Origin of the sequence: Pseudoalteromonas sp. KG3, from assembly GCF_030436385.1 — a bacterium.
Lineage (GTDB): Bacteria > Pseudomonadota > Gammaproteobacteria > Enterobacterales > Alteromonadaceae > Pseudoalteromonas > Pseudoalteromonas prydzensis.
On sequence record NZ_CP098523.1, the window covers coordinates 2156914 to 2214584 of the forward strand.

The 57671-nt window shown below is 41.1% G+C and carries 47 protein-coding genes, 1 tRNA gene and 3 pseudogenes (2 of these 51 only partly in view); 8 read left to right on the forward strand and 43 right to left on the reverse strand.

Going from position 1 to position 57671, the window contains the following annotated elements; genetic code table 11:
- The 9 genes from NDQ71_RS10185 to NDQ71_RS10225 all read right to left on the reverse strand — a co-directional run.
- A protein-coding gene (locus NDQ71_RS10185) for a prepilin-type N-terminal cleavage/methylation domain-containing protein (protein ID WP_301561584.1) crosses the window boundary here: on the reverse strand, nt 1–118 show its start. Its footprint begins 290 nt before the window's first position; only the first 118 of its 408 coding nucleotides appear in the window; it begins with the start codon at nt 116–118; its stop codon lies beyond the left edge, outside the window.
- Complete coding sequence (locus NDQ71_RS10190; RefSeq protein WP_301561585.1) at nt 105–515, reverse strand: type II secretion system protein; 411 nt, start codon at nt 513–515, stop codon at nt 105–107. The genes NDQ71_RS10185 and NDQ71_RS10190 overlap by 14 nt, the downstream gene beginning before the upstream one ends.
- Nucleotides 499–1698 (reverse strand): type II secretion system F family protein, encoded by a 1200-nt coding sequence (locus tag NDQ71_RS10195; protein WP_301561586.1) that lies wholly within the window; start codon nt 1696–1698, stop codon nt 499–501. Before NDQ71_RS10195 ends, NDQ71_RS10190 begins: the two co-directional genes overlap by 17 nt.
- Entirely contained in the window at nt 1698–3359 is a 1662-nt protein-coding gene (locus NDQ71_RS10200; RefSeq protein ID WP_301561587.1) for a GspE/PulE family protein, read from the reverse strand. Before NDQ71_RS10200 ends, NDQ71_RS10195 begins: the two co-directional genes overlap by 1 nt.
- A complete protein-coding gene (gene gspG / locus NDQ71_RS10205) occupies nt 3356–3751 on the reverse strand; it encodes a type II secretion system major pseudopilin GspG (protein ID WP_301561588.1) in 396 nt (131 codons plus the stop codon). The genes NDQ71_RS10200 and gspG overlap by 4 nt, the downstream gene beginning before the upstream one ends.
- Before the next feature lie 72 nt (nt 3752–3823).
- Nucleotides 3824–4861, reverse strand: a complete 1038-nt coding sequence (locus NDQ71_RS10210) for a nitroreductase family protein (RefSeq protein ID WP_301561589.1) — start codon at nt 4859–4861, stop codon at nt 3824–3826.
- Nucleotides 4862–4886: 25 nt separating this feature from the next.
- Nucleotides 4887–7583 carry an SLBB domain-containing protein gene (locus NDQ71_RS10215; RefSeq protein WP_301562669.1) on the reverse strand — a complete coding sequence of 899 codons (2697 nt, stop codon included), beginning with the start codon at nt 7581–7583 and terminating at the stop codon, nt 4887–4889.
- A 97-nt stretch (nt 7584–7680) separates the two neighbouring features.
- Nucleotides 7681–8457, reverse strand: a complete 777-nt coding sequence (locus NDQ71_RS10220) for a YdiY family protein (protein WP_283709967.1) — start codon at nt 8455–8457, stop codon at nt 7681–7683.
- Between the two features lie 32 nt (nt 8458–8489).
- The gene (locus tag NDQ71_RS10225; RefSeq protein ID WP_301561590.1) at nt 8490–9308 is read right to left on the reverse strand and encodes a mechanosensitive ion channel family protein; all 819 of its coding nucleotides are present in this window, start codon (nt 9306–9308) and stop codon (nt 8490–8492) included.
- A gap of 283 nt (nt 9309–9591) precedes the next feature.
- On the opposite strand from NDQ71_RS10225, the gene NDQ71_RS10230 reads away from it, so the two are divergent.
- A tRNA-His gene (locus NDQ71_RS10230) sits at nt 9592–9667 on the forward strand.
- Between the two features lie 208 nt (nt 9668–9875).
- Nucleotides 9876–10328 (forward strand): transposase, encoded by a 453-nt coding sequence (locus NDQ71_RS10235; RefSeq protein ID WP_301561591.1) that lies wholly within the window; start codon nt 9876–9878, stop codon nt 10326–10328.
- Nucleotides 10329–11302: 974 nt separating this feature from the next.
- On the opposite strand, the pseudogene NDQ71_RS10240 reads toward NDQ71_RS10235, so the two are convergent.
- The 12 genes and pseudogenes from NDQ71_RS10240 to NDQ71_RS10295 all read right to left on the reverse strand — a co-directional run.
- Nucleotides 11303–12109 (reverse strand): annotated as a pseudogene (locus tag NDQ71_RS10240) (glucose/galactose MFS transporter); the annotation flags it as partial.
- Between the two features lie 187 nt (nt 12110–12296).
- A pseudogene (locus tag NDQ71_RS10245) lies at nt 12297–14429 on the reverse strand (family 20 glycosylhydrolase); the annotation flags it as partial.
- A 256-nt stretch (nt 14430–14685) separates the two neighbouring features.
- Nucleotides 14686–16113, reverse strand: a complete 1428-nt coding sequence (locus NDQ71_RS10250) for an NAD-dependent succinate-semialdehyde dehydrogenase (RefSeq protein WP_301561593.1) — start codon at nt 16111–16113, stop codon at nt 14686–14688.
- Nucleotides 16114–16456: 343 nt separating this feature from the next.
- Nucleotides 16457–16795, reverse strand: a complete 339-nt coding sequence (gene fdx / locus NDQ71_RS10255; RefSeq protein ID WP_301561594.1) for an ISC system 2Fe-2S type ferredoxin — start codon at nt 16793–16795, stop codon at nt 16457–16459.
- A gap of 11 nt (nt 16796–16806) precedes the next feature.
- Nucleotides 16807–18669, reverse strand: coding sequence for a Fe-S protein assembly chaperone HscA (hscA, locus tag NDQ71_RS10260; protein ID WP_301561595.1), 1863 nt, complete (start codon nt 18667–18669; stop codon nt 16807–16809).
- Nucleotides 18670–18720: 51 nt separating this feature from the next.
- Nucleotides 18721–19248: a co-chaperone HscB gene (gene hscB / locus NDQ71_RS10265; RefSeq protein ID WP_192543117.1), complete on the reverse strand. Its 528-nt coding sequence runs from the start codon at nt 19246–19248 to the stop codon at nt 18721–18723.
- 94 nt (nt 19249–19342) lie between these two features.
- Nucleotides 19343–19666 carry an iron-sulfur cluster assembly protein IscA gene (gene iscA / locus NDQ71_RS10270; protein WP_192543116.1) on the reverse strand — a complete coding sequence of 108 codons (324 nt, stop codon included), beginning with the start codon at nt 19664–19666 and terminating at the stop codon, nt 19343–19345.
- Between the two features lie 9 nt (nt 19667–19675).
- Nucleotides 19676–20059 carry a Fe-S cluster assembly scaffold IscU gene (iscU, locus tag NDQ71_RS10275; RefSeq protein ID WP_145236533.1) on the reverse strand — a complete coding sequence of 128 codons (384 nt, stop codon included), beginning with the start codon at nt 20057–20059 and terminating at the stop codon, nt 19676–19678.
- Nucleotides 20060–20100: 41 nt separating this feature from the next.
- Nucleotides 20101–21318, reverse strand: coding sequence for an IscS subfamily cysteine desulfurase (locus NDQ71_RS10280; RefSeq protein ID WP_192543115.1), 1218 nt, complete (start codon nt 21316–21318; stop codon nt 20101–20103).
- 23 nt (nt 21319–21341) lie between these two features.
- Nucleotides 21342–21833 (reverse strand): Fe-S cluster assembly transcriptional regulator IscR, encoded by a 492-nt coding sequence (iscR, locus tag NDQ71_RS10285; protein ID WP_192543114.1) that lies wholly within the window; start codon nt 21831–21833, stop codon nt 21342–21344.
- A gap of 250 nt (nt 21834–22083) precedes the next feature.
- A complete protein-coding gene (gene trmJ / locus NDQ71_RS10290) occupies nt 22084–22806 on the reverse strand; it encodes a tRNA (cytosine(32)/uridine(32)-2'-O)-methyltransferase TrmJ (RefSeq protein ID WP_064668223.1) in 723 nt (240 codons plus the stop codon).
- 58 nt (nt 22807–22864) lie between these two features.
- Nucleotides 22865–23008: pseudogene (locus NDQ71_RS10295) on the reverse strand (four helix bundle protein); the annotation flags it as partial.
- Nucleotides 23009–23252: 244 nt separating this feature from the next.
- On the opposite strand from NDQ71_RS10295, the gene suhB reads away from it, so the two are divergent.
- Entirely contained in the window at nt 23253–24056 is an 804-nt protein-coding gene (suhB, locus tag NDQ71_RS10300; RefSeq protein ID WP_192542369.1) for an inositol-1-monophosphatase, read from the forward strand.
- A gap of 44 nt (nt 24057–24100) precedes the next feature.
- On the opposite strand, the gene NDQ71_RS10305 is transcribed toward suhB, so the two are convergent.
- The 8 genes from NDQ71_RS10305 to queA form a co-directional block, all read right to left on the reverse strand.
- Nucleotides 24101–24928 (reverse strand): ABC transporter substrate-binding protein, encoded by an 828-nt coding sequence (locus NDQ71_RS10305; RefSeq protein WP_301561596.1) that lies wholly within the window; start codon nt 24926–24928, stop codon nt 24101–24103.
- A gap of 104 nt (nt 24929–25032) precedes the next feature.
- Nucleotides 25033–26820, reverse strand: coding sequence for a GGDEF domain-containing protein (locus NDQ71_RS10310; protein ID WP_301561597.1), 1788 nt, complete (start codon nt 26818–26820; stop codon nt 25033–25035).
- A 93-nt stretch (nt 26821–26913) separates the two neighbouring features.
- Entirely contained in the window at nt 26914–27444 is a 531-nt protein-coding gene (locus tag NDQ71_RS10315; RefSeq protein ID WP_301561598.1) for a hypothetical protein, read from the reverse strand.
- Nucleotides 27445–27849: 405 nt separating this feature from the next.
- On the reverse strand, nt 27850–28797 hold the full coding sequence (gene secF / locus NDQ71_RS10320) for a protein translocase subunit SecF (RefSeq protein WP_301561599.1): 948 nt from the start codon (nt 28795–28797) through the stop codon (nt 27850–27852).
- Nucleotides 28798–28806: 9 nt separating this feature from the next.
- A complete protein-coding gene (gene secD / locus NDQ71_RS10325; RefSeq protein WP_301561600.1) occupies nt 28807–30666 on the reverse strand; it encodes a protein translocase subunit SecD in 1860 nt (619 codons plus the stop codon).
- 22 nt (nt 30667–30688) lie between these two features.
- Nucleotides 30689–31027, reverse strand: a complete 339-nt coding sequence (gene yajC, locus NDQ71_RS10330; RefSeq protein ID WP_016709184.1) for a preprotein translocase subunit YajC — start codon at nt 31025–31027, stop codon at nt 30689–30691.
- 26 nt (nt 31028–31053) lie between these two features.
- Nucleotides 31054–32181 carry a tRNA guanosine(34) transglycosylase Tgt gene (gene tgt, locus NDQ71_RS10335; RefSeq protein WP_301561601.1) on the reverse strand — a complete coding sequence of 376 codons (1128 nt, stop codon included), beginning with the start codon at nt 32179–32181 and terminating at the stop codon, nt 31054–31056.
- A 177-nt stretch (nt 32182–32358) separates the two neighbouring features.
- Nucleotides 32359–33390, reverse strand: coding sequence for a tRNA preQ1(34) S-adenosylmethionine ribosyltransferase-isomerase QueA (gene queA, locus NDQ71_RS10340; protein ID WP_283709954.1), 1032 nt, complete (start codon nt 33388–33390; stop codon nt 32359–32361).
- A 167-nt stretch (nt 33391–33557) separates the two neighbouring features.
- Between queA and NDQ71_RS10345 the strand changes: the two genes are divergently transcribed.
- Both NDQ71_RS10345 and NDQ71_RS10350 read left to right on the forward strand, forming a co-directional pair.
- Nucleotides 33558–36083, forward strand: a complete 2526-nt coding sequence (locus NDQ71_RS10345; protein WP_192542363.1) for an EAL domain-containing protein — start codon at nt 33558–33560, stop codon at nt 36081–36083.
- A gap of 203 nt (nt 36084–36286) precedes the next feature.
- Nucleotides 36287–36511, forward strand: a complete 225-nt coding sequence (locus NDQ71_RS10350) for a hypothetical protein (protein ID WP_283709952.1) — start codon at nt 36287–36289, stop codon at nt 36509–36511.
- A 47-nt stretch (nt 36512–36558) separates the two neighbouring features.
- On the opposite strand, the gene NDQ71_RS10355 is transcribed toward NDQ71_RS10350, so the two are convergent.
- The 10 genes from NDQ71_RS10355 to NDQ71_RS10400 form a co-directional block, all read right to left on the reverse strand.
- Nucleotides 36559–37470, reverse strand: a complete 912-nt coding sequence (locus NDQ71_RS10355) for a hypothetical protein (protein ID WP_301561602.1) — start codon at nt 37468–37470, stop codon at nt 36559–36561.
- Between the two features lie 11 nt (nt 37471–37481).
- Nucleotides 37482–38072: a hypothetical protein gene (locus NDQ71_RS10360; protein ID WP_301561603.1), complete on the reverse strand. Its 591-nt coding sequence runs from the start codon at nt 38070–38072 to the stop codon at nt 37482–37484.
- Nucleotides 38065–38607: an RNA polymerase sigma factor gene (locus NDQ71_RS10365; protein WP_301561604.1), complete on the reverse strand. Its 543-nt coding sequence runs from the start codon at nt 38605–38607 to the stop codon at nt 38065–38067. Before NDQ71_RS10365 ends, NDQ71_RS10360 begins: the two co-directional genes overlap by 8 nt.
- 111 nt (nt 38608–38718) lie before the next feature.
- Complete coding sequence (locus tag NDQ71_RS10370; protein ID WP_064668224.1) at nt 38719–39645, reverse strand: hydrogen peroxide-inducible genes activator; 927 nt, start codon at nt 39643–39645, stop codon at nt 38719–38721.
- Between the two features lie 92 nt (nt 39646–39737).
- A complete protein-coding gene (locus NDQ71_RS10375; RefSeq protein WP_301561605.1) occupies nt 39738–41006 on the reverse strand; it encodes an inorganic phosphate transporter in 1269 nt (422 codons plus the stop codon).
- A 39-nt stretch (nt 41007–41045) separates the two neighbouring features.
- On the reverse strand, nt 41046–41723 hold the full coding sequence (locus tag NDQ71_RS10380) for a TIGR00153 family protein (protein ID WP_064668156.1): 678 nt from the start codon (nt 41721–41723) through the stop codon (nt 41046–41048).
- A gap of 171 nt (nt 41724–41894) precedes the next feature.
- Nucleotides 41895–42596, reverse strand: coding sequence for a phosphate signaling complex protein PhoU (gene phoU / locus NDQ71_RS10385; protein ID WP_064668157.1), 702 nt, complete (start codon nt 42594–42596; stop codon nt 41895–41897).
- Between the two features lie 55 nt (nt 42597–42651).
- Nucleotides 42652–43479, reverse strand: coding sequence for a phosphate ABC transporter ATP-binding protein PstB (pstB, locus tag NDQ71_RS10390; protein WP_192542357.1), 828 nt, complete (start codon nt 43477–43479; stop codon nt 42652–42654).
- Nucleotides 43480–43506: 27 nt separating this feature from the next.
- Nucleotides 43507–45156, reverse strand: coding sequence for a phosphate ABC transporter permease PstA (gene pstA, locus NDQ71_RS10395; protein ID WP_192542356.1), 1650 nt, complete (start codon nt 45154–45156; stop codon nt 43507–43509).
- 14 nt (nt 45157–45170) lie between these two features.
- Complete coding sequence (locus NDQ71_RS10400) at nt 45171–47408, reverse strand: ABC transporter permease subunit (RefSeq protein WP_192542355.1); 2238 nt, start codon at nt 47406–47408, stop codon at nt 45171–45173.
- A 374-nt stretch (nt 47409–47782) separates the two neighbouring features.
- Here NDQ71_RS10400 and NDQ71_RS10405 point away from each other — a divergent pair, with 374 nt between their 5' ends.
- The 3 genes from NDQ71_RS10405 to ppx all read left to right on the forward strand — a co-directional run bounded on the left by NDQ71_RS10405 (nt 47783) and on the right by ppx (nt 51965).
- Entirely contained in the window at nt 47783–48289 is a 507-nt protein-coding gene (locus NDQ71_RS10405) for an ACT domain-containing protein (protein WP_192542354.1), read from the forward strand.
- A gap of 108 nt (nt 48290–48397) precedes the next feature.
- Nucleotides 48398–50485 carry a polyphosphate kinase 1 gene (gene ppk1, locus NDQ71_RS10410; protein WP_301561606.1) on the forward strand — a complete coding sequence of 696 codons (2088 nt, stop codon included), beginning with the start codon at nt 48398–48400 and terminating at the stop codon, nt 50483–50485.
- A complete protein-coding gene (gene ppx, locus NDQ71_RS10415) occupies nt 50478–51965 on the forward strand; it encodes an exopolyphosphatase (RefSeq protein ID WP_192542352.1) in 1488 nt (495 codons plus the stop codon). Before ppk1 ends, ppx begins: the two co-directional genes overlap by 8 nt.
- 60 nt (nt 51966–52025) lie before the next feature.
- Here the strand turns inward: ppx and NDQ71_RS10420 are convergent, their stop codons facing one another.
- From NDQ71_RS10420 to NDQ71_RS10435, 4 genes are all read right to left on the reverse strand, one after another.
- Nucleotides 52026–52481, reverse strand: a complete 456-nt coding sequence (locus NDQ71_RS10420) for a hypothetical protein (RefSeq protein ID WP_192542351.1) — start codon at nt 52479–52481, stop codon at nt 52026–52028.
- A gap of 152 nt (nt 52482–52633) precedes the next feature.
- On the reverse strand, nt 52634–55753 hold the full coding sequence (locus NDQ71_RS10425) for an efflux RND transporter permease subunit (protein ID WP_301561607.1): 3120 nt from the start codon (nt 55751–55753) through the stop codon (nt 52634–52636).
- 8 nt (nt 55754–55761) lie between these two features.
- Nucleotides 55762–57483 carry an efflux RND transporter periplasmic adaptor subunit gene (locus NDQ71_RS10430; RefSeq protein WP_192542349.1) on the reverse strand — a complete coding sequence of 574 codons (1722 nt, stop codon included), beginning with the start codon at nt 57481–57483 and terminating at the stop codon, nt 55762–55764.
- A protein-coding gene (locus tag NDQ71_RS10435; protein ID WP_192542348.1) for a TolC family protein crosses the window boundary here: on the reverse strand, nt 57473–57671 show its end. It continues 1127 nt past the right edge of the window; 199 of the gene's 1326 nt are visible here — the last part of the coding sequence; its start codon lies beyond the right edge, outside the window; the stop codon is at nt 57473–57475. Before NDQ71_RS10435 ends, NDQ71_RS10430 begins: the two co-directional genes overlap by 11 nt.

Here is a 57671-nt window from a genome sequence, read left to right on the forward strand (position 1 = left end):
CTTTAGAAGATGAAAGCATCGCACTTTTAAAAATATCGCTAATTAGAGCAAGCGCAGAAAATAAGATAATTGCAGCAATCAATACCTCGATCAATGTGAAGCCTTTATTCATTTTCATATGATTTGAACATCGCATTAATTTTAAACTTTCTATTTACATCATTCCACTTTACTTCAAATTCATTAGGTACAATGACAGAGGTGGTACCAATATTAAAAGTTGTTTTGATAAAAAGTAATTCCTTGTACTGCACTTGTGTAATTTCTTGATTTTCATTAATAGTAAGTAAATTGTCTTCTACTGTCACTTCAATTGGGGAACCACTATAATATGCTCTATAGCTTAATAGTTTAAAGTAATGTTGTGTTTTTTCTAACTCAACTAGACGCTGTTGTTGTGCAATATTTTTCATAATCACACCTCCAGTGAGCCCCATTAGTATTGCCATAATCCCCATAACAACCATCAGCTCTATGAGTGAAAAACCTTTCACGGACTTAGAATGGTACATCATTGATCGATACCATACTCATCAACATGGTTATGACAATACCACCAACAAACCCACCCATAAATATCAGCATAATTGGCTCTAGCATTGTTGTGAGCTTTTTAATTACACTTTCTAGATCGGCCTTACTCCGCTGAGCTATTTCAGAAAATACTCTTGGCAAACGGCCTGTTTCTTCTCCCACTTTTATGATTGATAAGAAAAAATCTGGGAATATACGCGTTTTACCTAGAACTTGGCTAAGCTGTTTACCTGTTTTTAATTGTTTTAATGCAAGTTTCGCGTCACGTTTTAACTCAGGATGTTTTAAAGTATTTGCTGTCAACTCTAGAGTCGTATCGAGCTGTAAACCAGCCTCTAACATCATAGCCATTGATTGTGCAAAACGTATGCGTTCTGCCGTTAAAATAACTCTCCCAATACCCGGTAAATACGACACTTTTACGTAAAACCAGTTTTTTACCTCAGGGCGTTTTAAGCTATAGCTTAGAGCCGTTACAGCAGCAATAATTGAGCCGATTATAATAACTTGATAATCGACAAAAAAGTTACTTACATTGATGATCATTTGAGTATACCAAGGTGCCTGGCTTAAATCTGTAAATATCCCTGACATTTTAGGTACAATAAAAGTTAAAACAAAGTAAACAGCCATAATACAAACAAAGAAAATGACACTGGGATAAGTTAATGCGGTGGTAATCTGTGTTCGTAAATCTTTTTGAAACTTTAAGTCGCTAGAAAGCCGATTTAATACCTCAGGTAAGTTTCCTGAGCTTTCACCTATTTTTAACAAACTAATATATAAAGGACCAAATAAGCTTTCATGTGCTGCAAAAGCTTCACTCAGCGATGAACCTTTTTTTAATGCTGACGATATTTGGCTCAATAATCGGCTAAGTGCAGGATGTGCATTGGCTTGCTTAATGATATCGATACCACGATCAACGCGAATACCACTCTCAAGTAGTAGCGAAAGCTCACTAGTGAAAAACTCCAACTGATCTAAAGTTACTTTTTGCCCAAATAATCCTGCAATGCTGTTCTCTTTTGCAATAGGCGCAATAGATAACGCATTTAAACCTTGATCAAGTAACTTTTTATGTGCCTCAACTTTATTATTTGCTGAAACAGCACCTTGATGTCTAGTGCCCTGGTTATCTATTGCTTTATATTCAAATTCCATTAGCCAGCAACCCGCAGTACTTCGCCAATAGTAGTTACACCGGTGATTATTTTATATAATCCATCCTGCATTAAGTTACGACGTTTAAGATCTTGATTATGAGCTTGTGCTTTGGTAATAAACTGATCATTTTTTGGTATTTGTTTAATTGTATCATCACAACGTAAGTATTCATTTATAGCAATTCGGCCTTTAAAACCTGTATTGTTACAATGTTCGCAACCTACGGCCTGTTGAATTTTAAGATCTGTGATACCGGCGTTATCGGCTACATTTTGTAATGGGTATTTAGCCATTAATTCTGCTGTATTCTCGGCAGGAATTGAACAATGCGGACATAGACGCCTAGCCAAACGCTGGGCGACCACAGAAACTAGTGCCGCATTAAGTAGAAACTCTTCAACCCCTAAGTCAAGTAATCGCGTGTATGCACTTGCTGCGTCATTCGTATGTACTGTACTAAAGACTAAATGACCCGTTAATGCCGATTGTAATGCGATACGTGCAGTTTCAGCATCACGTATTTCACCTACCATGATGATATCGGGATCTTGACGAACAATTGAACGCAAACCTGCCGCAAAGTTAAATCCAATTTCATTATTTACTTGAACTTGGTTTACTCCTTCAAGCTGGTACTCTACTGGATCTTCAAGTGTTATTATTTTTACGTCAGGACGATTCAATTCATTTAGGAATGTATATAATGTTGTGGTTTTACCTGAGCCTGTAGGACCGGTCAGTAAAATAACGCCGGTCGTTTTGGCTAAATCTTGATTGATATAGCTTTGTGTATCAGCAGACAAACCAAGTACTGACATATCATAGCGTATTGACTCTTTTAATAAGAAACGCAGTACTATACTTTCACCATCGTTAAGTGGTAAAGCCGATACCCGTATATCAAGCTCTTGATTAGCAATACGCATTTCTATTTTACCATCTTGCGGACGGCGTTTTTCGGCAATATCCATGCCTGAAAGAATTTTTAATCGCGTTGTAATGGGCAACTGCATTTTTGGCGCTAATTTATCGACTTCATGTAATACGCCATCAATACGATAACGCACTCTAAAGCGACCTAAATGCGGCTCTAAATGCATATCAGACGCACCACGAGCTAATGCCTTGGTAATTAAAGAATTTAATAAATTGACGGTTGGAGCTTCAGAAGCAAGCTCTCTCAATCTTGCTTCTTCATCACCAGTTAGCTCATCATCTTCTATGCTTACTTCAGTATTACTTTGTATCTCATAAAAAAAGCTTTGTAATTGCGCCTCTGTCGCTACAGAGATTTTTATATCAAGATCAAGCTGCTGCACATACTGGGCTAACTCTAACGATAACGGATCTTTACATGCTAAGTGCCATTGGTTATCAACGATTTCAACCAACAAACAAAGCAAAGATTTTAACCGTTGTACGATTTCAAGTTCGCTTTGTTCTGGAACCTGCCAATTAGGATACAGCTGTGGTTCAAATAGTGGATAACCAAGTAGCTTACTATACAGCGGCGCCAAGTCATCTTCAGTTAAACAACCCATATTCACTAAAATCTGCTCAAGCCTACCATCGTAGCGACTTTGATAAGATTTTGCTTTGTCTAAATCAGCTTGAGTTATTTTAAACTCTGAAGTTAACAGCTGTGCCAAGTCAATCATTTATGAATTACATCCGCATTTTCGTCTTCACCACCAGGTTGGCCATCTAAGCCATAACTCATAATACTGTAAGGCGCATTGTTTTCGCCTGGTACTTTGTAAATATAAGCTTTGCCCCAAGGATCAAATGGAATATCCTTTGGTAAATATGGACCGTCCCAACTTGCATCACTACTTTTTCTTAATGCTTCAAGCGTCGGTGGTACCGTACCCATATCTAGCCGGTAGGTATCGATTGCAGTTTCAAACATTTGCATTTGTGCGACAGCTGTTTTTACCTTTGATGAACTCACTTTTGAGAATAATTTTGGAGCAACAAGTGAACCAAGTAAGCCTAATATAATTAATACAATCATCAGCTCCATTAAGCTGAAACCTTTATTTCTTTTCATTCTGAACTCCGAATTAAACAAATCGACGCAGTATAACAACTGCGAAATTTAGTGTCGATAGCATAAAAATGCTTACGCTTTAACTTTAACGACCATATCGTCTGGAACTTTTTTATCTGAAAAAGCAATCTGCCCTGTGAGATCTGGATAGCCAACAGCAATAAACATAACGACACGCTTATATTGCGGTAAGCCTAGCAATTTACTTACTTTTTTATCTAGCGTGTAAAGTTCTGGCCAATTAATTGGACAACTACTTAAGCCTATTGTTTCAAGTGCAAGCATGAACTGCATGCTCGCTAACGAGGCGTCGATGTAGATCACATGCCGATCACGTGTATAGGGGTAATATGATAGGTCACCAACCACTGCAATTAGGGATGGTATATTATCAGCAAAACCAGCTGTGCCACCGGGTAAGCTTGCAAGCTGACCGAGTAGTGGCTGCTCATCTATCATGTAAAATTGGTATGGCTGGCGATTACAAGCGCTTGGTGCTTGTAGAGCAACTTTTACAGCTAATTTAATTTGCTCCAACTCTACCGCTTGATTTGTAAACCAACGGGTGGAACGCCTTGCCTGCGTAAGAGCAAATAATTGATCATAATGTACATTATGACAAACTTTGTCTTTATATTGGTATGGCTTTTTATCTGTAATTTGAGTATTAACTATTATGCTTTTAAACAAATGATAGTTTTTCTTTATCGTAGCTTGAGTTAGATCAACCACTGAAAAGTATTCACTTAAAACATCGATAGCCCATTGCTGCTCTGATCTTGAAAAATTAGAATGATTCATAGCAGAATTAAAAGCACTGAGTGTTTCTGATAAATAATCAAGAGCAAAAACATTGCGGCGAGGCCGCATAACAAGCCCCTTTTCGATACGATGAATATTTCTTCTTAGTAATGCGGATGAACGGCCATGCTGACCATTACTTTTCGAATACTTTAATCGTGCTTTCAATATAGCTTGATGCTCATAATAAAAATCACGCGAGAAAAATGTAAAGAATAGACTTGAAGTAATTGGCATTACAGAGCAAAGCGGTAGCACTAAACTCTGTAACGTTTCAATTATTTTTTTTATCAACAGCTTAATTTTCATTAAAGTGTGTCATTTCATACTCAAACTATAGTGAACTGATTGCAGCAACTGCGATACCCATTTGATAAAGAATTTGGGTTGCTGTGCTCCACAACGTTAAGTTATCAACATACTCTGAATCAAGTGGTACTACAATGGTATCACCAGCTTCTAGCTGAATGTTGTCATTAACAGCAAACCATGAAGACTCATCAGGGATCTCAACTAAACCACTTGCTTTGATAATGTAAATTCGCTCGCCATCAGCTCGTTGTTTTAAGCCGCCACTACGTCTGATATAATCATCAAGACTTAACGAAGGGTCATATAAGTGTGAAGTTGCGAAGCTCACTTCACCAATTACGCTTACGTTACTACGCTTAGATGGGATATAAAGGGCATCTTTGTCTTGTAGCTCAATTGTTATCTGACCTTTTTCTACCGCTGGAAGGTCAAGTACTAAACGTCCTACAGCATCAACGTCAGCCAAATCTTTTAATAGATTATCCATATCTGAATAACTTAAAGAAGCATCCGTTATAGAGTTATTGAAACTCTTTGAAGCAATATCACGACGCAAATCTTCAGATAGTTTATCAAGCTGCTGTTGCTCTTGAATGCGAATAGCTTCTCGCGTAAAGACCGCCCCCGCAGGGAAAGCATAGTTAGTAAAACCTCCGGCGCGCTTTAATACATCAGCTAATTGCTCACCTTTTTTAATAGTATAAGTGCCTGGAAAGCGAACTTCACCTAGGATTCTAATACTTTGATCTTTTTGCCAGTTTGGGATCGGGTAAATATTTAGCGCATCTTTACTATTGATACTAAATTTATCTTGCATGTCATTATTTAAAGCCTCGCTTAAACTGATCGATACATGTTCAAGCGAGGTTTCGGTATTAGACGTAAATCGAGTAATTTCAGCATTAGCTAAATAAGCAGACTCTTTTAAACCACCGGCCGCCGCAACAGCTTTACTAACTGTTCCATTAACTGGTAAGGGGTAAATGCCTTCAAAACGTACTTCACCTCGCACCCCAAAAACTTTCACTTGCTGATTATAAGTAGCCTGTTGATTTAATTTGGCTAAAATAGGCTGCAAAAGCTTTTCACGACTAAATACAGCATATTCTTCATCTTTTAATTGTTTGGAATCTGATTTTAGAAGCTCACTAATACTAGATGCTTTCTTTGTTTCTTCGGCTAAATTTTCAGCTAGTTCCTTATCCAAGGCGCTACCTAAATCTACAAACTCATAAAACTGTTTATCCTCATACTCACCCCATAACTTTAAACGCTCACGAAGCTTGAGTTGTTCTTCAGTCAATGCCATTGAGTTTAAGGCATTCTCTTCATTTGCCTTTTCTTGATAGCGACTAAATATCACAATTGTGTCACGAGGTTGTAACTCTAAATCGTGGTATTTATTCATCTGTGATGCCTGTAATGGAGAGAATTGGTAAACTTCAATATCTCTTTTGCTATTCACTTCGCGAATAATTAAACCATAGTCAAAATCAGCAATAGGCAATAAGTCGCTTTTTGGAGCGCCTATTAGACGACTAATCGTATCTCCTTTTTGCCATGAGTAACTGCCTGGATAAGTTACCGCACCTAACAAAGTTACGGCATTATTTAGCTCTTTACTTGATTCTGGGACCTTAACACTATCACCATTTTTTAGTACTTGATTATTGTTATCACCTGTAAGATCAAACTGTAGTATTGTCTTAAAGCTATTGGCAGTATAACGTTCAACAATTGTTTTTTCTGGAAAAGCAGAAGCTTTAAAGCCACCGGCCATTTTAATTAACTCGCCGACAGTTTCATTATTTTTTAGTTCGTAAATAGCAGGGCGGCGAACTTGGCCATCAATAGTTACTTGTTTTCCAACCGGTGGAATAAACACCACATCACCTGGTTTTAAAATCACATCTGAAGAACTATCACCTTTAATTAGTAAATCGTAGATGTCAAGCGTTTCAATCGTTTTACCAGCACGTTTTAATTGAATGTTACGCAAAGAGCCAATTTCAGAGATACCACCACTTACAAATAAAGCATGAGTAATTGATGCTAACGCTGGAACTGTATATGTTCCTGGTTTATATGATTCACCAAGTACCATGATTCGAATACTTCTCGCCTTTCCCATAGAGACGAATGCTTCTGTGCCAATGACTTCTTGCTTAACCTTTGCCTTTATTAATTTAACAACTTCAGCATACTGCATTCCAGTTACAGTAACTGGTGATAGTTTCTGTAAAGCAATACGACCTTCACGGTCAACCGTAACTTCTTCAGTGCTTGATTCCTTGCCATATAAATTAATAGTCAGAGTATCGCCTGGGCCAATAATATAACTATCAGGTACTAGAGCATTTTCAGAAGGGGTAAAAGAGGTTGGCTCACCTGAAAATAACTCATAACCAAAAGGTTCAGGCTCATCTTGCTTTGGTTTGAATTTTTCTTCGCCTGTTAATTCTTCTTTTTCAGCTTTTTCTCTAGGCATTACACTATCGAGGTTCTCGGTGTTTTGCGTACTTTCTGTGCCTTGCTTTTCAAGTATCGACATATCAATACCATATTTATTTGCTATGATAGTCTGTTGAGATTTAGGAAGTTTTTTAAACTGCTCAATTTGTTGCTTTGTAGGTGTAACCCCATTAGCTTGCGAAAAACTAGGTAAAGCTAAACTAAGTAATAGTAATGAGGCAAAAATACGAAATAACTTCACAAACATCCCTTCTAGAGAAAAATATAATCGCGGCATAGTACACTATATTTAAGGCAAAAAAAATGGGTAAGCAATCTTACCCAATGTATATATCTTTTAGATGTTAAAAACTGTAAACCAATGTCAATGAGGTCTCTGTATCAGTGCTTTCTTTATCATCAGCAACATCTGAGTTGTTGGTGATGTTGTAAGCAACTTTCATTTGTAATGAACCGTTGATCTTAGCTAACAGTGCAGTTTCTGAGCGGGTTTTAGTGTTGGTATCACCATATTCAACGGCAACTAACTGAGTAAACTTCGCGTTATCTGAAATCTGCCAATTATAATCAAGCTTACCTAAGGCAATAACTTCACCTTCACGCTCACCAGCTAAAGAGTTACCATTTTCATCTACTTCACTACTTGTATCAGGGTATTGAAAGTACTTATAACCAGGACCAATTTCAGCATTTAGCCACATGTCAGCACGATCTAACAGACGCTGACCATAACCAGCTGAAATAACCGACTCGCTGCGATAAGCGCCAAAGTAATCTGAAACATGTGAGCCATAGATATATAAATGGGCATGATCTTCATTTAATTTATAGTTACCTTGCGCTGATAACGAATATTTTTCGTTAGTACGTTGGGTTTCTTTTATACCGGCATCATTTTCAACGTCGTCTTCTTTATAAAGACCGTTAATTTTATACTCATTGTTCCAGTGTTCTAGGTTGTGTAGTGCTTTAATACCACCTTTAAGTGTGGTTGTTTCAGTATTACCACTGGTGATTATAGCGCCTAACTCACTGGTAACGTCCCACGTTTTAGTTTCTTCAGCGAATGCGTTAGTTGCAGCAGATGCTGCAACTAAAATTGATAAAAGCTTTAATTTCATTAAAAAATAACCTTAGCTACTTGTTTGGTTGATTAATCTTGCTTGTGAAGGTGAACATCCATTTGCGGAAATGGAATAGTGATATCCGCATCATCTAATGCGATTTTAATGTTCTCAATTAGATCAAAATAGGTTGGCCAATAATCGCTAGAGTTAACCCAAGGACGTACTACAAAGTTAACGCTTGAATCAGCCAATTCTAACACTGCGACTGTATATGCAGGATCTTTTAAAATACGCGGCTCGTTGTCTAGCACCGATTTAAGAACTTGTTTTGCCTTACGTAAGTCGGCATCGTAGCCAACACCTATAACTAAATCGATACGACGTGTTGATTCGCGCGAATAGTTAATAATTGAGTCCGACATAATTTTAGAGTTTGGCATGATGATAACTTTGTTATCTGGTGTGCGTAATTCAGTAGAGAATATTTCGATTTTCTTGACTGTACCAGCTTTACCGCCAGCTTCGACATAATCACCCGATTTGAAAGGGCGAAGTAAGATAATTAATACGCCTGAAGCAAAGTTAGAAAGTGAGCCTTGCAGTGCTAAACCAACAGCTAAACCAGCAGCACCTAAAATTGCAATGAATGAAGTTGTTTCAATGCCAATTTGCGAAAGCGCCATTAAGATAGTTGCCATAAATACGATGGCGTAAACAATGCTTGATACGAATGAACCAACAGCCTTGTCTACTTTTTTCTTTTCGAATGCTTTCTCAGTTAGGTTAGAACAAAATTTTGCAACACGACCACCCAATAAAAAGATCACTAATGCAATTACAGCTTGGATGCCGTAATGAATGATCAAACCTGAGTTTTCGTTTATCCAGTTAAGTATTGTATCCATTATCACTCCTGATATTCAGTATTAAGCAGTTTGCTGGCTAAATTATATCTGATTTTAATTTATTATTTCATTAATTTATGTATTTAAATGTTAAACAAAGCTTTTAGTATTAATTTTAGTTTTACCTTACCAGATAAAAAAATGATTTAAAAACACTCTTTATGACCGTTTTATAAGCAAAAATGAAAAAAATTAATTTTTTTTCATTTTTTTTGCCCTTAACCCTTCACAACATTTATTATTTTATGTATTATCCGCGCCACACCAAACAAGGTGTGTTGTGGCGGTTGTAGCTCAGTTGGTAGAGCCCCGGATTGTGATTCCGGTTGTCGCGGGTTCAAGCCCCGTCAATCGCCCCATTTTTCCCTTCTTAATTTTAATATCAAATACATTTCTTTAAATTCTATTTATTAATTCATGTTAAGCATAAGCCAAAAATCACGGCTGAAGCCTGTTCCTACAAGGAAAATACAATACACACACATGACCTCGTAGGAGAGCGCTTTAGCGCCGATTTCATAATTTAATCTATACTTCATTAAACCGTTTTATATTTAAAGGATTAAAATGAAACTTCGGTCACAGCAGCTACGTCAACACCGTCACTCTATTATCAACCACTATTATTCTGTGACCACATGTACACATCAACGAGTTAAATTATTTGAGGATTTTTGTAATGCGCGAATTCTAATACGCTCACTAAAGCAATCTGATTTAAATGGCTTAACTAAAACAATTTGCTTTGTAATAATGCCTGATCATATGCATTGGTTATTGCAGCTGAAAACACAAGATTCGCTATCTTCGGTGGTGGCTAAAGTAAAAGGACGTACATCATTTCTCATGCACAAAGCTAAAAATGAGCAAATTTGGCAAGCTGGTTTCTACGATTCATTGATTCGTGATGAAGATCATTTAATTGCAGAAGCGAGATATATTGTAGCCAATCCCTTGCGGGCAAGTTTGGTTAAATATATTGGCGATTATCCATTCTGGGATTGTATATACCTCAAATAACAGTATCTACGGATTCTATTTTCATTATCACGGCTAAAGCCTGTTCCTACAAGACAAATACACCTACACACCTGTAGGAGAGCGCTTAGCTCCGATTAGCTTTAATATAGAGCTAGATCCATAACACCATCACGGTTAAAGCCTGTTCCTACAGATAATATACATCTACTCCGTAGGAGAGCGCTTTAGCGCCGATTAGCTTTAACATAGAGTCAGATCCATAACACCATCACGGCTAAAGCCTGTTCCTACAAGACAAATACATCAACAAACCTGTAGGAGAGCGCTTTGGCACCGATTAGCTTTAAGCTTTAACATAGAGCCAGTTCCATAACACCATCACGGCTAAAGCCTGTTCCTACAAGACAAATACACCTACACACCTGTAGGAGAGCGCTTAGCTCCGATTAGCTTTAATATAGAGCTAGATCCATAACACCATCACGGTTAAAGCCTGTTCCTACAGATAATATACATCTACTCCGTAGGAGAGCGCTTTAGCGCCGATTAGCTTTAACATAGAGTCAGATCCATAACACCATCACGGCTAAAGCCTGTTCCTACAAGACAAATACATCAACAAACCTGTAGAAGAGCGCTTAGCTTCGATTAGCGTACCCTCGCTAACTTTAATCTCGACGGCTCGCAAGCTGCTTTCTTGCAGACAAAAAAATGCCACCTTTCGGTGGCATTACACACGGGATTATTTCTACATTATAGAAATTCTTTTCAAAAATTAGGTTCTAGGTTCTAGGTTCTAGGTTCTAGGTTCTAGGTTCTAGGTTCTAGGTTCTAGGTTCTAGGTTCTAGGTTCTAGGTTCTAGGTTCTAGGTTCTAGGTTCTAGGTTCTAGGTTCTAGGTTCTAGGTTCTAGGTTCTAGGTTCTACAAAACAGTATTGAGCCATTTACTTTACTGTCAAAAATGTTTAGCTTTATTCCTAGCACCTTTGTCTTCCTAGTACCTACAAAATCATTTATTTCCAGCTCTTCATCTTATGCCCTTTAACAGCATAGAAAAGAATGAACAAATAACAAGGTAACATGACGATATAAGCGCCCTGTTGCGCTTCAGCTGAATCAACGCCACCACTTGCGAGGCCCCAGAATAATGGACCAAATGCACCACCGGCGATACCCATGACTAATAAGCCCGATCCAACACTGGTTAATTTACCTAAACCAGATAACGCCAGCGGCCATACAGCAGGCCATACAATCGCATTGGCAAATCCTAGCACAGCTATCATCAATAGTGTATCAGGTAATTGCACTTCTAAGCCCAATGCTGTTGCGATAACCACTGAACTTGTATCACTAAACACCACTGCAAGTGTTAACACACAACCTAATATTGCTGATGCACTTAATGCTGCTTGCTGTGAAATAATGCGTGGGATAAGTAAAATACCTAAAATATAACCTAGTACCATACAGCTCATGGTATACGATGTCATGACACTGTATTTTTCAACGCCAAGTGATAACGCAAATGTGCCAATTGTATCACCAGCAATAACCTCTACCGCTACATATACAAACAATGCAGCTACACCTAGCGCTAAGCTTGGATGTGCAAGTGCCGCTTTAACCTGCCCTTTAGCACCATGCTCTTCGTCATCAATTAACTCTGGTAGTGGCATCTTAGTTACTGCAAAACCAAGTGCACCAATGAATAAAGCCATGCCTAAATAAGGATAAATAAGGCTGTTTGCCATTGAATCTATTTCAGCTTGCGATAACTCTTTACCAACCAAGCCGGTAAAGTCACTTAAAATTAAAGCGACGATTAGCGTTGCTGCATTATGTTACACCTTGGCGAGAAATCAATAACACTCTCGCAACAAAAATGATAGCGCTGCCATAAAGCTTTACGTTAATTGTCGTCATATTACTAGTAACTATTTATTTTACAACGGTACAAAAAAGGGCCTATTAGGCCCTTTCAAAACAAATTTTATTACTAATATATTAATTTATATGAGTAATTCTGCTTTTCAATTGGCTATTTAAGCTGCTGCGTAATGCCACAGACTGCTGTTCAGAAACACTGATCGGAGCTGTATACTGCTGCCAAGTCGCGCCATCATCTAAACTATACTCAGTATTTAAATAGGCAAAAGGTGTATTAACTTCAAGCTTACCCTTGTTGATCACACCTCCAGGTACCGGTAAATGCAAGCTAACTCCCGCATTTGCCAGTTTAGTTAGCTCTTTTAGACCAACGGCTGCTGAAAATTGCGCCCAGTCCTGTTCTTGATTTTTACGATCAACCTGCTCGCCTTCCCACGGGGCTTTGTGCCAAGCACGCTCGGCAACAGATAAAATACGTGGGAAGATCATTGCTAATACTTGCTCTTCGGTGCGAATAGTTTCAGACCATACCTGCCCTTGCATACCAAGAATGTTTTCTGGCTTTTCAAGCTTTGGTAATGGCCGGCCAACTAAAGCTTCAAGGTTATCTATCGGCTCGCGAGTACGGGTGTAATCAGCATTTGTATACACATCATCTGGCATATAATTAAATGCTTTTTGCGTGTCTGTGTAACGCGTTGCCCAATAATAACCACGTTCTTCCGGGTGAGCTTCATAAGGGTGGTCAAAGTATAAGTGTGTACCATGCGAGAGTATCACTTGGTAACCAGCATTCGCTAAACGATAGGCTCTATCTGCAACACCCCACTCCCAAATGTTATCCCAGACGTTTGCGGTAAAGGTTTGATTTGGAAATTCATCGCGCTTAAATGGATTGGTACGGTCATACATTAAACCATCTTCCCATGCGCCAGGTGAAATACCACGTTTTTCAAGTAGCTTAGCAACACGTTGGGTAAAGTATGGTTTTAAATCTGCAGCTCCAGCCACGCCATTGTTTGGATCGGCAAACATTGCTTGGCAGATTGGTGAATCAACCCATGAGCCCGCGCCCACTTCGTCACCACCAAAATGTAAATTAGTTAGCTGTACACCAGCCTCACGATACATTTGCTGTAATTCGTAGGTAACCTTATCTAAAAAAGCATAGGTTGAATCCATACATACGTTCATTGAGTTATCTTTGTAGTTTTGCACAGTCATATACACTGACGTGTCTTTAGGGTCGCTCAATAAGTATTGCGTGGCAGCACTAATATCAACTTGCTGTGTTTCTTTACCTGCATTCTTTTTATTAACTAGATTGTTTTTAGCGTTTTGCTGTGCTGCTTCTGCAAGCTTATGGTAGCGCGCTTCCATCGCTTTGATTGAAGCTCGTGCGTGGCCAGGGCCTTCAATTTCAGGAATGATTTGAACATGGCGGTCTTTGGCAAACTTTAATAGCTCAACAAACTCTGCTCGGCTTAAATAGCCGTTACCAGAGCCTGACTTAAATGGCCCAGTACCCAGTTGCGTTAATAGACACTCTCTTTCTTCAAGGTCAAAGCAGCGATAGCCGCCAATCTCGGTAAGTTCAGGTAAGTCAGGGATTTCTAAACGCCAGCCTTCATCTTCCGAAAAGTGCCAGTGCAGTTTATTCATTTTATAACGTGCCATTTGTTCGACAAGTTTGAACATAGCGTCTTTGCCGTGGTAGTTACGGCCATTGTCGTAATGCATACCACGCCAGCCATAGCGTGGGCTATCTTCAAGCTCCAGTTGTGGAATTTCAACCGCACCTTGGCTATTTGCCGGTAGTAAATTAAGCAAACTTTGCATGGCGTAAAACACCCCCGCATTATCACTACCAACAATTTCAATACGTTCATCATCAATCTCTAAGGTGTAACTCTCTGACTTTCCTGCCGCCAACTGCGGATTTACTTTTAAGCTGATCAGTTTTTGTTTCGCTACTTTTATATGATCAGGCTGGGCTTTTATGGTTAAGCCATAATCGTCCTGAAGATCTTGCATAAAGACCATGACTTCATTTTTTAACTGACCTTGAAAACTGATCTGCCAGCTATTATCAAGTGTTGCAGTGCCACGATTAAACTCTACTTTTTGTGGCTGTGGAATGATCCGCTTAAGCGCATCTTGTTTTGATACTTTGCTAGCAGCAGCTTGGTTACGTTCAAAACGAATTTCGGGGGTGATCAACACCGTTAAGTCTTTAGGCTCATTATAACGGCATCATCGCGATCAAACTTGCTAAAGTTCGCTGTTTAAAATCCATTTGCTCTCTCCTCGTTGTATATTCTAAGATTACGCATTTCCCCCCGCGTAATCCTTATTTATTGTTATTTATTCACCTCCATCATATAAAAGATAAAATGACAGCGCTATCATTAATTGAAATAAAAGCTATCAGCTAAAAATTAAAAACCGCACTTGTGTTTAGTCAAGTACGGTTTTTATTTATGTCTAAAACTGACGGCTTCTGGCTTTAAATTTTCATACACACATATTTTTCTTCGAGGTATTCGTCTAGCCCTTGATGGCCGCCTTCGCGACCTAGGCCTGACTGTTTTACGCCACCAAATGGCGCTACTGGATTTGAAATCAAACCTTCGTTAATACCAACCATGCCATATTCTAACGCTTCGCTAACTCGGTAGATTTGTTTAATGTCTTGGCTATAAAAATAAGCAGCGAGGCCGAAGGGTACATCGTTTGCCATCGCCAGTACTTCGGCTTCTTCATCAAAAGCAATAATACTAGCGACTGGGCCAAATACTTCTTGATGGTAGATATCCATTTCGCTGGTAACATCGGTTAAGATCAGTGGCGCCTGAAAATTACCACCAAGATCTTTATCATCACCAATTTTTGATGCTCCTTTAGCCAATGCATCGGCAACTAACTCTTGCACTTTTTGCTTGGCCTTAGGATAAATTAATGGACCAATATCAGTATCTGCGTCAAAGCCATTCGCAACTTTTAATGCTGCCACTTTCTCTGCCAATTTTTCAAGCACCTTATCAAGTACGCTTCGCTGTACAAAAATACGGTTAGCCGCAACACAAGTTTGCCCGCCATTTCTGAATTTAGCGCCCATTAAACCGGTTACAGCTTCATCTAAATCAGCGTTATCAAAAATAATAAACGGTGCATTACCGCCAAGCTCCATCGACGTTCGCTTAATAGTTGGGGCACATTGCGCTAGTAATTGCTTACCAACGCCCGTTGAGCCGGTAAAAGTAAACTTACGTACAAGTTCGGATCCAGTCAGTAATTCACCGACCATCTTAGCGTTTTCTGAGAGTAATACATTAAAGGCGCCTTTTTCAAAGCCGGCTTGATCAGCTAAATATGCTAACGCTAATGCACAAAGAGGTGTGTGCTCCGAAGGTTTTAAAACAAAGCTACAACCTGCAGCGTAAGCAGGGGCAACTTTTCGAGTCACCATAGCAATAGGGAAATTCCAAGGTGTTATGCCTGCAACCACACCAATTGGTTGTTTAAAGCTCGATAATCTGTGGTTATCATCAGTAGCAGGGATCAGCTCACCGTAACTGCGTTTAGCTTGCTCTGCATACCATTTTATAAAACCTGCACCATATTCAACTTCACCCTGCGCTTCTTTAAGTGGTTTACCCTGCTCTTTGGTCATTAATTCAGCAAGTGCTTGCTTATGCTCTATTACCAAATCATACCAGCGATTTAAAACTGCACTACGGGTGGTGGCATTGGTTGATTTGAGTTTAATAAATGCGCCGTGGGCGGCGTTGATAGCTTGTTTTACACCTGCTTGGTCAATATCACTGACCGAGGTAATGCTTTGTTCTGTAGCGGGGTCGATTATATCAAAATGACTAGCGGTCGAGTAAAACTCACCGTTAATGAAAGAGTCGCTAAATAATAGATTATCCATAAAACCTCCAAAGCAAATATGACGGCATAAAGCCAATGTTATGATCATTACAGGCAAGACATAAACAATTTGCACAAAGAGAAGACAATGAGAGTAAATGAGAAAACATAGCCATTTATTTATATCTTCCTCTTAAGCGCAGCGCCCTCTTAACCTCTTTGTGAGTAAATCACTTAAATCTTGCGCGGCATAAAGCCGCGCCTACGCAAATTTAAACTCCGCTGCAAACCCCTAGCCGCGAGTTTACCTCGCGCAATTTTCCACCTTTATAAACAAAAACACCGCGTTCAAAATGAGCGCGGTGTTTTCTTAATGCTTATAGCTTATCGCTAAAAGCTCAATATCAATGCTCTTCATTAACGATATTGAGATTGTACTTAGGTATTTCAACTATTAAGTCTTCGTCACGAATAATTGCTTGGCAACCAAGGCGCGATTCTGGCTCTAAACCCCAAGCTTTATCTAGCATGTCGTCCTCAAGTTCGTCGCTTTCGTCAAGTGAGTCAAACCCTTCACGGATCACCAAGTGACACGTAGTACAGGCACATGACTTTTCACACGCATGGGGAATACTAATACCGTTTTTAAGTGCTACATCAAGAACAGTTTCACCGCTTGGTGCATCAATTGCAGCGCCGTCAGGACATAATTCCGGATGGGGAAGAATAATAATTTGTGGCATTCTAACCTCTTTTAAACGTTGTCTACTGACTGCCCTTGCAGTGCTTTTTTGATCGATGCATCCATTCTTAACTCAGCAAATTTACTACTGGCGTTATCAACTTTTTCAATGGCTGCTTTTATTTCATTTGGCTCGGTGGCAGTCTCGCGAACAGTCACTAGTTTAGCAATTTCTGTATTCAAGTTAGCTAATTCATGTTCATCGAGTAAAGCGCTATCGGTTGCTAATGACGCATAAAGTGCTTCAATAACACGCAGCGCTTCAACTTGCTGCTCTTTGAGCATCCGCGCTTGCATATCATCTTTAGCGTTAGTCATAGATTCTTTAAGCATATTAGCGACTTGGTCGTCTGACAAACCAAACGATGGTTTAACTTGAATGTCAGCTTGTACACCCGTTGATTTTTCCATTGCCGATACACTTAGTAGGCCATCGGCATCAACTTTAAAGGTCACCCGAATATGCGCCGCACCGGCTGCCATGGGTGGAATACCTTTTAAGCTAAATTTAGCCAATGAGCGGCAATCGTCAACCAATTCACGTTCACCTTGCAATACATGCAGCGACATCGCTGTTTGGCCATCTTTAAAGGTAGTGAACTCTTGTGCGCGTGCCACAGGAATTGTGGTATTACGTGGAATGATTTTTTCAACCAAGCCACCCATGGTCTCAAGGCCAAGTGACAATGGTAAAACATCAAGTAATAACATGTCTGAATCTGGCTTGTTACCGACTAATACATCCGCTTGTAATGCTGCGCCCAGTGCAACTACGCGATCAGGGTCAATAGAAGTAAGTGGCTCTTTATTAAAGAACTCAGCAACTTGGCTACGTACAATTGGCATACGAGTTGAACCACCCACCATCACCACTTGCAGTACTTCGTCATTACTGATGCCTGCATCTTTCACTGCACGGCGGCATGAACGAAGTGTCTTTTTAACCAAAGCCATGGCTAATTCTTCAAACTTTTCTCGGGTTACTTCAACCGTGTACTTTTCGTTGTCAAACTCAAGGCCAACATTCACTTTCGCGTATTGGCTAAGTGCTTCTTTGCAGGCTTTAGCTTTATTGATGAATAAACGTAAGTTTGAAGGTGATAATGTCATTACCCCTGTTTCACGTTTAAAGTGATCCACTAATAATGAGTCAAAATCGTCGCCGCCCAGGCTTGAGTCGCCACCGGTTGCAAGTACTTCAAATACACCTTGATTTAAGCGTAGAATTGAAATATCAAAGGTACCACCACCTAAATCATAAACCGCAATAATACCTTCTTGACCTGAATCTAAACCATAAGCAACCGCGGCTGCAGTTGGCTCGTTTAATAAACGCAGTACATTAATACCCGCAAGCTCCGCAGCATCTTTGGTGCTTTGACGCTGTGCATCATCAAAGTACGCAGGTACGGTGATCACGGCACCTAAAATATCTTGCCCTGCAAAGCTTTCTTCTGCGCGTTGCTTTAACGCTTTTAAAATATCGCTTGATGCGGTGATTGGACTGATATTGCCTGCGGCGGTAGTAATCGCAAGTGCGCCATCATGCTGGCAAAAATCATACGGTAATTGGCCGTAGCTGTGTTCAATCTCAGCTTGCGTTTTACCTAAAAAGCGCTTAACCGAAACGAGCGTATTAGCAGGGTCTTGCCTAGCCGCTTGTGCCGCTTCTGCACCAACGGTAATACTGTCAGCCTGATAGCGAACAACAGAAGGGAGCATAGCTGCACCACTAATATCGGTAAGGGTACGGGCTTCGCCACTTTGCACTGTCGCAACGAGTGAGTTAGTAGTACCGAGATCAATACCTATTGCTAACTTATGTTCATGTGGTGCCGCGCTCTGCCCCGGCTCAGCAATCTGCAATAATGCCATAATGCTCTTTAACTCTTGTTTGACTTACTTGTTGTTCAGTAAGTTAGATAATTAATCGTCGAATAAACTGTCTTCAATTCGCTCTAATTCATCACGTAGTTTGTACACGAACTTTAATTTGCGAATATTATCAGCGGCTAACTGCCATTGCTGCTGATCATTACTTGCTAATTGCTCAGCTAGTTGCGCGCTATATTGGCTATCTAGTTGCTTTATTTGCTGCTCAAACTGGGCAATCGCTGCATCGGGATCAGCACTTGTAGTTAGCTCTTCAAGTTCTTCACGCAGTTCCATTTGTTGCATTAAAAAGAGTGGATCTTGCAACGTTTGCTGTTCAGCTCGAATATCTACGCCGAGTTCACTGAGCATATATTCAGCACGCTTTACTGGGTGCTTTAAGATTTGTAAGGCGTCATTGATTTCGGCTGTATTTTGTACAGCTAATAATTTATCGCGGCTACTAGCGTTGGCATGACGGTCAGGGTGAACAGCACGCTGGAGTTCGAGGTAATTCTTCGTGACTTTTGCCAAATCTACATTGTAATCAACGGGTATCGCAAACAATTCAAAATAGCGCATAATTCCAACCATGCCAAATTAACGTATTGGCTTAAAATTCAGATAGAACAAAGCCCTACAGGTGCAGGGCTTAAGAGTACAATCGGTTTATTGTTTAAACTGTGAAACTTTCGCCACAACCACACTCATCAGCTTGGTTTGGGTTAATAAATTTAAACCCTTCATTCAAACCTTCTTTGGTGTAGTCAAGCTCAGTGCCATCAATATAAACCAAGCTTTTAGCGTCAACGATTACTTTCACCCCTTGGGATTCAAATACTTCGTCGCCTTCAGCTAACTCGTCAACAAACTCAAGAACATAAGCAAGACCTGAACAGCCCGTCGTTTTAATGCCTACGCGTAGGCCAAGACCTTTGCCGCGATTTGCTAAAAATGATTCTACGCGGTTTGCTGCCGCACCTGTCAATGTCACTGCCATGATTATCTCTTACTTCGCTTGTTTACTTTTGTAGTCTGCAATTGCTGCTTGGATTGCATCTTCAGCTAAAATTGAACAGTGAATTTTCACTGGTGGCAATTCAAGCTCAGCACTGATATCAGTGTTTTTGATCATTGCAGCTTCATCTAAAGTCTTACCTTTAACCCACTCTGTTACCAGTGATGATGAAGCAATTGCGCTACCACAACCGTATGTTTTAAATTTAGCATCTTCAATTATACCGGCAGCTGATACTTTAATTTGCAGCTTCATTACGTCACCACATGCAGGTGCGCCAACCATACCAGTTGCTACTGATGGATCATTTTTGTCTAAAACACCTACATTACGTGGGTTTTCAACATGATCGATTACTTTATCACTATAAGCCATAATTCTATCCTCATTACCTGCTAGCAGACGTGCTCAATCAATTAATGATGAGCCCATTCAACTGAATCTAAATCAACACCTTCTTGATGCATTTCCCAAAGAGGTGACATTTCACGTAAGCGACCGATAGAGCTCTTCATTAAATTGACGGTATAATCAATCTCTTCTTCGGTAGTAAAACGACCAATACTGAAACGAATTGAGCTATGTGCTAATTCATCGTTACGGCCAAGCGCACGTAATACATAAGAAGGCTCTAAGCTTGCTGAAGTACAGGCAGAACCTGATGATACAGCAATATCTTTAACAGCCATCAATAACGACTCACCTTCAACAAAATTGAAGCTGATGTTAACAATTCCTGGTACTGATTGGTCCGGCGTACCATTGAAGTACACTTCTTCCATATCAGCCATAATGCCATCAATTAAACGCTTACGAAGCGCGCTGATGTGTGCATGGTCTTTTTCAAAATCTTGTTTAGCAATTCTAAATGCTGTACCCATACCAACAAGTTGATGTGTTGCTAGTGTACCTGAACGCATACCACGTTCATGACCGCCACCGTGCATTTGCGCTTCTAAACGAGCACGTGGTTTACGGCGCACATATAATGCACCGATGCCTTTCGGGCCATATACTTTGTGAGCTGAGAATGACATAAAATCAACTTTAAGTTGTTGTACGTCGATTAACACTTTGCCCGCGCTTTGTGCTGCATCAACGTGGAACATGATTTTACGTTCACGACACATTTCGCCAATCGTCGCGATATCTTGAATCACACCTAGCTCGTTGTTTACGTGCATAATGCTTACTAATACGGTGTCTTCACGCATCGTTTGTTCAAGCTTTTTCAGGTCAAGCAGGCCGTTTTCTTCAACATCCATATAAGTAACTTCAAAACCTTGACGCTCTAGTTCACGACAGGTGTCGATCACTGCTTTATGCTCAGTTTTAGCGGTAATAACGTGCTTACCTTTCTTTTTGTAAAACTGTGCTGCGCCTTTGATTGCAAGGTTGTTTGATTCTGTCGCACCCGAAGTGAAAACGATTTCACGTGGGTCTGCGTTAATTAAATCTGCGATATCAGTACGCGCCTGATCAATCGCCTCTTCAGCTTGCCAACCAAAACGGTGTGAACGCGATGCAGGGTTACCAAAATTGCCATCCATTGTTAGGCATTGCATCATTTCTTTTGCAACACGCTCGTCAACTGGCGTGGTTGCTGCGTAATCTAAATAAATCGGTAACTTCATTTCTTTCTCCGCTGGACGCCAACCTATAGTTGGCAGCTTACTTGAATATTTTCCAATTGCTTAATTGCATTGCTAACATTGCTATTTTGGCGAGATGCAACTGCTTGCACATCTGATTGTTCCACCAACTCCGCAAGAGTAATACCATTTAAAAAGTCTTCTATTCGGGCGCTTAAATCTGACCATAAAGTGTGCGTTAAACAACGCATACCGCTTTGACAACCGCCAGTTGCACCATGGCAACGGGTTGCATCTATTGATTCGTCAACAGCATTGATCACATCACCAACCGAAATAGCATGCGTTTCACGACCTAGTAGATAACCACCACCGGGGCCCCGCACAGAACTAACCAAACCATTTTTACGTAATCGGGCAAATAACTGCTCAAGATACGACAACGAAATTTCTTGTCGCTCTGAAATATCGGCAAGGGGAACGGGCCCTACACTTGCGTGTAGCGCAACATCAAGCATCGCTGTGACGGCATATCTGCCTTTTGATGTTAACTTCATTGAGCCCCCGCACTAAAGAGTGCAAATTTTAATTACCAGAGTAAAATAGTCAAGTATTATATAAAGACTAGGTTCTAGGTTCTACAAAGTTGATATAGCTCGATTCTAGTCAAGCTATTCCTAGCGCCTATATCTTCCTAGCCCCTCAATTCACTTCAATACCCGACTGTTTTAGTCAAGTATTGTGTTCATTGTAATTACCTGAGTAATTTAGTCAAGTATTAGCAGCAAATAGTCTTATAACTTTCGCTTATTTAGTAGACTTATTTATTGAGGTTAAAATTCCACGTAAGATATTTAGCTCTGCATCTTCAGGGCGTGCGCGGTTAAATAACCGGCGCAGCTTGGTCATTACCATACCTGGGTGCTGTTTGATGATAAAACCAGTATCAAAAAGGGTTTTTTCTAAGTGCTCATAAAATAGCTCAGTTTGTTTTGAGCTTGGGTAAATTGCATCGTCTTCTTGAGTTACTTTAGGTTGTTGCGTTAAAAACGCCATACGCGTTTCATAGCATAAGGTTTGCACCGCCATAGCTAAATTAAGTGAGCTATATTCTGGATTGGCAGGGATACACACATGGTAGTTACACAACTGCAATTCTTCATTGCTTAAGCCGCTGTTTTCACGACCAAACACTAATGCAACAGGACCATTCACGGCTTCAGCCACTAGTTTTTCACCACACTCACGCGGCTCAACCATAGGCCATGATAAGGTACGTGAACGCGCACTGGTGCCAATCGTTAGCGCGCAATCAGCAATCGCATCAGCTACGGTATCAACAATCACCGCATTACCTAGTACATCAGTAGCACCCGCGGCTAATGCGCTGGCGTGGCTATCTACTTCACACGCAGGATCAACTAAATAAAGTTTTGATAAGCCCATGGTTTTCATCGCGCGGGCTGCTGAGCCGATGTTACCTGAATGTGAGGTGTTGACTAAAACAATACGGATGTCATCTAAGATCATTGCGGTGCTACTTTCACTCATGCAAAAAATTGCGCGGATTATAACATGGATGTTAGCTATCAGCTATATTACTAGGTACTGATAAACCAGATCGCGTTAACTGATTTCTAAAGCCAAAATCATTTAGATCGATTGTAAATTTATAAATATCTGCACTTAATCTTGCTGAGCGCTTCCATACATCAAGGTTCTCAAAATTCATTGTATTGTCCATTTCACAAGCATGGTAAATATATAGGAACAATAACTTTAAAATGCAAATGTGTGTGTGATCTGACGGCTGACGGAAAAACATACTCATAAACCTCTTCGCGAACAATGATGTACAAAAAACACTCAAATATTTTTGGGGTTTATTGTTTACTTTGTGGCAAAAATCGCTAGAATACGCCGGCTGAAATATATAGAAATATATACACGTTCTTTTACAACCCAAAGGTAACACCATGCATCCAATGTTAAACATTGCGGTTCGCGCTGCGCGTAACGCAGGCAAAATTTTACTTCGCGCAAGTGAAGATTTATCAAAAGTTGAAGTGCAACAAAAAGGCGCTAACGACTTAGTAACCAATATTGATAAAGAAGCCGAAGCCGTAATTCGCGACACAATTTTACAGTCTTACCCTACTCACTCTATTGTTGGTGAAGAACTAGGTGAGCACGCAGGCAAGGATGCAGATTACCAATGGATTGTTGATCCTATTGATGGCACTACAAATTTCATCAAAGGCATTCCTCATTACGCGGTTTCTATCGCACTTAAAGTTAAAGGTCGTTTAGACCAAGCAGTTATCTACGATCCAATTCGTGGTGAGCTGTTTACTGCTTCTCGTGGTCAAGGCGCACAGCTAAACAGCAAACGTCTTCGTGTAAGCAAAACAACTGTTCTATCAGGCACTGTACTAGCTACTGGCTTCCCTTATAAAAACAAACACCACATGGATGCTTACACTGAAGCATTCAAGGCATTGTTTGTTCATACTGCTGATATTCGCCGCGCTGGTTGTACGGCATTAGATATGGCGTACGTTGCAGCAGGGCGCGTTGATGGTTTCTTTGAGATTGGCTTAAAACCTTGGCACAGCGCTGCAGGTGAACTAATGGTTAAAGAAGCTGGCGGTATGGTTGTTGATTTCGCTGGCGGTAATAACTACAGCCACAGTGGTAACCTTATCTGTGGCGCACCAAAGCTGACTCAAGCAATCATTCGTGAAATTCGCCCAGTTTTAACTGAAGCGTTACTTCGCTAATTATTAGTGTGAGTAAACTATAAAAAGGAGCTTAGGCTCCTTTTTTAATGCTGAAAATATGGGTTTTCTAATTTGATCTCTACTGTATTAGCGGAATCAAATGGTAATGCCTTCAAATCGTCTGCAAAGTACTGCGCAAATAACTGATCAAAGCTGCCGTTTTTTTGCATGATTGCCAAGCCCTGCTCTAGGCTTTTGGCAAGCTCTGGTTTGTGCTTTGCAACAAAATAATAAAAGGCGCTCGGGTAGCTAATATACAGATTAGGCACAATCACTAGCCCTTCATTATTCTTTTCTTTTAGCTCTGAAGTAACCTCAATAAAGGAGCGAGGAAAATAATCAACCCGTCCCGTCAACACGATATTAAACATTGCTTGATAGTTAGCAAACGGGCGCACGGGTAAGTCGTTATGCGCCAATATTTTGGTATCAGGCCAGTCATGCCCCTGAATTGCTGTAAATCCTTTCAGTTGCTCTGCAGTGCCGACAGTTGCAAAGCGACTAAGTGACTCTTGCTTGGTAACAAGTGCCCTCTTACCTATGTAGCCTTTGAATAAAGGCACTTTAATCGCAATGGCTAAGGTTTCGCGCTCAGGACTGGTCATACTCCAATATAAATCCACGCCATTGTCCTCTAACGCAATCAACGCTCGCTGTTGGTGTGGATGTACTATGACCGTTTTTAACTTGGCTGAGTAGTTTGCAGCAGCAAGGGCTTGTTGTAACAACGCTTTTAAATATTCATCTCGCTGATACACAGCCCGAGGCTCTTGGGCGATAGTCAGGGTGTTCTGTGCGGCGACTTTATCACTGTACAGTGCATAACTAATAAATGCTAAAAGTGAAATAAGTGAGGAAAAATAGCTAGTCATAATTATTATTTTCTAGTTTTTGGCGTGCTTACCTTTTAGGTTTAAATTAAGCTACACGCTAGTGAGTGAATACTCAAGTAAAACAACTTCTCCTTAAAATTATTTCACATTGCTTGTTTTTCCGAGTTTATACGAACAACCGCAAGTGCGGGGCCACGTCGTTTACATAAAAATAGATAACTGTGACGATAACGCTTCGCTTCTTTTTTAGCATCGGTTGCCAACGCAGCAATTTGATGGCTATTAGTGCATTGCTCTAAATCCGGCTCAACAACGCCAATTGATAATGTTAGCAGTGGTACAAATTGTTTTTCACCTTCTCGATTGCTGGCCCAATAGCCACCACTGGCAATATGCTCTGGAGTAAAAAAGGCCCGTGATTTTAGCTCAAAATCACTAATAATTTGATTACAAACAACCTCAGCATCATCGCCATCAAACACCACCATAAAATCATCGCCGCCAATATGACCAACAAAGCTTGGTATGTTACTGCATGCCTGCGTAGTTACATCCGCGAGCAATTTTATAACGCTGTCACCACTGGCGTAACCATATAAATCATTAAACTGTTTGAAGTGATTTAAATCGATATAAGCGAGTGCGAAGCCATGTTTTACTCTTAGCCTATGTTCTATTGCTTCATTTATTGCCACATTACCAGGTAGCATTGTGAGTGGATTAGCATGCTGGGCATGACGTATTTTCTCTTCGGTAATATGTTTTAAAATATCGCGAAGCGGCGCAAGGCCCAAATATTGCCCGGCGCGGGTAATGATAATATGCCGGCGAATATCAAAGTCATTTTCTGTGATCTGCTGGCTCACGGTATCAAGTAGCTGGTTTTCATCAACCACCAACGGTTGCTTATGCATTAATGCTGTGACGGGTTGTTTATCATATAAAGCGTGCCCATAAGGCGCTGCAAATACTTCTGTCAGCTGATCTTTATGTAATAGTCCAATCGGTTGCGAATCGTGGTTGATAACAGCTATGCTAACAATGGCTTTATCTTTTTCAAAAATATTATGGGCATCTTTACAACGGGTATGGCTATCGATAGGCATTTGCTCAACAGCCAGCCAACCTATTGCCATTGACTGCTCAAACTGATCAGCTAATGGGGTAAAATTTAACTGCTGCAATTGAGCTGAGTTAAACTCTGAACTTGGTCGTAAGCTTGGTCGCTCTAGCAAGAAACCTTGCGCATGAACAATACCAAGACCTTCAAGTAAACTAAGCTCTTCAGGGCGCTCTATCCCCTCTGCTATCACCGCTGTTTTAGTGACTTTAGCAAGTTCAATAATGGATTTTAAAAATTCCTTTTTAACCACACTTTCGTCGCAATGATCAATAAAGTAGCGATCAATTTTTACATAATCAGGGCACAATTCTGACCATTGCTTTAACCCTGAATAACCCGCACCTAAGTCGTCAATCGCGATTGAAAAGCCCAGCTTGCGATAATGAGCAATGGTTTTCAATAATAAAAAGCCATCATCCACTTTTTCTTGCTCAGTCACCTCTATCACCACTTTATTAGCAGCTAGACCAAATTGTTCAACAAGGTGTAATGTTTCACCTTTAGGGTGACAGGGATCAAGTAAAGTTTTCGGGCTGACATTTAAAAACAACTTACCCTGCAGCTTCAGTTTTACAAAGTTTTCGATTGCTTTAGAGCGGCACAGCAACTCCAGTTCTGAGATTTTATCAAAGGTTACCGCTGCACTAAATAATGCATTAGGCATTTCTAGTACGCAGCCTTTAGGGCCACGACTAAGCGCTTCGTAACCTAATATTTGCTGCTCGGCAATATCAAAGATGGGTTGAAATAACGTGGTAATTTCACTGTTTTTTAAGATATTTTCTAATATACCAAGCCGACCACTCACTATTATTAACCCATAACTTCATTAAGAGGCGGTTAAAGTAACAAGAGCGTATGACAATTTTATGGCAGCACAGAGCAAGCTATTAATAATTAGTTATTTATTTAACGCGCGATCTAGCTGTTCAAGATGCGCTATGACTTCAATAATATCAAGCTCCGCGTTTTGATAAGCGTGTTGTTCAACTAACCCCAAGCGTGCATTCGCTTGCACTGTTGCTGAGTGAACTAATAAGTCTTTGCCGTGATAACACACAGGCTCGTCAAATTCGGGGAGCTTACCATCGCCATGATAACCGCTGTTTATTTCAGCCAATGGCAATGTAGCGAGCACAGTAGCCACTTCGCTCAGCGCATCTAAATACTCAGTACATTGTGGATATTTAACGATAAGCTCTTTAAGTAACGCCTGCGATAAGGTGACTAACTCTGCCGATTCGGCCTCTAAGCTGGCCGCGTCTTTTTTCGCACGAATATTATTAAGCAAGGTATTAGCTTGATGTGAGTATTGTTCAAATGCACTTAATTGTGCAGGTTTCACAACATGCTCAGTTTGTTGAGCTGTTAAGTTATTATCACATCCGCTAACAATAATTAGACTACTAGCGACTACAAGTGGCTTTAACATTAGTTAGTTACATCAATACTTAATCAATAATGGCTATTATAGGGAATATTTAATTTCATAAATAGCAATAATTAACAACATGCCTTTCAAGCCGCGCCTACGCAAATCCAAACAGCAATACCAACCCGTAGAAGGAATTACTTAACCACAGCACCATTAACTTTATCTCTTCCTCTGTGAGCTCTGTGCCCTCAGTGGTGAATAAATTACTTAAACATCTTTTGCACAAAGAGAAGACATTAGAATATTTTTAACAACGCGGTGGCAAGCCACTCGCCTACAAGTTATTAAGCAGCAAAATAACTCTATACTCCCGTAGGCGTTAAGCTTGCTGACTCACAAACACTTAAAAACAAAAAACCGCTCGTTGAGCGGTTTTTTTAAAGGTAAACTTAGACTTATACCTTATGGCATAGCGTCTAAGTCGGCACCTTCTTTTTCGATCACTTCTGGTATTAAATCTTCTTTACTTACACCCATCGCAATTGCAACGGCACTAGCAACATAAATTGAAGAATAAGTACCAATAAACACACCAAATAACAATGCTGTAGCAAAACCATGAATAGTTTGGCCACCCCAAACAAACAAGGCAATCAATACTAAGATGGTAGTGATTGAAGTTACTAAGGTACGGTTAAGTGTTTGCGTTAATGAAATATCGATGATCTCAATGGTGTCGTCGATACGCACTTTACGGAAGTTTTCGCGAATACGGTCAGATACAACTATCGTATCGTTCAGCGAGTAACCTATTACTGCTAGGATTGCTGCCAGAATTGTTAGGTCGAACTCTAAACCTAACACTGAGAACAAACCAAGCGTAATAATTACATCGTGCAGTAGTGCTGATACAGCGCCCACCGCAAAACGCCATTCAAAGCGAAATGCAACGTAGATCAAGATACAAATCAGCGCAGTTAACATGGCAAGGCCACCCTGCTCTTTTAAGTCTTCACCAACACTTGGACCAACAAACTCGATACGACGCATAACTACGCTATCGTCTGCTATTTTAAGTGCCTCAATAACTTGGTTACCAATGACTTCCGCTTTCACATCATCACCGCGAGGTGCTAACCGTACTAGAATCTCTTGGCTTGAACCAAATAATTGCACCGAAGCGTCTGCAAAACCGTTTTCTGCAAGTACTGAACGTACTTTCTTTAAGTCTGCAGGTTGAGCAAAACCAACTTCAACCGCAGTACCACCGGTAAAGTCTAAACCAAAGTTTAAGCCTTTAACGAAGAACGATGCGAACGAGGCCAAAATAAGTAGCGTTGAGATGCTCATTGCAACTTTGCGCAGCGACATAAACCCTAAAGTTCTGCTGCCTAATTTTAAAATTTGCATATCTGCTCCTTAAATTGACAGCTTATCAATGCGCTTACCACCAATACATAAGTTGATCACCGCACGGGTACCAACAATGGCTGTAAACATTGAGGTGATAATACCAATCGCGAGTGTTACTGCGAAACCTGCAATTGGACCTGTACCCACTGCAAATAAGATCATTGCAGCAATTAAGGTAGTAATATTGGCATCAAAAATCGTACTAAAAGCACTGTCGTAACCATGATGAACAGCCTGTTGTGGGCTACGACCATCAGCCAACTCTTCACGAATACGCTCAAATATTAGTACGTTGGCATCAACGGCCATACCTACGGTTAATACAATACCGGCAATACCTGGTAGTGTTAATGCAGCACCTGGAATAAGTGACATCACACCAACAATCAGTACTAAGTTAGCTGCTAGAGCAATATTTGCCACTAAGCCAAAGCCTTTGTAGTAAACCAACATAAAGATCAATACAAATAAGAAGCCTAATGCAACGGCGGTCATACCCGCTTCAATATTTTCTTGTCCTAAGCTTGGCCCTACCGTACGCTCTTCAACAATCTGAATTGGCGCAACCAGCGCACCTGCACGCAGTAATAAACTTAGATTATGTGCTTCAGCAGGGTTATCAATACCAGTGATACGGAACGAGCGATCAAGACGTGCTTGAATCGTTGCTACGTTGATTACTTCTTCCACTTTAATTGGTGGCAATGCTTTACCGTTTGCGTCTGTTTTTCCTGAAGGCTTGTATTCAATAAATACAGTAGCCATCCGCTTACCAATCGCACGTTTAGTAAAGGCATTCATTTTTGCGCCGCCTTTACTATCAAGGCTAATACTTACTTGCGGGCGTTGGTATTCATCAGCTCCAGATTGCGCGCCAGTAATATGGCTACCTTCTAGAATGATGCGTTTTTTCAGCACCACAGGATAACCATCGCGGCTCATGATCATTTCTGTGCCAGCAGGAATACGCCCCTGTGCCGCAGCTGCAGGATCTGCATTTTCGTCTACTTCACGAAACTCTAGGGTTGCTGTTGCACCTAAGATCTCTTTCGCTCGAGCGGTATCTTGTACACCAGGTAGCTGCACAATAATACGCTCAGCACCTTGGCGTTGTACGTTCGGTTCAGCAACACCAATTTGGTTGATACGGTTACGAATAATGGTTTCGTTTTGCTTGATTGCATAGTCACGAATTTCCTTTAGCTTTTGATCACTAAGGCTGGCATAAAATGCATTATCGTTTGAACTATCATCAATGAAAATGTGTAATGGGTAACGTGACTGTAACAAGCGCTCTGCAGCATCTTTGTCTGCTTCGCTGCGCATTTCAACGCGAAGACGTTCAGTACCCGCCACGCGACGAACGGTGCGATAACGCAGTTTTTCTTCACGTAGATCACTTTTGTAATCTTGATCCATTTGCTCCAGCGCGTTATCAACCGCTGTCACCATGTCGATTTCCATCGTAAAGTGAACACCGCCACTTAAATCCAAGCCCAATTTCATTGGATTGCCACCAAGGGCTTTTAACCAATGAGGTTGCGCCGGGGCCATATTAATGGCTGAGATGTAATCTTCACTTAATGAATCACGCAATAAATCTTGCGCTTTAAGTTGCTCTTCAACGTTTTTGAAGCGGATCAATACTTGGCCACTTTCTAAAACTACCGACTTAGCGGTAACGTTGTGTTCTTTGAGGGTCGCATTTACTTTGTCTACGACACTGAGATCGGCATCGGTTCCTTTAGTACCTGAAATTTGTATGGCCGGATCACGACCATACAAATTAGGAGAGGCATATAAAAGACCTATCGCAATCACAGCTAGAACAAGTAAATACTTCCATACTGGAAACTTGTTTAACACGTGGGCGTCCTTATTTTTATTATTATAGCGACTTCATAGTGCCTTTCGGCAATACCGCTGAAACTGCTGATTTTTGTACAGTTACTTCAGCTTGATCATTAAGTGAAATAACGATGAAGTCTTTATCTTCAGAGATTTTAGCGATTTTACCCACTAAACCACCTTGGGTTAATACTTCGTCGCCTTTTGCCATCGCGTTCATTAGTGCTTTATGCTCTTTTACGCGTTTAGCTTGTGGACGGTAAATTAAGAAATAAAATACTAGACCAAAAATAGCTAGCATAATTAGCATTTCATAACCACCGCCAGCTGGCGCTGCACCTGCCGCACTTGCGTGGGCGTTTGAAATAAATAAACTCATAACTCTTCCTCTTTAATTTTTAAAATTTAATTTGTGGTATCTGCAAGCTCTGGCACTTCTTGGCCGCGGCGTGCATAAAAATCATTTACGAATTCATCTAACTTGCCTTCGCTGATCGCATTACGCAAACCTTCCATAACACGCTGATAATAACGCAAGTTATGAATAGTGTTTAGTCGTGCACCTAAAATTTCGTTGCATTTATCAAGATGATGTAGGTACGCACGCGAATAATTCTTACACGTATGGCAATCACACTCTGGATCCAGTGGAGCTGTGTCTGTTTTATGTACTGCGTTGCGAATTTTAACAATGCCACCAGTAATAAATAAGTGACCATTACGCGCATTACGGGTTGGCATTACACAGTCAAACATGTCGATACCACGACGCACAGCTTCAACTAAATCTTCTGGTTTGCCTACGCCCATCAGGTAACGCGGCTTGTTCTCTGGCATTTTATAGGCACAATGATCAAGAATGTTAATCATCTCATTCTTAGGCTCACCCACAGATAAGCCACCTAATGCATAACCATCAAAGCCAATTTCTTCTAATCCGGCTTGTGATTGTGCGCGTAACTCAGGATACATACCGCCTTGAATAATACCAAACAAGGCTGATGGATTGTCACCATGGCCTTCTTTTGAACGCTTAGCCCAACGCAGTGATAACTCCATTGACTCTTTAGCTTCTTTTTCGGTGGCAGGATAAGGCGTACATTCGTCAAAAATCATTACGATGTCTGAACCTAAATCGCGCTGCACTTGCATCGCTTTTTCTGGCGATAGCATGATTTTTTCACCGTTTACGGGTGAACTAAATAACACACCTTCTTCAGAAATTTTCCGCATTGCACCTAAACTAAAAACTTGGAAACCGCCTGAATCAGTCAGAATAGGGCGATCCCAGTTCATAAAGCCATGTAAACCACCATGCTGTTTGATGATTTCAGTGCCAGGGCGTAGCATTAAGTGAAAGGTATTACCTAAACAAATGTGCGCGCCAGTATCTTTTACTTCATCTGGGGTCATGCCTTTAACCGTGCCGTAAGTACCTACTGGCATAAATGCTGGCGTTTCGACTACGCCTCGATCAAAAATCAAGCGGCCGCGGCGGGCTTTACCGTCTGTACGGTCTAATTCAAACTTCATATTATCCTCTAATGTCAGAAAAACAGTCCAACAAGCTATAATTTAACCGCTCGATTCTATCATTAGTTAACACAGCAATACTATTAATTGGGTTAAAAGCGATAATTAAAAGTGTAAAAAGTAAAACTAAAAAGCCCAACATATCAAGCTGGGCTTTAAAATAATCAGCTGCGGTGCTTATTTGCGGGTTAAGAACATCGCATCGCCGTAGCTAAAAAAGCGGTATTTTTGTGCAATTGCGGTTTGGTAAGCACTCATAATGTTTTGTTGCCCAGCAAACGCGCTAACCAGCATGATCAATGTCGATTCCGATAAGTGAAAATTAGTCACCATGGCATCAACCACATTAAATTGGTAACCCGGATAAATAAAGATATCAGTATCGCCAAAGTAGCTGGCTAATTGGCCGCCGTGTATTTTAGCCGCCGATTCTAATGAACGAACAGACGTCGTGCCTACCGCAATCACTCGCCCGCCGTTAGCTTTAGTTGCTGCAACAGCCGCCACAACATCATCGGGTACTTCAATGTACTCTGAGTGCATTATATGCTCATCAACCGAATCTACCCGCACCGGTTGAAATGTCCCCGCACCAACATGCAAAGTAACAAAGGCCATGTTTACGCCTTTCGCTTTCAATGCCGCCATGAGCGAGTCATCAAAATGCAGACCTGCGGTCGGTGCTGCAACTGCACCTGGTTTTTCACCATATACGGTTTGATAACGTTTGCGGTCTTCATCGGTGTCTGGGCGATCAATGTAAGGCGGTAAAGGCATATGGCCAATATCATTTAAAATCTCCAGCACGTTTTGCTCAGCTGTAAATTCCAACTCAAACAATTCGCCATGACGGCCCAACATAGTCGCTTCTGCTTTACCTTCGAGAATAATAGTGGTGCCTGGTTTGGGCGATTTACTGGCGCGTACATGGGCAAGCACCCGATGCTCATCCAGCACTCGCTCTACCAGTACTTCCAGTTTGCCGCCAGATGCTTTTTGACCATACATTCGCGCGGGGATCACTTTAGTATTGTTAAATACCAACAAGTCATTTTCATTTACTAAATCAAGAACATCGCTAAATATTTTATGCTCTACAGTGCCACTTGGGCCATCTAAAGTCAGTAAACGGCTGCTGGTTCGGTCCTGCTTAGGAAAACGAGCAATTAATTCATCAGGTAGGTCAAAGCTAAAATCAGCCACGCGCATAGGATATATCCAGATCAAAAAAGTCGCGCCAAGTTTAACTGTATCGCGCTATTAGCTCAACCAACGGCCTGAATAAAAATACCCTGAATGTTCTCTTGTGGTTCGGGACAAATGGCATTATTCTACTGGACTGAATTAAAGTTGGGTTGAAAAGAGGTATGACATAGATGGCTAAGCAGCTAAGTTTGCTGATCTTAAATGCCAGTGTCGCTGAGCGTCAGGCAGTTAAGTCAACCTTAAGTCGACTTAATGTATTTACTTTTCTTGAAGTAGCCGACAGCCAGCAAGCCCTCGAAATTTTAAAGTCTCAAGCTGTTGATGTCATTATTACTGGGCTCAATGTTGGTAAAATCGATGGTTGGCGATTCTCGCGGATGATCCGTTCTGGGTTATTAAAAACCCCAAAAAACACCCCAATCGTACTCACGCCACCTATTTATTGTGAGCGCATAGCAGAGACAACCGCACGTAGTTATGGCATAGATGCGGTGCTGCCTTTTGAACGCCAAGACATGCTGCCGCAAGTGTTAGCCAATGTGTTATCCACGCATTTAGAAAAAAGCAGTCGTTTAGACTTATTACTGCTTGAAGCCGATAGCGTTAAAGCGGCTAAAATAGCAGAACAATTACAGCTTAACTTTGCCTGCACCCATGTTGCTAATAATAAACAAGCCATATCTATCTATTTACAGCAAAAGTTTGCCATTGTGCTACTTGATGCAACCGCAGCGTATGCGGGAGCTGCAAGCCAATTAGTTGAAGAAATTTTACAGCATAATCCAAAACAAGCCATTGTAACCATTATTGATACAAAAGATGCAAACCATGCTGAGCAACTGTTACTTTCTGGCGTCACGGACTTCATTCGCGCGCCCTACGAACATTCATTGCTAACCAAAGTATGCGACCATGCGGCGCGGCGCGAAGATTTTATGGTCAGTTATGCTGAATTTGCACAAAAGGTTGAACAACTAAGTCAGAGCCAAAACCGTTATAAAGAGCTGTTTTCAGCCCATCAGCGGATATTGCTGCATCTTAATACTGTGGTGCTTGAGTTTGATCAACAAGGCCGAATTCGTTTTATCAACCCTGCGTGGGAAGCACTCAGTGGTTTTGGTATCAAACAAACCTTGAGCAAAGCACTCTCTGACTTTTGTATTAATGACTGTAAAGACAAGCTACTTGATACCATTAGCAGTATTTTGCAAGGCGGCGCTTTGCAACAGCAAGTAGAAGTGCAAATTATTCATAAAGATGGCCGCGCTATCTGGGTTGAATGTCGGTTACAGCTGATCAAAAACAGTAGTAACGCTGCAACGATTACCGCCACTATCGATAATATTCATGAGCGCAAACAAGCTGAATTACAACTGCGTCATTTAGCCTTACATGACACTTTAACTGGTTTACATAATCGCTATTATTTTGATCAGCAACTGAATCGAATTTGCCAATCACAACGCACCTATGGCGACATAGAGCATGCCTTAATTTATATTGACCTTGATCACTTTAAAATAATTAATGACAGTAAAGGCCACCAACAAGGCGATATTGTTCTTAAAGAAGTTGCGCAGCTATTTACCGCCAACATCAGTAATGAACATTTAGTGTGCCGTATTGGGGGTGACGAATTTGCCGTGATCTTAAAAAATATGAATTTGCTTGATGCGCACTTAATCGCAGAAAGCATTTGTATGGCGATTGAAGGTCACCAGTTTAAATCTGCAGAGCAAATTTATTCTATCAGCTGCTCAATTGGCTTAACGCAAATAACAGCCGCCAACCACGATCCGAGTGAATGTTTAAAACAAGCCGATATTGCCTTATATGTTGCAAAAAGTTTAGGCCGTAACTTAGTGCATTGTTACTCAAAAGAAGATGCTAACCATAACACCTTGCAAGCTGGCTTAGAGTGGGGACACAGTATTCGTCAAGCACTGCAACAAAACCAAATTGAATTGCATTACCAGCCAATTTGGGACTTTAAACAAGGTGGCGTTGCTTATTTTGAAGCTTTGTTGCGCTTAAAACTCGACGGCGAACTCATCTATCCCAATCAATTTATTCCGTCATTGGAATTATTAAACGATACTTATTTGATGGATCAATGTGTGATCAGTAATGCAATAGCTGCCATCGCTGCCAATCCTGAACTAAATCAAGTGGCGATTAACCTCTCGGCGCAATCGTTTTTAGATGAACGCTTATTACCGCATATCGAATCCACCCTTGAAAAATGTCAGGTCGTGCCGACTCGGGTTATTTTTGAAATCACCGAATCAGCCAGTATTAATAATCTAGCGGCAACAAGAGCAATGATTGAAAAACTCAATCGCTTAGGCTGCCACTTCTCAATTGATGACTTTGGAACTGGCTTTAGTACCTTTAATTATCTTAAGCAACTACCTGCGCAGCACGTTAAAATAGATGGCTCGTTTGTTCGCGATATGCTCAATGATCCTATTGATTTAGCGCTAGTTAAAGCAATTAATGATATTAGCCGCTCGCTGGATAAGCGCTCAGTAGCTGAGTATGTGGAAAGCAAAGAGATTTTTTTAGCGCTGAAAGAAATTGGCGTGGATTATGGCCAAGGCTACTTTATTTCTCGTCCAGTGCCAGTAGAAAAAATAAAACATCAATTACAAAAAATTTCTGAAAACAAAACTTTTTACGAACAACCACCTAGCTAAAACTGTTACATTTTTAAACAATTCAAGCTGATTTTTTACTTCCATCTTAGAATAACTCATCTATACTTTGTCTATCGCTTGGCAAATGTCTTGCTATTATGATGATTTTCAAAAAATAACATGACATCATCGAATGACCACAACATACTACAGAACAGCTAACATGTTGTTATTAGTATTATTGTCAATTTATGGAGTGAATTATGACGCAACTAATCGTGCTATTACTAGTGGTAAACTTAGGGATAACTTACCAATGCTACCGTTATGCCGAACGTAAAGGCTACCCGGTAACAACATTTACTTGCTTAGGACTGATCCCCTATTTTAATTTAGTGGTGTGGGTGTATTTATTGTTCTTACCCGATATTACGCCTTTCAATAAACAGTTTGAATATGAAGTACATAATGAAAAGCAGCCTTTGTAAACGGCTGCTTTGTTGGTCAGGGATAGTTGTTAATTGAGCGCAGTTAATCAAAATTGATAGCTAATTGCCTTAAGGGCTAAATCGCTAGCTTTAATGTCGCCCACTACGCATTTTTTGATATCGGCTTTATTGAATACTTTGATCAAACTTTTGTTTTTATCAGCCAAGCCTTTGAGTACAAAACTGACATGCTCATCGTTTGGTAAACTACGCAAGCCGCTGCCGTAGTCACAAAGCGTTAAACTAATACTGTGATTAACCTGTGTGAGCAGCTTTTGCTGCTCTGCTGCTTGTTGCTTTTCACGCTCAGCTTGTTTTGCGGTGATATCTTGGCGTAATTGCTGTTGCTGCTTAGTAAGTGTGCTTTGTTGCTTTTCAAGCTTAGCGATCTCTTTTTCGAGTGCTTTTTTACGTTGTTCAAGCTCTTTGGCTTCGGCGCTATTATCATGGCGGCTAGCAAATTCTAAATCTCGTTTTTCACGTTCCAGCTCACGTAAATCTCGGCTAACATCACGCTCTTGCTCAGCAATATCACGTACTCGCTCCGCACCTTCACGCATAACTTCCATCGCTTGTTGGTAAGCTTCTCTTGATGATTCAACAGCCTGCTCACTTAATACTTCAACATGCTCAGTGATGAATTCAACATTCACATTTGAAAAATCAATGTCGGGCAAAGGTGGCAATGGCGCATTTGGCGCGTTACTAAAAATGGTCTGCCAACGGCTTGCGCCTCGCACATCCAACTCAAATACCACGCCTTGATCAACAAAGTAATTAGCTGAAATTGCGCGGATTTTTTTATCCGTGTCCTGCTTTAAGGCGCTACTTAAAATATTTTCCATAATACCGACTTCGCGCTGGATAGCGGCCAATTCTGCAGGGGCTTTTGCTTGCAAGTTGCCAGCTGCACAACCAAGAACCGCAATGATAGCGCTGCTGATAAGTTTTTTATTCATGCTCTTTACTCCTAGTTTTTCGCAATGGCGGCCATTGGCTGCTCTTGTACTTGTTCGGCTAAGTCGTTTAGCTGCATCCGCAGATACGCTTGATCTTGAGCACGCTGGGTTTTGATATAGGTAATTAAGCTATTAATGTCTTCTTGGCGTTCGACGCGTCCTGTGGCAATCGCCTCTTTAGCCAGTTGATACATTTGTTGCTGTTGTAATTCATTTTGCGCCGTTATAATTTTTTGCAGTTGGTCAATTTGCTTTTGCTGTGACTCTAATAACTGCGTTTGTTTCGCGACCTGATCCAGTAATTCGGGAGCCTGTTGCTGCGGCATAACTAAAAATACCAGCGCACAAATCATCACTGATGCTGCAACAGCCCATATACCGGCCACACCAAATACGCTCTCAGAAGCGACCTGTGGCATCGTTGATTGGCGATCCCACTGTGGTACTGGTACTGTGTTATAGTCGCTGCTATGTTGCTGCCAAGCCTGTGCCTGACTCATCAGCGCACGATATTCCGGGTCATTTTCAAGCTGCTGTAATTGCGCATCACTTAAAACATCCCCCTCTAACCATTGCTCAAAAAGCGCCTCTAAATTAGCCATCAACGGCCTCCAAATGAACTTTTAATTTACCTAATGCACTGTATAACCGTGACTTGGCGGTGTTTGTGGAAATATCGAGTTGCTCAGCAATCTCTTCAAAGGTGCAATGCTGAAAAAACTTTAACTCGACCACTAAACGTTGCTCCCACGGTAAGTTATTTAACATCGTTGTTAATTGTTGATGCTCAACCTGCACAAGCTGATTGCTCTCCAGCTCGCTGTGCTCACATGCCTGTTCAGGCACTTCATCAAGACTCTGGAAATGCTTGCGACGACGATAATACTCAACGCTACGACGGTGTACTATCTGGAACACCCAAGTGTTAAAACTTGATTCACCACGAAAACTTGGCAAACTTTTATACACAGAGATAAACACCTCTTGCATTAAATCCATAGCATCATCAGGGTTACTAAGCATGCGCAAGCAATAGTTATAAACTTGGCTTTCATGCTGTTTAACCAACTTAAGCCAGGCGCGTTTATTCCCTTGCTGTGCTTTGGCGATTAATGTTTCTATTGATTGAAAAAACACGATTCTCGATGCTTAGTTATTTTACTTATTAGGTTAGTCGATAGTGCGAGGAAGATAGTTTGGAAAAGATGAAAATAAATTAAAATAAATGAAAAAGCTCACCTAAATGAGCTATTCCTGCATAGATGGTATTAAACGGCACTGCTGCTTTAAAAAGCCCTCTAGCATTTGGCTAAATAAGCGAAAGTCTCGAATGCGTCCGGTGGTTTTGCGCCATAAAATGCCAATATCACGGTATGCATCACCTTGCGAAGGCGTTGCTAGCATATTCTTATGCGCTAAAATACCGGCGTTAATTGCCATTTGCGGTAAAAATGTGACCCCTAACTGATGCTCAACCATACTCAGTAAAGTATGCAAACTGGCCGCTTCAAATGGGTTGATACAACTCGAACGGTTCAAGTGACACGCGCTCAGCGCATGCCCCGTCATACAATGCTCTCGCTCTAATAAGAACACGCTGGCTTCAGGGAGCAAGTTAAAATCTTCAATGTTTTTAGCGGGTAAGTAATCTTTGTGATGCACTAAACAAAAATGATCTTGCGCGAGCACTTGGGTATGAAACTTCTCGGTATCATAAGGTAGTGCTAACAAGGCCATATCGATATGACCATGCTCTAACTTATCCAGCAAGCTATCGCTGGTATCTTCAACCAGAACCAGCTCTAAATCGGCAAATTGTTGCTGACAAAGGTGATATAAAGGCGCGGCAATAAAACTAGCAATGGTTGGAATAACACCGAGTGTGAGCGTACCGCTTAGTGGTGTTAAATGACTTTTAGTCAGCTCTCTAACACTGAGTGTATCATCAATAATTTTTCGTGCCCGCTCGACCACTTCTTCACCGATGGCGGTGAACATCAAGCTGCGGTTTTCACGTTCGATGAGTTGGCAACCGAGTGTTTCTTCAAGGGTTTGAATCGCACTACTGAGTGTTGACTGCCCGATGAAACACGCACTTGCTGCGCGTCCAAAGTGCTGATGCTGATGAACTGCCAATAAATACTGCAGTTGTTTAATACTTGGTAAGTTCGTCATACTTTCTTTACCCACAAATAAAAAGACCCCAACACCAAGGGCATTGAGATCTTTTCAAGCTAAAAGTCTGTAATACTCAAAAGCTGCTGGATTTAAACTCCAAAGGCAGTTCTTAGTATGTAGAAAATAACAATAGCAAGGGCAGCGCCAACTGGCAACGTAATTACCCAAGAAACTACAATGTTTCTGATCACACCCATGTTAAGTGCAGCAATACCACGAGCCATACCTACCCCTAACACCGCGCCAACTAAGGTTTGCGTGGTAGAAATTGGTAAGCCAGTACCTGATGCAATAACAACCGTAGATGCTGCGGCTAATTCAGCAGCAAAACCACGACTTGGTGTTAAATGGGTAATGCCTTCACCAATGGTTTTGATTACTTTCTTACCTAAAATAGCAAGACCCGCAACAATACCAAAGCCACCTAGTGGTAAAATCCACCATGCGATTGACGCTTGTTTAGCTATTTCACCATTGTTTTCAACAATGTTTACAACTGCAGCAAGTGGACCAATGGCGTTAGCAACGTCATTCGAACCATGCGCAAAGGCCATACAACATGCTGTTAATACCATCAAGATAGCGAACACTTTCTCAACATTATTAAATTGCATTTTCTTATCGGCTTTTGGATCTATCTTTAAGCGAGAGATAACAATCTTACCAATAATAGCTACAATCACAGCAATACCGACGGCTAATAAATAACCTTCAACCGAACCGATATTAATACCAATATGCTTTAAGCCTTTTTTGATGGTAACCAAAGACATGATAAAGCCCGCTAGACCCATATAAATTGGTACATAGCGTTTAGCGTTTTTAAGTGGTGCATCGGTATCAAAAATTAGTTTTTGCGCACTCATGAAGATCAAATACGCAATAAAGCCTGAAATTGCAGGGGTTACAATCCAACTCCCAACAATGCCTGCTACTTTATTCCACTGAATCGCTTCGCTGCCAACTGCAACTAAGGCAAAACCAATAATCGCGCCAATAATTGAGTGTGTAGTAGATACCGGCCAACCTAAGAAAGATGCAATTAGCAACCAACTACCGGCTGCAAATAATGCCGAGATCATACCCAATACCATTAATTCGGGAAGTTCTAAAAATGGTGTTGAATCGATAATACCTTTACGAATTGTCGATGTTACCTCACCGCCAGCTAAGTAGGCGCCCGCAAATTCAAAAATCATCGCAATAAAAATTGCTTGTTTAATGGTTAATGCTTTTGAACCTACCGATGTGCCCATCGCATTAGCAACGTCATTCGCGCCAATACCATAAGCCATAAAAAAACCGACTGCTGCGGCAATTAAAATTAATACCGTGCCATAAGATGCAATGATATCCATTGTGTAACCCTAATCTTTCGTTATTGAACTGAGTATAAATTAACGAGCTAACATCAGCTCAAGACGTGAACCTACGCGTTCTGCAATATCTGCCAGTTCGCCGACCCACTCGATGATTTTATATAAAAACATTACATCAACTGGATTTAGTCCATCTTCAACGGCGCGTAACTGACGACGTATTTTGATTTGCATATCATCCGTGTCTTGTTCAATTGCATCCAATTCAACGAGCATTTTTTCGACTAAGGTCACTTCGCGACCTTTAAAACCAGTCTCTAATAACTCATCTAACTCATTAATTGCATTTGATGCTTGTTTAGTGGCATCAACACAACGAGTTACATAAGCTAGAAAATCAACTTGAATTTCTTTTGGTATGGTCATCTCACGACCAATTACACGACCAGCAATGTCTTTTGCTTTATTAGCAATTTTGTCTTGCTGGGTGACGAGTTCGAGTAGATCTGTACGCTCTACCGGCATGAATAAACCACGCGGCAGTTGTAAACGTATATTTCTTTTCATGTCGTCGGCTTCACGTTCTAAATTACGAATGTTCAAGCGAATCTCTTCTGCTTGTTGCCACTCTTCTTTAAATACATGATTGAAAAAAGGGATCAAAGCTTTACTTGCTTGATGTACCTTCTTGATGTGATCTTCCATTGGCTTTATAGGAGATTTTGCAAATACCCCTAGAAATGCGTTTGTAGGCATAACTGACCCTTAAATCAAATTAGTATGCTTTGCGGCGTGAATTTTACAGCATTCACCGCGATTGTGAATGCTTTTATTACATCCCTCGCGCCCGAGCAGCATTATAATTATAACGAAAACATTAAAAGCGGCAATTAGCCGCATTAATAAAACCAGGCGGTATCAAAAAATCTATAACGATTTTTCTATATCCTCTTGAGATGTATGACGAATATCTTTGCCATTAACAAAGTAAATAATATATTCAGAGATATTTTGGCAACGATCGCCAATCCGTTCCAATGAACGTACCGACCAAACTAAATCCATAATTTTTGGAATTGAACGCGGGTCTTCCATCATATAGGTCATAATTTGGCGAGTAATTGCTTCGTATTCGCGGTCAACCTTGGCATCTTCCTTATGTACTTCAAATGCTTTTTGCACATCCATACGCGCGAAAGCATCGAGTACATCATGCAGCATTTTAGAAACTTGGCGACCCATATTTTCAATATTAACCAATAAATCTTGCTGATCTTTAGTAAATGAATCGAGGGCGACTTTAGCAATCCGCTCGGCTTCATCACCAATCCGCTCTAAATCGGCAATGGTTTTAGCGATCGCAACCACTAAGCGTAAATCACTGGCCGCCGGCTGACGACGCGCAATAATACGGGTACATTCTTCATCAATGTTCACTTCCATGGCATTGACTTTATAGTCATTTTCCCGCACTTTTCGGGCTAATTCAGCATCGCCATTACTTACTGCATCAAGTGCGCTATTTAGTTGCTGCTCAACTAAGCCACCCATGCTTAATACATGATTACGAACGTTTTCTAGCTCTTGATTAAAGCGGCCAGAAATATGCTTATTAATATTGTGTTCCATTGTCTACCTTCTTATCAAAATCGTTCACGCCAGCCGAAAATAGTATGCCTGATCACTAGCCGTAACGACCGGTAATATAATCTTCAGTTTTCTTTTTCGCTGGGGTTGTAAATAATGTATTGGTATTTGAGTACTCGATTAATTCACCCATGTACATAAAGGCCGTTTGATCAGAAACCCGCGCAGCTTGTTGCATGTTGTGGGTAACAATAACAACGGTAAACTTATTTTTTAAATCGTTAATTAGCTCTTCAATTACCAGTGTTGAAATAGGATCCAATGCTGATGTTGGTTCATCAAGTAATAACACTTCTGGTTCAATGGCAATAGAGCGGGCAATCACTAAACGTTGCTGCTGACCACCAGATAAACCAAAAGCACTATCGTGAAGACGGTCTTTTACTTCATCCCATAACGCCGCACCACGTAATGACTGCTCAACGACTTCATCTAATTTACGTTTTTCTTTGATGCCTTGTAAGCGTAGGCCATAAACCACATTTTCGTAGATTGATTTAGGAAATGGATTCGGGCGCTGGAACACCATACCAACATTACGGCGCAGTGCTGCAACATCAACGCTTTTATCATAGATGTTTTGTCCGTGAAGTAATATTTCACCTTCAATGCGACAGCTATCAACCAAATCGTTCATGCGATTAATACAGCGTAGTAATGTTGATTTACCACAACCAGATGGCCCGATAAACGCGGTTACTTGCCCTTTAGGGATGCTCATACTGACTGAGCTAAGCGCTTGTTTATCACCATAGTAAAGATCTAAGTTTTTGATCTCGAGTGCTGTTTGCTCGGTGCTTAAATTATCTAAATCCAATTTCAAACTGCCGTTTGCTTGGTTTACTTGTGGAGCGACTGTAATCATGTTTGTTACCTATAAAATCTTTACTAATTATTGATCAAGCGATCTAAACTTTTCACGTAAATGGTTACGTATGCCGATTGCGGTAATATTCAGAGTAATAATCACTGATACCAGCAAGAATGCGGTGGCATAAACCAGCGGCCGAGCCGCTTCAACATTCGGGCTTTGGAAACCTACATCGTATATATGAAAGCCTAAGTGCATGAATTTGCGATCTAAGTGAAAATACGGGAAGTTACCATCAAGCGGGAGGGTCGGTGCCATTTTAACTACACCTACTAACATCAATGGCGCTACTTCACCTGCCGCACGGGCAACCGCTAATATTAACCCTGTCATAATCGCTGGACTTGCCATTGGCACTATAATACGCCATAACGTTTCCGCTTGCGTTGCGCCAAGCGCTAAAGAACCATGACGAACCGTACTTGGAATACGTGATAAACCTTCTTCAGTAGAAACAATCACAACTGGTAAAGTCAAAATTGCCAACGTCAATGCTGACCACATTACCCCTGGGGTACCAAATACTGGGCTTGGTGATGCCTCTGGATAGAATAACTGATCTAAGCTGCCACCTAACACATAAACAAAAAACCCTAAGCCAAATACACCATAAACAATCGATGGCACACCGGCTAAGTTGATCACCGCAATACGGATCATCTTAGTTACGGCATTTTTAGAGGCGTATTCATGTAAGTAAATCGCTGCCACAACCCCAAATGGAGTAACGATCACGGCCATTAACATAACCATAAACACAGTACCAAATATGGCAGGGAATACGCCGCCTTCGGTATTGGCTTCACGTGGATCATCGGCGACAAACTTACCTAGCTGAATAAAATAGTGACCTAACTTGGCAAAAAAGCCCATATCATTTGGAAACCAAAAATCCAGTACTTGGTATAACGGTAAAGTAACAATTTCACCGCGCATATCTTTTACTGTTACTTGGTCACGCTGAGCTTGTTTACGCAGTGCAAATAATTGCTTTTCTAACTCGCCGTATTCAGCTCTTAAATCAGCGCGATCTTGTGCAAGCTCTGCTACGCGCTCATCGGTTAAAGCATCATCAAGTAGATATGACTTCTCCTTTAAGCGTAGGCGCTCTAACTGATAGTTAATATGACCAATGTCGCCGTTTTGTAGATCAAGTGCTTGATCATTTAATTCAACAGCCCGTTCAACTAACTCTTCAAGTACTGCAGTTTTATTTTCAGTAATGACTTGGCCGTCTTTTATTACACTTTCCACATAACCATAAAAGTTACCGTTTTTACTGCGCTCAAATACGGCGATAGCGGCAGGTGTGGTGTTTGACTTTATGTCGGTTTCAAGCACCCAACGAAAATCTAAATCAACGTATTCACGGTTACCCGTTTTAATCAAAAAGCGCTCTAGGTGCTCTTTATCAAAACCAGATAAATCAACACCGGTTGCTTCAAGGCGCGATTTAGGCACCATTTCACGATCGTAAACCTCACCGATTACCGTTTGCTGCACAACTGAGCCTTGTAACTCTAGTTGCACAACTTGTGATGGCCAAAAGAAACTTAATCCTTTCCAAGCGATCATGGCTAATAACCCTAATACGGAAATCAAACTGATACTAACCGCACCACCTGTCATCCATATCCAAGGAGAACCTGACTTAAACCACTGCTTTATCATGTCGTGTCTCCCACTTACATCGAGCTGTATTTATCACGCAACTGCTGACGGACAAACTCAGCAATCGTGTTGAAAATAAAGGTGAATATGAATAATACAAATGCGGCTAAGAACAGAATACGATAGTGCGAACTACCCACTTCTGATTCTGGCATTTCTACTGCGATATTAGCTGCTAAAGTACGCATACCTTGGAAAATACTCCAATCCATTATTGGTGTGTTACCGGTTGCCATTAGTACGATCATGGTTTCACCTACGGCGCGACCGAGTCCCATCATCACGGCAGAGAAAATACCAGGGCTGGCAGTTAATAGCACTACACTTACCAGTGTTTGCCATTGCGTTGCACCCAACGCTAATGAACCGTTTGATAAATGCTTAGGAACACTAAACACGGCATCTTCTGCAATTGAGAAAATAGTTGGGATAACCGCAAACCCCATGGCAATACCAACAACCAGTGAGTTACGTTGATCGAACGTCATACCTAGTTCATTGGTCAGGTATTGGCGCACATTACCGTCAAACATCCAAAGCTCAATTGCGCCACTCATGGCAAACGCTAACCAACCAATGAATAGCAGTACTGGAATTAGTAAAATTGAATGAGCCCCATCAGGGACACGGTGGCGAATACTTTCAGGTAATTTAGTCCACGCGAATGCGGTCAATAAAATACCCAGCGGTAACATAAACAATAAGCCTACAATTGCCGGTAAGTGCTCTTCAATCAATGGTGCAAGCCACAGGCCCGCTAAAAACCCTAAGATTACGGTTGGTAATGCTTCCATAATTTCAACCGTTGGTTTAACAACTTTACGTAATGAACCAGACATAAAGTAAGCAGTATAAATTGCTGCAGAAAGTGCTATAGGCACAGCAAATAACATCGCATATAAAGCCGCTTTGATAGTACCGAACGAAATTGGCACTAAAGAAAATTTCGACTCAAAATCATCCCCAGCAGATGTTGACTGCCAAATATAACCCGGCTCAGGGTAGCCTTCGTACCATACTTCTTGCCATAACGCTGACCAGGTTACTTCTGGGTGTTCATTGTGGATTTCAACCACAGTAAGTTTATTATCGGCTAAGATAAGCGCTGCGTTTGAGCGCGGCGCAATGGCAAAGTTTTCAATCGGACCGTCACTGATTTTACCTTGCCATAATTTAGCTTCACTGGTGGTGTAATACACACCAAGCTCGCCGTTGCTACTTGTGGTGAAGAAAGTACGACGATAAAACTCAGTAAATATATCTAACTTAGGTTGCTTTGACGTTTCAAAGGCACGAATTTTTTGATATTCACGACCTGTATCAGTGTTTACTTCAAACCATTGTGATACTTCGCCATTATCATTTGCTAGCATCAATGAGTTAGCACCTGCTAACAATTGTGCAGCCACTAGGTTGGCATTTTCTTCATTGGCCGCCAGCATTTGAATTAATTCAACTTCACTTGGGTAGCGTGTATCGTAAACATAAATTTGATTGGCTGAACGAACAAACGTACGGGTAGTATCTGGTGACATTAATAGTTGATCAACACGTCCCTCAATATCGAGTTCAGTACGCTCAACAACCCATTCAACTTCTCCGCTGAACATGTTCTCTTCTGCAACAAAACTGCTAAAAATGACGCGTTTATCTTCAGTTTGTGCCACAACCGCGGTTTTATCTTCATAGTGACTAAAGGCAAATTGTTTAATTGCTGCGCCTTGTGCATCAACTTGTAATGGTAAGTCTTCGCCCAATGGATAACCCAAGCGCGGTGTTAATTTACGCTCGTTATTAGGAAAGGTAACTAAGAATTTAGGTGCGACCAAAACCACTGAGCCGTTTTCTAGGCCGTATGCATAATGCCCTTGAAAAGGCGCGCTGACTGCAAAACTACTCACGTCGCTATCCAGTGGCACTGCTAAGCTTGCAAGCTTTTTGCCAAAGCCTTTTTTCTCAACACTATAAAAATCAACATTGCCTTGTTTGCTTAGTAAAAATGCCACTTCGGTTTGTTCTTCAACACCTAAACCAACAATTTGATCTGCATTACTGAGTGCAAAACTATCGCGAGTTTCTACTTTCGCTGATTCGAAAATAGGTTGCACTACATACAATAAATAGAAGAAAATCAATAGCAAAGCTATCAATACCATAATACCGCCAGCGGTAATGCTGAATTTGGCAAACCGATCTTTAAATAGACGGCTTCTATCCGTATTAAAAGACGGTTTATTCGGATTGGAAGTCATCAAAACACCTATAAATCTTAACGTTGGACAGATTATATTTCACCAAGATGACAGTATTGTTACAGCCGTCATAATTGCTTAGGCTTTGTGGTTATATACATTATAACCAGTCAAACAGTGTTTATATTCAATAAGTTAAAACTTTATGACATGTTGAAAAACTTTCAACTTAGTAATTTGTTATTAAATAACATAAGTTTAGAAAGTTTATCTCGTTAACTCACACTATATTACTGCTTTTACGTTGAACTAATGGCAAAAAAATTGGACAAATTTGGGGACTGAGTCAATACTCAATTCGGTTCTTTTTATATAACAACAATTTCATGCTTGGGCATTTATTATTCAATTACGGCATTTCAAGGGATTTACTTATGAAGCAATTAGTTATAACTATTTTAGGGCAAGATCGCCCTGGACTTGTAGAGGATATTTCTTCTGCAGTTTTAAATCATCATGGTAACTGGCTCACCAGTAATTTAAGTCATTTAGCCGGTCATTTTGCCGGCATTATTGAAGTTGCAGTACCCGCTGAACACTTACAAGAATTACAAGATTCATTACATAGCCTACCGCAACTAGAAGTACGTATTGAAACGGGTAGTGATGCACTTCCTGACACGCCAGCTGAACAGCTTAACTTTGTGATCACCGGTAATGACCGCCCTGGAATTATTCAAGAGCTTGCGGGTGTATTACGCCATAAAGGGGCAAATATCACTCACTTAAACTCAAAACAACAAAGCGCACCAAACTGGGGAGTGCCTATTTTTAGTGCGGTTGCCACGGTTGCACTACCTACAGGTATGAATAAAGATGAAGTAGTCGCAGCACTTGAAGCAATTACTTCTGATTTAATTGTTGATATTGAAGACGCTTAAATCACACTAAAACCTAACCTCTAGCGTGTCACAAAAGTGACATGCTTGTCATTTTTGTGTCATCTAAGTACTTTATATTTTGTTCAGTTGCTATCCAAGGAATAGAAAATGAACGCCTGTGCTGATGTGCCGCAAACAATCAATTATTTTGCCCCAGAGTTAAGTTGGCTATCTTTTAACGACCGCGTTTTACAAGAAGCAAAAGATAAGAATAATCCAATTATTGAGCGCATTCGTTTTTTGGGGATCTTTTCCAATAACATGGATGAGTTTTTTAGGGTTCGAGTTGCGGATGTGAAACGGCGCATTTTATTAAATAAATTACCTGATACTAACTTTGATGAAGACGAAATTTTACTGACTCAAATCCAGCAAAAAGTGCTGCTGTTAGGCAAAAAATTTAACCTGATCCATGAACAAATTCTAAAAGATCTGATTACCCATAATATTTATGTTGACCGCCCTGAGCAGCTTAGCGAATTTCATATCAACTGGTTAAAAAACTTCTTTCACGATAATGTATTACAGCATATATCACCTATTTTATTAGATGAAAACAAAGATTACTCAGATCAAATCAACGACACTATGACCTATATGTTTGTTGAAATGAATAATGAAAAAAGCCATTACGCCATGCTAGAAGTACCGACCGATCGAGTGCCTAGATTCATTATTTTACCCCCAGAAAAAACTCGTCGTTATAAAACTATTGTGATGCTAGATGATGTCATTACTTTCTTTTTAAGTGATGTTTTTAGTAGCTTTTTTGACTTTGATAACATTCAAGGTTACGCCATCAAGCTGACTCGTGATGCCGAATATAACCTTGATGATGAACTAGAAGAAGGCATTCTTGATAAAATGTCAAAAGGCCTCAAGCAACGTATTTATGCCGAACCAGTACGCTTGGTTTACGACCAAACTATGCCCGAGTCGATGCTCAAAGTAATGAAAAAACGCCTAGGTGTGACCCACCACGATGCATTGATCCCCGGAGGACGCTATCGTAATTTTAGAGACTTTATTGGTTTTCCCAATGTTGGCCGTCAATATTTAGAAAACAAACCATTACCAGCCTTGCAAAGCACTGCCTTTAATAATCACGCCAGTGTATTTGCAGCAATTACTCAGCAAGATATCCTACTTTACTATCCATATCATACATTTAACCATTTATTGGAATATGTTCGCCAAGCAGCTTTTGACCCTAATGTTACGCAAATTAAGGTCAATATTTATCGTGTTGCAAGTAAGTCTCGGCTAATTTCATCACTTATTAATGCGGCTAAAAATGGCAAAAAAGTGACGGTAATGGTTGAGCTAAAAGCCCGCTTTGACGAGCAAAATAATATTGGTTGGGCTAAAGTACTGAGCGCTGCGGGCATTAAAGTTATTTTTGGTATTCCGGCACTTAAAGTGCACAGCAAGTTATGTATTGTACACCGTAAAGAGAAAGGCCACATTGTTAAATACGCGCATATCGGCACCGGTAATTTCCACGAAAAAACCGCTAAAATTTACACTGACTTTAGTTTGTTTACTAAACATCAAGGTATTTGTGATGAAAGCGATAGCGTATTTAAGTTTATTGAAAGTAGTTATAAACCCTTTGTGTTCGAGCATTTGATGATATCTCCAGTCAATGCGCGACAACTGCTACTTGGTTTGATTGAGCAGGAAATAGCACACGTTGAAAATGGTAAAGCAGGTAAAATAACATTAAAAATAAATAACTTAGTCGATAAAGAGCTGGTTGATAGCTTATATTTAGCCGCTCGTAGCGGGGTTAAAATTCGCATAATTGTACGGGGCATGTATTCACTGGTCCCAGGGCTCAATAATTTTAGCGACAATATTCGCGTTATTAGTATTGTTGACCGCTTTTTAGAGCACCCACGAGTGATGGTGTTTGCTAATAATGGTGACGAAAAAGTGTATATTTCATCTGCTGATTGGATGACTCGTAACCTTGATCATCGGGTTGAGGTTGGCGTGCCTATTTATGATGAGAAGCTTAAGCAACTGATCATCGATGTACTTGAGCTACAATTTAAAGATCGCACTAAAGCTCGGATCATTGATAGCGAACAAAAAAATCATTATGTAAGACGCGGTAATCGCAAAAAAATACGTTCGCAAATCGCAATTTACGATCACTTAAAAAAATGGGAAGGCAATTACAATAATGAATGATTATCCCTCAATAGCTGCGGTTGACTTAGGCTCTAACAGCTTTCATCTAGTGGTCGCAAGAGAAGTTGACGGCTCTTTGCAAATTCTCCATAAAGAAAAGCAACGCGTGTATTTAGCTGATGGCTTAGACGACAAAAATCAATTAAGTCAGACAGCAATTGATAGAGCATTAGCGATACTGAAGCAATTTGCCACCACACTGCAAGACTTCCCTGCAAGCAATGTAAAAATAGCCGCAACCTATACACTCAGACGCGCAAAAAATATTAATTCCTTTTTAACTCAAGCAAGTAATGTTTTTCCTTATCAAATTGATGTGATCTCAGGCCAAGAAGAAGCACGCTTAATTTACCAAGGTGTTGCCCACTACATTCACCATGATGAAAACCGCTTAGTGATTGATATTGGCGGCGGCAGTACCGAGCTAATTATTGGCAAGCATTTTAAACATAAGCTGCTCTCAAGTCGCAATATGGGCTGCGTAAGCTATACCAAGCAATTTTTTGCCGATGGCATGATCAACGAAAAACGCTTTAACAAAGCGCAGATAAAAGCAGAGCAAGAGCTTGAAGTCATTTTTGCTACTTACATTAATGCTGGTTGGCAATCTGTGGTGGGCACCTCGGGCACAATAAAATCAATATTAGCAATGATCAGCGCAAATGATCCTGAGCAAAAAAATATTACCTTAGAGCGCTTACTTGAGCTTAAGACCCAATTTATTGCAGCCAAAACCATTGATAACTTATTAATTGAAGGTTTAAGCCCCGAACGTCAAGTGAGCATTTGTGGTGGGCTGGCTATTTTAATCGCGATTTTTCAATTGTTTGATATTACCGAAATGGATTACAGTGACTTTTCACTGCGTGAAGGTTTGCTGCATGAAATGCAGCAAAAGTTGGCACTTAAAGATATACGCAGCAATACCATAGCTAATTTAAGCGAACGCAACACAATCGATAAAGTCCATGCTCAGCGCGTTGCAAACACTGCCGATTGGCTATTTTTACAAGTACAAAAAGAATGGCAGCTCGACTCATTAGATAATCACCAGCTTCTAGTATGGGCCGCACAGTTGCATGAAATCGGTTTAGGTATTAACTCATCGGGCTTACATAAGCACAGTGCTTATGTGGTTGAAAATAGCCAGCTACCGGGGTTTACGCAACAGCAGCAAACGTTGCTTAGCTGTATGATACGGTTTTACCGCAAAAAAGTTCGCTTAGAAGAGTTTCCAACGCTACTATCCGTGCCGCACTTTCAAATTTTACAATTAATTGTATTGCTCAGGTTAGCGGTATTATTAAATCAAAAGCGCCTTAACGATCAACATCAAGAGTTAGCCGTTTCTGTTAAAGGTAACAGTATGCTGTTGCAGTTTCCACTAGGATGGCTCAGCGAGCAAACCCTACTGCATGCAGACTTACAGCAAGAGCAAAAGTACTTAAAAAAGGTGGGGTTTTTAATCGACTTTGTGTGATTTACAAACATAGCTAAATTTGGATAGCGCTGGCTATCCAAATTCGATTTATTTTAGCTATTACATATCCATATGGCGATTAGCACTTTGTATCATCTGCTTTAAGCCTTGCTGCTCAAGCTCTAGCAACTGCGATAACTTCTCTTTTCCAGCAGGGGTTTCTGCTCGACTAAGTAAGTATTCATAAAGGTTAATCACTTTTTTATGCTGCTCAGATAAGTAACCCTGCATCACTTGCTCATCAACACGGGTATCACGATCTAAATCGGTGAAGTTGATCAACTCTGGATTTTCAGCGAAGTACTCATAGCAATACGTATCTAATGTATTTATTTCGGTGATGGCTTTAAAACCAACCATATCCTCAGCCAGCTTTTTTTCGTACTCAACAAAATAGTCCGCGAGCATTCTATTATGCTCAGCTAAACCATCGCGAAGACTAAAAAAGTTTGCCGCCATTTGCGTATGAAATAGTACAGTCCAGTCGTACACTTCTTGTATTGTTTTAACTTGCATGTGTGTTCCTTACTTAATTAAGCCTAGTAACAAGTCTGTTGCTAAAAACATGCCACTAAAAAGTTAAATTAAAACAAATACGTATTAAAACCCTATCACTTGAACTCGTATAAGTTACAAGTGATAGGGTAATTTTTATAGGGTGAAACTCACTAATTAATACCCCGCTTGCGCCATAGCAAATACACCGCGGGTAATACGAGCAAGGTTAATACAATGGCGCTGAACATACCGCCGACCATCGGCGCGGCAATGCGGCTCATTACTTCACTGCCAGTGCCGGTGCCGTATAGCACAGGGAGCAAGCCGATAATAATGGTCGCGACTGTCATCACCACTGGGCGTACTCGCAGGCCTGCGCCTTCTACTATGGCTTGCTTAAGTTCGACAAAGCTAAGCGTTGTACCTGCTTGTAGTGCTTGCGCGCATTTTTCTTGGTAGGCTTGGTTTAAGTACACCAGCATGATCACGCCAATTTCCACCGCGACTCCAGCAAGGGCAATAAAGCCAACGCCCACGGCGACTGAGAAGTTAAAACCTTCTAGGTACATGAGCCAGATACCGCCGATCATCGCCAATGGTAGAGTAGCCATAATAATCGCCACTTCCACAAAGCTTCTAAAGTTTAAATACAGCAGCACAATAATAATCGCTAATGTGAGCGGCAATACATAAGCGAGCTTTTCTTTAGCGCGCTCCATGTACTCATATTGCCCCGCCCAGGTTATTGAGTAACCAGCAGGGAGTACTAGTTTTTCGTCAAGCACTTGGCGCGCATTGTCGACATAACTACCGATATCAATGCCATCAATATCAATAAAGCTCCAGCCGTTTAAGCGGGCATTTTCGCTTTTTATGCCCGGCGGACCGTCTTCAATAAATACGTCAGCCACATCGGCAAGAGCAATGCGTTGCCCTGCAGGGGTGACTATTGGCAATAGCATCAGTTCTTCGGGCGAATCGCGGTAATCTTGCGGGTAACGCAAGTTCACCGGATAACGCTCTTGCCCTTCGACCGTTTGCGTGACATTCATGCCGCCAATGGCAGTGGCAACCACTTGCTGCACATCGGCAATATTTAAACTATAACGGGCGGCTTTTTCACGGTTGATATCGACCTTGATATAACGCCCACCCGCTACCCGCTCAGAGTAAACGGAAGCAGTACCGGGCACATCTTTAAGTAACACTTCAATCTGCTGACCAATTTTTTGAATTTCGCTCAAATTAGGCCCCGCAACCTTAATGCCGACAGGGGTTTTAATTCCCGTTGCTAGCATATCAATCCGAGTTTTTATTGGCATCACCCACGCATTGGTCAGGCCTGGAAACTTCACTAAGCCATCGAGCTCTTTTTTCAATTTTTCTAAGGTCATGCCTTCGCGCCATTGAGCTTTTGGCTTGAGTTGAATAAAGGTCTCGATCATGGTCAGTGGCGCAGGATCGGTGGCAGTTTCTGCACGGCCTACTTTACCAAACACGGTTAACACCTCTGGTACTGTGGCGATGAGCTTATCGGTTTGTTGTAAAATCTCTCGCGCTTTACCAATCGATAAACCTGGGTAAGTAGTTGGCATATACATTAAATCGCCTTCATCCAACGGTGGAATAAATTCACTGCCAATTTTATTCACCGGATAGAAACCAATAATTGCGACTACCAGTGCTAACACTAAGGTCATTTTAGGAAACCGTAAAACCAGATTCAGTAATGGCTTGTAGGCGTTAACCAATAAGCGATTAACCGGATTTTTCTGCTCTGAAATAACTTTGCCACGAATAAAGTAACCCATTAATACCGGCACTAAGGTAATTGCTAAACCTGCTGATGCCGCCATAGCATAGGTTTTGGTGTACGCCAGTGGGGCAAACATACGGCCCTCTTGCGCCTCTAGAATAAACACCGGCATAAAGCTCACGGTAATAATCATTAAGCTAAAGAATAATGTAGGGCCTACTTCACTGGCGGCATCGATGACAATTTGCCAACGGTTTTCATCGGTTAATGGGGTTTTTTCCATGTGCTTATGCATATTTTCAATCATTACAATCGCGCCGTCAGTCATCGCACCAATGGCAATGGCTATGCCACCAAGCGACATAATATTAGCGTTAATGCCTTGCCAATACATGATGATAAACGCCGTTAAAATCCCCAGCGGTAATGTAATAATAGCCACCAGTGATGAGCGCACGTGGAACAAAAATACCACGCAGATCAGCGCCACCACCGCTAACTCTTCGAGCAGTTTACTGGTGAGGTTATCAACTGCGTTTTTGATCAAATTAGAGCGGTCATACACAGGCACTATTTCAACGCCATCAGGCAGGCCTTTTTTCAGTGATTCGAGTTTTTCCTTCACCAACTCAATGGTTTTTTGTGCGTTTTCGCCAAAGCGCATCACCACCACACCACCAGCTACTTCACCTTCACCATTGAGTTCGGCAATGCCACGGCGCATTTGTGGACCAAGGCGAATATCGGCTACATCACGTAATTGCAGTGCTGTGCCATTGGCGTTCACCCCCAGTGGAATTGCCTCTAAATCGGCGACACTTTTTATATAACCGGTACTGGTGACCATGTATTCGGCTTCGGCCATTTCGACCACCGAGGCCCCCATTTCTTGGTTGCCTTGTTTAATCGCGGTTTGAATTAAACTCAGCGGAATGCCATAGGCACGCAGTTTATCTGGCTCTACATTGACTTGATATTGCTTCACCATCCCGCCCACTGAGGCCACTTCTGACACCCCTGGTACGGTTTGCAATTCAAACTTTAAAAACCAGTCTTGCAAGCTGCGTAATTGGCTAATGTCGTGTTGATTGGTTTTATCCACCAGCGCATATAAATAAATCCAACCCACACCAGTGGCATCTGGGCCAAGCTCTGCGGTTGCGGTGTCGGGCAAGCGACTCGCTACTTGGCTTAAATACTCTTGCACTCGACTACGCGCCCAGTAGAGATCAGTGTTCTCATCAAAAATGATATATACGTAGGAATCACCAAAAAATGAAAAACCCCGCACTGTTTGTGCTCCTGGTACTGAGAGCATCGCGGTGGTAAGCGGGAAGGTCACCTGATCTTGCACCACCTGTGGCGCTTGCCCTGGGTATGAGGTTTTTACAATCACTTGTACATCGGATAAATCAGGTAAAGCATCAACTGGGGTATTTTTTACCGCAAATAAACCACTGCCAATGAGTATTGCAGTGAGCAATAATACAAAAAAGCGATTAGTAACGGACCATCGAATAACTGCTGCTATCATAATGCCCCCTAGTGACCACTGTGTGATTGCATGTTTGATGCAGCATCAATACGCTGGATCACGAATTCACCGTTTTGCACACTAAAGGTAAATGTCAGCTGTTGCTGCGCCGCAAGAGGGCTTAAATCAACATTTTCAGCAAACATAAAGTCCATAGTGGCCGGATCTCGGTTCCATTTTTCAATTGCACCACGACTAATATTGGCTGTGCGCTGGGCTTTATCAATACTATTAATAGTGCCTATTACGGTCGCCATGTTGTCAGCTTCATTCATCATATGGGTGGAATCCATTATATGAATGCCGCTTATCGTGTAACTGCCATCAGCATTTTTAGTTAGCTCAAAATGCAGTGTTTGCTCGGCTTGTAGCGCTTTAAAATCAACGCTCTCGGCAACCGTAAAGTCCATGGTCATGCTGGGCCAATCCAGCTCTTCAATAGGGTCGTGGCTGATATTCACCTTACGCTGATCTGCCATTACACTATTAACCACCCCTTTACCCCACACACTAGTGACCGCAGCTGGTGTTTGCATGCGCTTAAAATCAGAGCTTTTGCTGGATTCAGAATCCAATAAGAATTGTGCTGACGTCACCACTTCATCATCGGCTTTAACGCCCGCTAAAATAACGGCATCCTGACTATCGCTACGGCCAAGCTCGACTGCCACCGATTTAAATCTACCTTCACCTAACACAACTACAACGCGATCTTGGCTGCCTGTACGGATCACTGCTTCTTTAGGTACTATAAGTTGTTGCTCAGCTGCTTTGGCATGAATGCTCACTTGTGCGAACATATTCGGTTTTAACTGATGGTCTTGGTTATTAAAGCGTAGACGCACCCGCAAAGTACGGTTTTTTGCATCCAGTGTTGGGTAAATATAATCAACCTTACCGCGCCAGCTTTGCCCGGTAATGTAATCAAGCGTCATGGTAACTGGTAAGCCCACTTTAATAAGTTCGACTTGGCGTTCAAACACTTCGGCTTCTACCCACACTTCATCCAATTGAGCGATACTCATCATCGAGGTGCCCGGTTTGACATAAAAACCTTCGCGCACATTAAGCTCATCCACCACCCCACTTTGGCGCGCGTAAAAAGTAATGTTTTGCATCACCTTTTTATTAGCTTGTAAGCGCTCGACAAAACCATCCGAGACATTTAACGCCTTTAAGCGGGCTTTTGCCGCACGAATAAGCACGGGGTTATTACGGTTTACAGCCAGTACAAACTCTTCCTGTGCATTCACCAATTGTGGTGAATATAAGGTATATAGCGGCTCCCCTTGTTTTACCTGATCTCCGGCGGCTTTAACGTACAACGTTTCTATCCAGCCTTCTACACGCGGGTGTATGTGCACTAACTGATCTTGATTGTATTGCACGTAGCCAACGGTTTTTACTTCACTTTGCAGTGCCTTGAGCTGCACTTTAGCCGTTCTAACCCCTAAGTTATTAACGACTGCAGGGGAGATTGTAACCGCACCGGGGCCATCTTGATTATTGCCTTCATCCTCTGCATACACAGGCACTAAATCCATGCCCATTGGTGAAAGCCCTGGTTCATCGCGGCGATAATTACTATCCATAGGCGCAACCCAGTACAGTGGCTTTTGCTCTGTACTAGCATGTGCCGATTCAGCTGGTTCATTCATTAAAGTAAAGCCAGTTGCCGCAATTCCTGCGCCTACTAATGCTGCGATAAGCAATTTTAAATTAGTGTTCATTGTGCTCTCCTGCTACTAGCTCAGCCATCACAGCAGCATCTTTGCTACTGGCGTAATAATTCAAGCGAGCAATAATAATTTGTTGATCAATCTCTATATTTAACGCATCAATTTTGGCGTTCAGTTCGCTGATACGAGCACGCATTACTTCTGAAAAATCACCATCATCGCGGGTATAAGCATTTAGG

Coding starts and splice junctions, on each gene's coding strand:
- NDQ71_RS10190 (WP_301561585.1), bottom strand. CDS start 515: ATGATGTACCATTCTAAGTCCGTGAAAGGTTTTTCACTCATAGAGCTG.
- NDQ71_RS10195 (WP_301561586.1), bottom strand. CDS start 1,698: ATGGAATTTGAATATAAAGCAATAGATAACCAGGGCACTAGACATCAA.
- NDQ71_RS10200 (WP_301561587.1), bottom strand. CDS start 3,359: ATGATTGACTTGGCACAGCTGTTAACTTCAGAGTTTAAAATAACTCAA.
- gspG (WP_301561588.1), bottom strand. CDS start 3,751: ATGAAAAGAAATAAAGGTTTCAGCTTAATGGAGCTGATGATTGTATTA.
- NDQ71_RS10210 (WP_301561589.1), bottom strand. CDS start 4,861: ATGAAAATTAAGCTGTTGATAAAAAAAATAATTGAAACGTTACAGAGT.
- NDQ71_RS10215 (WP_301562669.1), bottom strand. CDS start 7,583: ATGTTTGTGAAGTTATTTCGTATTTTTGCCTCATTACTATTACTTAGT.
- NDQ71_RS10220 (WP_283709967.1), bottom strand. CDS start 8,457: ATGAAATTAAAGCTTTTATCAATTTTAGTTGCAGCATCTGCTGCAACT.
- NDQ71_RS10225 (WP_301561590.1), bottom strand. CDS start 9,308: ATGGATACAATACTTAACTGGATAAACGAAAACTCAGGTTTGATCATT.
- NDQ71_RS10235 (WP_301561591.1), top strand. CDS start 9,876: ATGAAACTTCGGTCACAGCAGCTACGTCAACACCGTCACTCTATTATC.
- NDQ71_RS10250 (WP_301561593.1), bottom strand. CDS start 16,113: ATGGATAATCTATTATTTAGCGACTCTTTCATTAACGGTGAGTTTTAC.
- fdx (WP_301561594.1), bottom strand. CDS start 16,795: ATGCCACAAATTATTATTCTTCCCCATCCGGAATTATGTCCTGACGGC.
- hscA (WP_301561595.1), bottom strand. CDS start 18,669: ATGGCATTATTGCAGATTGCTGAGCCGGGGCAGAGCGCGGCACCACAT.
- hscB (WP_192543117.1), bottom strand. CDS start 19,248: ATGCGCTATTTTGAATTGTTTGCGATACCCGTTGATTACAATGTAGAT.
- iscA (WP_192543116.1), bottom strand. CDS start 19,666: ATGGCAGTGACATTGACAGGTGCGGCAGCAAACCGCGTAGAATCATTT.
- iscU (WP_145236533.1), bottom strand. CDS start 20,059: ATGGCTTATAGTGATAAAGTAATCGATCATGTTGAAAACCCACGTAAT.
- NDQ71_RS10280 (WP_192543115.1), bottom strand. CDS start 21,318: ATGAAGTTACCGATTTATTTAGATTACGCAGCAACCACGCCAGTTGAC.
- iscR (WP_192543114.1), bottom strand. CDS start 21,833: ATGAAGTTAACATCAAAAGGCAGATATGCCGTCACAGCGATGCTTGAT.
- trmJ (WP_064668223.1), bottom strand. CDS start 22,806: ATGATCTTAGATGACATCCGTATTGTTTTAGTCAACACCTCACATTCA.
- suhB (WP_192542369.1), top strand. CDS start 23,253: ATGCATCCAATGTTAAACATTGCGGTTCGCGCTGCGCGTAACGCAGGC.
- NDQ71_RS10305 (WP_301561596.1), bottom strand. CDS start 24,928: ATGACTAGCTATTTTTCCTCACTTATTTCACTTTTAGCATTTATTAGT.
- NDQ71_RS10315 (WP_301561598.1), bottom strand. CDS start 27,444: ATGTTAAAGCCACTTGTAGTCGCTAGTAGTCTAATTATTGTTAGCGGA.
- secF (WP_301561599.1), bottom strand. CDS start 28,797: ATGCAAATTTTAAAATTAGGCAGCAGAACTTTAGGGTTTATGTCGCTG.
- yajC (WP_016709184.1), bottom strand. CDS start 31,027: ATGAGTTTATTTATTTCAAACGCCCACGCAAGTGCGGCAGGTGCAGCG.
- tgt (WP_301561601.1), bottom strand. CDS start 32,181: ATGAAGTTTGAATTAGACCGTACAGACGGTAAAGCCCGCCGCGGCCGC.
- queA (WP_283709954.1), bottom strand. CDS start 33,390: ATGCGCGTGGCTGATTTTAGCTTTGACCTACCTGATGAATTAATTGCT.
- NDQ71_RS10345 (WP_192542363.1), top strand. CDS start 33,558: ATGGCTAAGCAGCTAAGTTTGCTGATCTTAAATGCCAGTGTCGCTGAG.
- NDQ71_RS10350 (WP_283709952.1), top strand. CDS start 36,287: ATGACGCAACTAATCGTGCTATTACTAGTGGTAAACTTAGGGATAACT.
- NDQ71_RS10355 (WP_301561602.1), bottom strand. CDS start 37,470: ATGAATAAAAAACTTATCAGCAGCGCTATCATTGCGGTTCTTGGTTGT.
- NDQ71_RS10360 (WP_301561603.1), bottom strand. CDS start 38,072: ATGGCTAATTTAGAGGCGCTTTTTGAGCAATGGTTAGAGGGGGATGTT.
- NDQ71_RS10370 (WP_064668224.1), bottom strand. CDS start 39,645: ATGACGAACTTACCAAGTATTAAACAACTGCAGTATTTATTGGCAGTT.
- NDQ71_RS10375 (WP_301561605.1), bottom strand. CDS start 41,006: ATGGATATCATTGCATCTTATGGCACGGTATTAATTTTAATTGCCGCA.
- NDQ71_RS10380 (WP_064668156.1), bottom strand. CDS start 41,723: ATGCCTACAAACGCATTTCTAGGGGTATTTGCAAAATCTCCTATAAAG.
- phoU (WP_064668157.1), bottom strand. CDS start 42,596: ATGGAACACAATATTAATAAGCATATTTCTGGCCGCTTTAATCAAGAG.
- pstB (WP_192542357.1), bottom strand. CDS start 43,479: ATGATTACAGTCGCTCCACAAGTAAACCAAGCAAACGGCAGTTTGAAA.
- pstA (WP_192542356.1), bottom strand. CDS start 45,156: ATGATAAAGCAGTGGTTTAAGTCAGGTTCTCCTTGGATATGGATGACA.
- NDQ71_RS10400 (WP_192542355.1), bottom strand. CDS start 47,408: ATGACTTCCAATCCGAATAAACCGTCTTTTAATACGGATAGAAGCCGT.
- NDQ71_RS10405 (WP_192542354.1), top strand. CDS start 47,783: ATGAAGCAATTAGTTATAACTATTTTAGGGCAAGATCGCCCTGGACTT.
- ppk1 (WP_301561606.1), top strand. CDS start 48,398: ATGAACGCCTGTGCTGATGTGCCGCAAACAATCAATTATTTTGCCCCA.
- ppx (WP_192542352.1), top strand. CDS start 50,478: ATGAATGATTATCCCTCAATAGCTGCGGTTGACTTAGGCTCTAACAGC.
- NDQ71_RS10420 (WP_192542351.1), bottom strand. CDS start 52,481: ATGCAAGTTAAAACAATACAAGAAGTGTACGACTGGACTGTACTATTT.
- NDQ71_RS10425 (WP_301561607.1), bottom strand. CDS start 55,753: ATGATAGCAGCAGTTATTCGATGGTCCGTTACTAATCGCTTTTTTGTA.
- NDQ71_RS10430 (WP_192542349.1), bottom strand. CDS start 57,483: ATGAACACTAATTTAAAATTGCTTATCGCAGCATTAGTAGGCGCAGGA.